49 protein-coding genes and 6 tRNA genes (2 of these 55 cut by a window edge) are annotated in these 57,671 nt (G+C 55.2%); 14 read left to right on the top strand and 41 right to left on the bottom strand.

Features of this window, described 5'->3' with window-relative positions; all coding sequences use genetic code 11:
• From dacA to leuS, 10 genes are all read right to left on the bottom strand, one after another.
• Positions 1 to 970, bottom strand: the 5' portion of a protein-coding gene (gene dacA / locus FCL49_RS08915) for a D-alanyl-D-alanine carboxypeptidase DacA (protein ID WP_174353229.1). The gene continues 242 nt to the left of window position 1, outside the view; the window shows 970 of its 1,212 coding nt (coding positions 1-970); its start codon is at positions 968 to 970; the stop codon falls past the left edge of the window.
• A gap of 178 nt (positions 971 to 1,148) precedes the next feature.
• On the bottom strand, positions 1,149 to 2,234 hold the full coding sequence (rlpA, locus tag FCL49_RS08910; protein ID WP_174353228.1) for an endolytic peptidoglycan transglycosylase RlpA: 1,086 nt from the start codon (positions 2,232 to 2,234) through the stop codon (positions 1,149 to 1,151).
• A 10-nt stretch (positions 2,235 to 2,244) separates the two neighbouring features.
• Positions 2,245 to 3,357: a peptidoglycan glycosyltransferase MrdB gene (gene mrdB / locus FCL49_RS08905; protein ID WP_153857718.1), complete on the bottom strand. Its 1,113-nt coding sequence runs from the start codon at positions 3,355 to 3,357 to the stop codon at positions 2,245 to 2,247.
• Between the two features lie 8 nt (positions 3,358 to 3,365).
• Positions 3,366 to 5,261, bottom strand: a complete 1,896-nt coding sequence (gene mrdA / locus FCL49_RS08900) for a peptidoglycan DD-transpeptidase MrdA (protein ID WP_174353227.1) — start codon at positions 5,259 to 5,261, stop codon at positions 3,366 to 3,368.
• Positions 5,262 to 5,299: 38 nt separating this feature from the next.
• On the bottom strand, positions 5,300 to 5,770 hold the full coding sequence (gene rlmH / locus FCL49_RS08895) for a 23S rRNA (pseudouridine(1915)-N(3))-methyltransferase RlmH (protein WP_004949595.1): 471 nt from the start codon (positions 5,768 to 5,770) through the stop codon (positions 5,300 to 5,302).
• 3 nt (positions 5,771 to 5,773) lie between these two features.
• On the bottom strand, positions 5,774 to 6,091 hold the full coding sequence (gene rsfS / locus FCL49_RS08890) for a ribosome silencing factor (protein WP_012005640.1): 318 nt from the start codon (positions 6,089 to 6,091) through the stop codon (positions 5,774 to 5,776).
• Positions 6,092 to 6,279: 188 nt separating this feature from the next.
• Positions 6,280 to 6,942 carry a nicotinate-nucleotide adenylyltransferase gene (gene nadD, locus FCL49_RS08885; RefSeq protein WP_174353226.1) on the bottom strand — a complete coding sequence of 221 codons (663 nt, stop codon included), beginning with the start codon at positions 6,940 to 6,942 and terminating at the stop codon, positions 6,280 to 6,282.
• The gene (gene holA / locus FCL49_RS08880) at positions 6,932 to 7,966 is read right to left on the bottom strand and encodes a DNA polymerase III subunit delta (RefSeq protein WP_153857714.1); all 1,035 of its coding nucleotides are present in this window, start codon (positions 7,964 to 7,966) and stop codon (positions 6,932 to 6,934) included. Before holA ends, nadD begins: the two co-directional genes overlap by 11 nt.
• Complete coding sequence (gene lptE, locus FCL49_RS08875) at positions 7,963 to 8,523, bottom strand: LPS assembly lipoprotein LptE (protein ID WP_174353225.1); 561 nt, start codon at positions 8,521 to 8,523, stop codon at positions 7,963 to 7,965. The genes holA and lptE overlap by 4 nt, the downstream gene beginning before the upstream one ends.
• 14 nt (positions 8,524 to 8,537) lie before the next feature.
• Positions 8,538 to 11,120: a leucine--tRNA ligase gene (leuS, locus tag FCL49_RS08870; protein WP_174353224.1), complete on the bottom strand. Its 2,583-nt coding sequence runs from the start codon at positions 11,118 to 11,120 to the stop codon at positions 8,538 to 8,540.
• Between the two features lie 266 nt (positions 11,121 to 11,386).
• Between leuS and FCL49_RS08865 the strand changes: the two genes are divergently transcribed.
• Positions 11,387 to 11,869, top strand: a complete 483-nt coding sequence (locus FCL49_RS08865) for a zinc ribbon-containing protein (RefSeq protein ID WP_085115576.1) — start codon at positions 11,387 to 11,389, stop codon at positions 11,867 to 11,869.
• A 58-nt stretch (positions 11,870 to 11,927) separates the two neighbouring features.
• Here FCL49_RS08865 and FCL49_RS08860 read toward each other — a convergent pair whose 3' ends face one another.
• The 12 genes from FCL49_RS08860 to miaB all read right to left on the bottom strand — a co-directional run bounded on the left by FCL49_RS08860 (position 11,928) and on the right by miaB (position 23,580).
• A complete protein-coding gene (locus FCL49_RS08860; RefSeq protein WP_174353223.1) occupies positions 11,928 to 12,626 on the bottom strand; it encodes an FMN-dependent NADH-azoreductase in 699 nt (232 codons plus the stop codon).
• 147 nt (positions 12,627 to 12,773) lie between these two features.
• The gene (gene rihA / locus FCL49_RS08855; protein WP_174353222.1) at positions 12,774 to 13,706 is read right to left on the bottom strand and encodes a pyrimidine-specific ribonucleoside hydrolase RihA; all 933 of its coding nucleotides are present in this window, start codon (positions 13,704 to 13,706) and stop codon (positions 12,774 to 12,776) included.
• Between the two features lie 111 nt (positions 13,707 to 13,817).
• Positions 13,818 to 14,543, bottom strand: coding sequence for an amino acid ABC transporter ATP-binding protein (locus tag FCL49_RS08850; RefSeq protein WP_012005648.1), 726 nt, complete (start codon positions 14,541 to 14,543; stop codon positions 13,818 to 13,820).
• Positions 14,543 to 15,217 (bottom strand): glutamate/aspartate ABC transporter permease GltK, encoded by a 675-nt coding sequence (gene gltK / locus FCL49_RS08845; RefSeq protein WP_174353221.1) that lies wholly within the window; start codon positions 15,215 to 15,217, stop codon positions 14,543 to 14,545. Before gltK ends, FCL49_RS08850 begins: the two co-directional genes overlap by 1 nt.
• A complete protein-coding gene (locus FCL49_RS08840) occupies positions 15,217 to 15,957 on the bottom strand; it encodes an amino acid ABC transporter permease (RefSeq protein WP_174353220.1) in 741 nt (246 codons plus the stop codon). The genes gltK and FCL49_RS08840 overlap by 1 nt, the downstream gene beginning before the upstream one ends.
• 199 nt (positions 15,958 to 16,156) lie before the next feature.
• Positions 16,157 to 17,053, bottom strand: a complete 897-nt coding sequence (locus tag FCL49_RS08835) for an amino acid ABC transporter substrate-binding protein (RefSeq protein WP_174353219.1) — start codon at positions 17,051 to 17,053, stop codon at positions 16,157 to 16,159.
• A gap of 383 nt (positions 17,054 to 17,436) precedes the next feature.
• Positions 17,437 to 18,966, bottom strand: a complete 1,530-nt coding sequence (lnt, locus tag FCL49_RS08830; protein WP_174353218.1) for an apolipoprotein N-acyltransferase — start codon at positions 18,964 to 18,966, stop codon at positions 17,437 to 17,439.
• Positions 18,967 to 18,973: 7 nt separating this feature from the next.
• Positions 18,974 to 19,852 carry a CNNM family magnesium/cobalt transport protein CorC gene (corC, locus tag FCL49_RS08825; RefSeq protein ID WP_012005653.1) on the bottom strand — a complete coding sequence of 293 codons (879 nt, stop codon included), beginning with the start codon at positions 19,850 to 19,852 and terminating at the stop codon, positions 18,974 to 18,976.
• Positions 19,853 to 19,936: 84 nt separating this feature from the next.
• A complete protein-coding gene (ybeY, locus tag FCL49_RS08820; RefSeq protein WP_174353217.1) occupies positions 19,937 to 20,410 on the bottom strand; it encodes an rRNA maturation RNase YbeY in 474 nt (157 codons plus the stop codon).
• Entirely contained in the window at positions 20,407 to 21,462 is a 1,056-nt protein-coding gene (locus FCL49_RS08815; protein WP_012005655.1) for a PhoH family protein, read from the bottom strand. Before FCL49_RS08815 ends, ybeY begins: the two co-directional genes overlap by 4 nt.
• 214 nt (positions 21,463 to 21,676) lie before the next feature.
• Positions 21,677 to 22,012 carry a zinc ribbon domain-containing protein YjdM gene (locus FCL49_RS08810; protein WP_017891920.1) on the bottom strand — a complete coding sequence of 112 codons (336 nt, stop codon included), beginning with the start codon at positions 22,010 to 22,012 and terminating at the stop codon, positions 21,677 to 21,679.
• 143 nt (positions 22,013 to 22,155) lie between these two features.
• Positions 22,156 to 23,580, bottom strand: coding sequence for a tRNA (N6-isopentenyl adenosine(37)-C2)-methylthiotransferase MiaB (miaB, locus tag FCL49_RS08805; RefSeq protein ID WP_174353216.1), 1,425 nt, complete (start codon positions 23,578 to 23,580; stop codon positions 22,156 to 22,158).
• 196 nt (positions 23,581 to 23,776) lie between these two features.
• Here miaB and ubiF point away from each other — a divergent pair, with 196 nt between their 5' ends.
• Entirely contained in the window at positions 23,777 to 24,958 is a 1,182-nt protein-coding gene (gene ubiF / locus FCL49_RS08800; protein WP_174353215.1) for a 3-demethoxyubiquinol 3-hydroxylase, read from the top strand.
• Between the two features lie 84 nt (positions 24,959 to 25,042).
• On the opposite strand, the gene FCL49_RS08795 is transcribed toward ubiF, so the two are convergent.
• The 12 genes from FCL49_RS08795 to nagB all read right to left on the bottom strand — a co-directional run bounded on the left by FCL49_RS08795 (position 25,043) and on the right by nagB (position 33,483).
• Positions 25,043 to 25,117 (bottom strand) — tRNA-Gln (locus FCL49_RS08795).
• 19 nt (positions 25,118 to 25,136) lie between these two features.
• Positions 25,137 to 25,213, bottom strand: a tRNA-Met gene (locus FCL49_RS08790).
• 37 nt (positions 25,214 to 25,250) lie between these two features.
• Positions 25,251 to 25,325 (bottom strand) — tRNA-Gln (locus FCL49_RS08785).
• Between the two features lie 47 nt (positions 25,326 to 25,372).
• Positions 25,373 to 25,447, bottom strand: a tRNA-Gln gene (locus FCL49_RS08780).
• A gap of 30 nt (positions 25,448 to 25,477) precedes the next feature.
• Positions 25,478 to 25,562: transfer RNA gene (locus tag FCL49_RS08775), tRNA-Leu, on the bottom strand.
• A 10-nt stretch (positions 25,563 to 25,572) separates the two neighbouring features.
• Positions 25,573 to 25,649, bottom strand: a tRNA-Met gene (locus FCL49_RS08770).
• Positions 25,650 to 25,869: 220 nt separating this feature from the next.
• Positions 25,870 to 27,534, bottom strand: coding sequence for an asparagine synthase B (gene asnB, locus FCL49_RS08765; protein WP_174353214.1), 1,665 nt, complete (start codon positions 27,532 to 27,534; stop codon positions 25,870 to 25,872).
• A 289-nt stretch (positions 27,535 to 27,823) separates the two neighbouring features.
• Positions 27,824 to 29,278, bottom strand: a complete 1,455-nt coding sequence (locus FCL49_RS08760; RefSeq protein ID WP_174353213.1) for a carbohydrate-binding protein — start codon at positions 29,276 to 29,278, stop codon at positions 27,824 to 27,826.
• A 178-nt stretch (positions 29,279 to 29,456) separates the two neighbouring features.
• Entirely contained in the window at positions 29,457 to 30,209 is a 753-nt protein-coding gene (locus FCL49_RS08755) for an HAD-IIA family hydrolase (protein ID WP_174353212.1), read from the bottom strand.
• Between the two features lie 67 nt (positions 30,210 to 30,276).
• A complete protein-coding gene (gene nagC / locus FCL49_RS08750) occupies positions 30,277 to 31,497 on the bottom strand; it encodes a DNA-binding transcriptional regulator NagC (RefSeq protein ID WP_174353211.1) in 1,221 nt (406 codons plus the stop codon).
• Positions 31,498 to 31,524: 27 nt separating this feature from the next.
• Positions 31,525 to 32,664, bottom strand: coding sequence for an N-acetylglucosamine-6-phosphate deacetylase (nagA, locus tag FCL49_RS08745; protein ID WP_174353210.1), 1,140 nt, complete (start codon positions 32,662 to 32,664; stop codon positions 31,525 to 31,527).
• Positions 32,665 to 32,682: 18 nt separating this feature from the next.
• On the bottom strand, positions 32,683 to 33,483 hold the full coding sequence (nagB, locus tag FCL49_RS08740; protein ID WP_012005664.1) for a glucosamine-6-phosphate deaminase: 801 nt from the start codon (positions 33,481 to 33,483) through the stop codon (positions 32,683 to 32,685).
• 334 nt (positions 33,484 to 33,817) lie between these two features.
• Between nagB and nagE the strand changes: the two genes are divergently transcribed.
• The 8 genes from nagE to FCL49_RS08700 all read left to right on the top strand — a co-directional run bounded on the left by nagE (position 33,818) and on the right by FCL49_RS08700 (position 46,974).
• Positions 33,818 to 35,764 (top strand): PTS N-acetyl glucosamine transporter subunit IIABC, encoded by a 1,947-nt coding sequence (gene nagE, locus FCL49_RS08735; RefSeq protein ID WP_174353209.1) that lies wholly within the window; start codon positions 33,818 to 33,820, stop codon positions 35,762 to 35,764.
• 241 nt (positions 35,765 to 36,005) lie between these two features.
• A complete protein-coding gene (gene glnS / locus FCL49_RS08730; protein ID WP_174353208.1) occupies positions 36,006 to 37,670 on the top strand; it encodes a glutamine--tRNA ligase in 1,665 nt (554 codons plus the stop codon).
• Between the two features lie 579 nt (positions 37,671 to 38,249).
• Complete coding sequence (gene chiP, locus FCL49_RS08725) at positions 38,250 to 39,653, top strand: chitoporin ChiP (RefSeq protein WP_174353207.1); 1,404 nt, start codon at positions 38,250 to 38,252, stop codon at positions 39,651 to 39,653.
• A 47-nt stretch (positions 39,654 to 39,700) separates the two neighbouring features.
• Positions 39,701 to 40,027 carry a ChiQ/YbfN family lipoprotein gene (gene chiQ, locus FCL49_RS08720; protein WP_153857698.1) on the top strand — a complete coding sequence of 109 codons (327 nt, stop codon included), beginning with the start codon at positions 39,701 to 39,703 and terminating at the stop codon, positions 40,025 to 40,027.
• A gap of 14 nt (positions 40,028 to 40,041) precedes the next feature.
• Entirely contained in the window at positions 40,042 to 42,699 is a 2,658-nt protein-coding gene (locus FCL49_RS08715; RefSeq protein ID WP_174353206.1) for a family 20 glycosylhydrolase, read from the top strand.
• A 76-nt stretch (positions 42,700 to 42,775) separates the two neighbouring features.
• Positions 42,776 to 43,921: an MFS transporter gene (locus tag FCL49_RS08710; RefSeq protein ID WP_174353205.1), complete on the top strand. Its 1,146-nt coding sequence runs from the start codon at positions 42,776 to 42,778 to the stop codon at positions 43,919 to 43,921.
• 49 nt (positions 43,922 to 43,970) lie between these two features.
• On the top strand, positions 43,971 to 45,023 hold the full coding sequence (galE, locus tag FCL49_RS08705) for a UDP-glucose 4-epimerase GalE (RefSeq protein WP_174353501.1): 1,053 nt from the start codon (positions 43,971 to 43,973) through the stop codon (positions 45,021 to 45,023).
• Entirely contained in the window at positions 45,013 to 46,974 is a 1,962-nt protein-coding gene (locus FCL49_RS08700) for a glycosyltransferase (protein WP_174353204.1), read from the top strand. The genes galE and FCL49_RS08700 overlap by 11 nt, the downstream gene beginning before the upstream one ends.
• 206 nt (positions 46,975 to 47,180) lie before the next feature.
• Here the strand turns inward: FCL49_RS08700 and fur are convergent, their stop codons facing one another.
• From fur to ybfF, 4 genes are all read right to left on the bottom strand, one after another.
• Positions 47,181 to 47,627: a ferric iron uptake transcriptional regulator gene (fur, locus tag FCL49_RS08695; RefSeq protein ID WP_135315525.1), complete on the bottom strand. Its 447-nt coding sequence runs from the start codon at positions 47,625 to 47,627 to the stop codon at positions 47,181 to 47,183.
• A gap of 320 nt (positions 47,628 to 47,947) precedes the next feature.
• The gene (fldA, locus tag FCL49_RS08690) at positions 47,948 to 48,487 is read right to left on the bottom strand and encodes a flavodoxin FldA (protein ID WP_012005674.1); all 540 of its coding nucleotides are present in this window, start codon (positions 48,485 to 48,487) and stop codon (positions 47,948 to 47,950) included.
• 228 nt (positions 48,488 to 48,715) lie between these two features.
• On the bottom strand, positions 48,716 to 49,003 hold the full coding sequence (gene ybfE / locus FCL49_RS08685) for a LexA regulated protein (protein ID WP_012005675.1): 288 nt from the start codon (positions 49,001 to 49,003) through the stop codon (positions 48,716 to 48,718).
• Positions 49,004 to 49,295: 292 nt separating this feature from the next.
• Complete coding sequence (gene ybfF / locus FCL49_RS08680; RefSeq protein WP_174353203.1) at positions 49,296 to 50,069, bottom strand: esterase; 774 nt, start codon at positions 50,067 to 50,069, stop codon at positions 49,296 to 49,298.
• A 300-nt stretch (positions 50,070 to 50,369) separates the two neighbouring features.
• Between ybfF and seqA the strand changes: the two genes are divergently transcribed.
• The 4 genes from seqA to FCL49_RS08660 all read left to right on the top strand — a co-directional run bounded on the left by seqA (position 50,370) and on the right by FCL49_RS08660 (position 53,774).
• Positions 50,370 to 50,909, top strand: a complete 540-nt coding sequence (seqA, locus tag FCL49_RS08675) for a replication initiation negative regulator SeqA (RefSeq protein ID WP_012005677.1) — start codon at positions 50,370 to 50,372, stop codon at positions 50,907 to 50,909.
• A gap of 77 nt (positions 50,910 to 50,986) precedes the next feature.
• Entirely contained in the window at positions 50,987 to 52,630 is a 1,644-nt protein-coding gene (gene pgm, locus FCL49_RS08670) for a phosphoglucomutase (alpha-D-glucose-1,6-bisphosphate-dependent) (RefSeq protein ID WP_174353202.1), read from the top strand.
• 185 nt (positions 52,631 to 52,815) lie between these two features.
• Complete coding sequence (locus tag FCL49_RS08665) at positions 52,816 to 53,475, top strand: PadR family transcriptional regulator (protein WP_174353201.1); 660 nt, start codon at positions 52,816 to 52,818, stop codon at positions 53,473 to 53,475.
• Positions 53,475 to 53,774 (top strand): DUF3861 domain-containing protein, encoded by a 300-nt coding sequence (locus FCL49_RS08660; RefSeq protein WP_135315530.1) that lies wholly within the window; start codon positions 53,475 to 53,477, stop codon positions 53,772 to 53,774. Before FCL49_RS08665 ends, FCL49_RS08660 begins: the two co-directional genes overlap by 1 nt.
• Positions 53,775 to 53,843: 69 nt before the next feature.
• Here the strand turns inward: FCL49_RS08660 and kdpE are convergent, their stop codons facing one another.
• The 3 genes from kdpE to kdpC form a co-directional block, all read right to left on the bottom strand.
• The gene (kdpE, locus tag FCL49_RS08655; RefSeq protein ID WP_153857690.1) at positions 53,844 to 54,533 is read right to left on the bottom strand and encodes a two-component system response regulator KdpE; all 690 of its coding nucleotides are present in this window, start codon (positions 54,531 to 54,533) and stop codon (positions 53,844 to 53,846) included.
• An 18-nt stretch (positions 54,534 to 54,551) separates the two neighbouring features.
• The gene (gene kdpD, locus FCL49_RS08650; RefSeq protein ID WP_174353200.1) at positions 54,552 to 57,245 is read right to left on the bottom strand and encodes a two-component system sensor histidine kinase KdpD; all 2,694 of its coding nucleotides are present in this window, start codon (positions 57,243 to 57,245) and stop codon (positions 54,552 to 54,554) included.
• A gap of 75 nt (positions 57,246 to 57,320) precedes the next feature.
• Positions 57,321 to 57,671, bottom strand: partial view of a potassium-transporting ATPase subunit KdpC gene (gene kdpC / locus FCL49_RS08645; RefSeq protein ID WP_174353199.1) — the 3' portion only. The gene runs 219 nt beyond the window's last position; only the last 351 of its 570 coding nucleotides appear in the window; its start codon lies off the right edge, out of view — the gene reads right to left on this strand; the stop codon is at positions 57,321 to 57,323.

The following is a 57,671-nucleotide window of genomic DNA, read 5'->3' as shown; positions in this document are numbered from 1 at the left end:
CTTTGTCTACGCCCAACTCAACGCGATCCGCATCGCCGAACCATACGGGTTCAGACGCAAACTCTTTGCCCACTTTCAGTGGTGCAACGGTTTCGAAGAAGCGGAAGCCCCAGGTCAGCAGTTTCTTGCTCTCGGTCTCACGGCCTTTATAAGTCCGACCGCCCAACACCGCAGAGATCAGACGCATCTGGCCTTCGGTTGCAGAAGCGACCAGGTTGTAACCTGCCGCATCGGTATGACCGGTTTTGATGCCGTCCACGTTCAGGCTGGTATCCCACAGCAGACCGTTACGGTTCATCTGGCGGATATTGTTGAAGGTGAACTCTTTTTCTTTGTAAATCGCGTATTCGTCCGGCACGTCGCGGATCAGCGCCTGGCCGATCAACGCCATATCGCGCGCAGAACTGTACTGACCCTGTGCATCCAGGCCGTGTACCGTCTGGAAGTGGGTGTTTTGCAGGCCCAGCTTGCTGACGTAGGTGTTCATCAGGTTAACGAACGCGTCCTGGCTGCCGGCTACGTAGTCGGCCATCGCCACGCAGGCGTCGTTACCGGACTGCAGGTTGATGCCGCGAGTCAGCTTGGAGACCGGTACGCGGTCGCCTGGTTTCAGGAACATCAGCGAAGAACCCTTGAATACCGGGTTGCCGGTAGCCCAGGCGTCTTGCCCCACGGTAACCATGTCTTCCTGGCCGATTTTACCCGCTTTCAGCGCCTGGCCGATGACGTAGCTGGTCATCATTTTGGTCAGACTGGCAGGGTCACGGCGGGCGTCGGCGTTCATTTCCGCCAAAACTTTACCGGAGTTGTAATCAATCAGGACGTAGGCTTCCGCATCGATCTGCGGTACTCCTGGGATCATGGTCTTGATATTAACGTCATCGGCATGCGCAACGAAGGTTGCACTCATCGCGATAACGGTGCCGAGCGCTATGCTCTTGATTAAGCGAAAAGAAGTTACTTGTTTCATGATCGAGACTACAACATCCATGAGGGTAAAATTAAAAACGAGCCACACTATAACAGATGAGATCCCGGCAGGCATTAGCCAATCCTCTGACTAAACGCGCTTTACAGGCTTTAGCTGAAAGAAAATGTTTCAGCTAAAGAAACGCTAATCAGTCGCGTTCGCCTGCCGGACAGTTGTTTTAAGGTGCGGCAGTGACAAAAGATTGTTGCTGCGCTTCGCTGGCCAAACGCTGCTGCAGTTCGACCGCTTGCTGACGACTGCTGAACGGGCCGAGCTGTACGCGATAGACGCTGCCGTTGGCGGCCACTTTGCCCGGAACACCAAACTTTTGGCTCAGGCTTTGTTGCCAGGTCTGCGCACGTTCAGCACTGCTCAGCGCGCCGACCTGCACCACATAGCTACCACCAGCAGAAGCATTGGCGGCAACGGCGGCGGTGGCCGCGACCGGTGCGGCAATGGCGGCGGCACTGACGGTAGGTTCAGGCTCTGAGCCTTCCAGTACGCCGGCCGGTACGGCGCTAGGCGCACCCAGGAAACCGCTGCGACTGTTGCCGGTGGTAGTTACCGGGGCGTTGTCGCCGGTGTTCAGGCTGCTGTTGTCAATCGGACGTACTGCGGCGCCGTTAGGAACCGGGACATCCTGTTGCATTGGGGTTCCCATGCCGCTGGAGCCGAGTTCCGGGCGTGCGGGCAGGGCATAGCTTTGTTTGGCAACGGTAGTACCGATGGTGCCTGGGCCGCTCAGAGTGCCGTCCGGGGCCACGTTGATGAAATCAACCTTGACCTTGGTATTGTTGGACAGGTTCAGGCGGTCGGCGACGGCTTTTGACAAATCGATAATGCGGCCCTGGGTGTAAGGCCCGCGATCGTTAACCCGCACCACCAGTTGGCGGCCATTGGCCAGGTTGGTCACGCGTACGTAGCTTGGGATCGGCAGCGTTGGGTGTGCGGCGGTTAAGCCATTAGGATCGAACTGTTCTCCCAGCGCGGTGGTATTGCCCCGGGCTTCTTCACCGTAGGAGCTGGCCAGACCGGTCTGCGAGAAGTTCTGCGGATCCTTGACGATGCGGTAAGTGTCGCCATTAACCTTATAATCCTGCATGTTATTAGGGTTATAGGGTTCATATTGAGGCTCAACGCCACCGATCTCCACCACCGGGCCGTTATACGGCTGCTGCGGTGGCGCTTGCTGTTCCGTGGTCGGGGCGGTACAGGCGGAAAGTAATACCGCGACGACGCCGACCCAAAGCCATTCCTTACGCATTACTCACCCCTTATAAACTCTTGGACATCATTTTTCGATGCGTGTGGATCGACATGATAATGCCGAACCCAGCCATAAGCACAATCAGCGCCGAACCCCCGTAACTGACCAGAGGCAAAGGTACGCCAACTACCGGCAAAATGCCACTGACCATACCAATGTTAACAAACACATAAACGAACAAAATCAGCATCAGGCCACCGACCATTACCCGGCCAAAGGTGGTTTGCGCCTTGGCGGCGATCATCAATCCACGAATGATAACCAGCAGGTACAGCGCCAGCAGCACCAGAACCCCAATCAGCCCCAGCTCTTCGGCCAGGACCGCGAAGATAAAGTCCGTATGGCGTTCCGGCAGGAATTCCAACTGTGACTGGGTGCCGTGCAGCCAGCCCTTGCCGGACAGGCCGCCTGAGCCGATGGCGATTTTCGACTGAATAATATGGTAACCGGCACCAAGTGGGTCGGTTTCCGGATCCAGCAGCATCATCACGCGGTCGCGCTGATAGCCGTGCATCAGGAAGAACCACAGCACCGGGATAAAGGCCGCCAGCAGCACGGCGGCAACGGCAATCAGCTTCCAGCTCATGCCGGACAGGAACAGCACGAACAGGCCGGAGGCGGCAATCAGTATTGAAGTCCCCAAATCGGGCTGCGCGGCGACCAGCAGGGTCGGCAGGAAAATCAGCACCAGCGCAATCGCGGTATTCTTTAGCGAAGGCGGGCAGACGTCACGGTTCATAAAGCGCGCCACCATCAGCGGCACGGCAATTTTAGCGATCTCTGACGGCTGAAAACGCACAAAGCCAAGATCCAGCCAGCGTTGCGCGCCTTTACTGATCTGACCGAAAGCGTCTACCAGTATCAGCAGGATCACGCAGAAAATATATAAATACGGCGCCCAGCTTTCATAAACCCGCGGCGGGATTTGCGCCATGACGGCCATGACTATCAGCCCCATGACAATCTGGCCGATCTTGCGCTCCATCATGCCCATATCCTGGCCGCTGGCGCTCCACATTACGAACGCGCTGTAGACCAGCAGGGCCAGAATCAATAGCAGGAATGTGGGGTCGATATGGATTTTGGTCCAGATCGAGCCCTTTTGTTGGCTTTCAGTCATGTTCTACCTTAATCACCCTCTACGCCTGGTGGCAGTGGGGCTTCAGATGGTAATTGCGTATTGTTATCGCCCAGCAAAATATGGTCGAGGATCTGACGGGTGATCGTCCCGACCGCCGGACCGGAGCCGCCGTTTTCCAGAATGATGGCCACCGATACCGTTGGATTGTTGTACGGTGCAAAGGCGGTCATCAACTTATGGTCACGCAGGTGTTCCGCCAGTTTGTGGGCGTTGTAGGTTTCGTAGCCGAATACCTGTGCGGTACCCGATTTCGCCGCGGCTTTGTAAGGTGCATCCGAGAAGTACTTACGCGCCGTCCCGTTCGGACGGTTGGCTACACCATACATGCCGTCTTTGGCAATTTCCCAGAAGCCTGAATGAATATCGCCGATCTGCTTGCTCTCTTCCTGGGTAAAGGGCACCAGCGCACCATTGATGCGGGTGCTCTGCAGCAGGTGTGGCGTTTTGACGTTGCCGTCGTTAATCAGCGTGGTCAGTGCCTTGGCCATCTGGATCGGCGTTGCCGTCCAGTAGCCCTGGCCGATGCCCACCGGAATGGTGTCGCCCTGATACCAGGGTTTTTTATAGCGCTTGAATTTCCAGTCGCGGGTCGGCATCAGGCCGGAACGTTCTTCGGACAGATCGATGCCGGTATAATCGCCGTAACCGAACTTGGTCAGCCAGGTCGACAGGCGATCGATACCCATGTCGTAGGCCACCTGATAGAAGAAGGTATCCGCTGACTCTTCCAGCGCCTTGGTGACGTTCAGGCGGCCGTGACCCCATTTTTTCCAGTCGCGGAAGCGTTTTTCCGAGCCGGGCAACTGCCACCAACCGGGATCGAACAGGCTGGTGTTTTTGGTGATCACCCCGGCACTGAGCGCCGAGACGGCAATGTACGGTTTAACCGTGGATGCCGGTGGATATAGCCCTTGCGTGGCGCGGTTAATCAACGGCCGGTTCGGATCGTTGAGCAGCCCCTGATAATCTTTGCTGGAGATGCCATCAACGAACAGGTTCGGATCATAGCTGGGGTTAGAGACCATCGCCAGAATGCCGCCGGTGCGCGGATCGCTCACTACCACGGCCGCGCGGCTGCCAACCAGCAACTGCTCGATATAGCGTTGCAGGTTGAGATCCAGCGTCAGGTAAACGTCCTGACCGGCGGAAGGGGGCTGTTCATGCAGTTGGCGGATCACCCGGCCGCGGTTGTTGACTTCAACCTCTTCGTAGCCGGTTTTGCCATGCAGCGTTTCTTCGTAATAGCGTTCGATACCCAGCTTGCCGATGTCGTGAGTGGCTGCGTAGTTGGCCAGCTTGCCGTCTTTATCCAGACGTTCAACATCGCGGTCGTTGATTTTTGATACGTAGCCAATCACATGGGTCAGAGCGGAGCCATAAGGATAGTAGCGACGCTGGTAGCCTTTGACCTCGACGCCAGGGAAGCGGAACTGGTTAACCGCAAAACGCGCCACCTGGACTTCGTTCAGGGCGGTTTTCACCGGAATGGAGACGAAACGGCGTGAGCGTTTGCGCTCTTTCTCGAAGTTGGTGATGTCGTCATCGGTCAGATCGACCACCGGACGCAGTGCCTGTAGCGTGGCCTTCAGGTCATCGACCTTTTCCGGCATCAGCTCCAGTTGATAAATGGTGCGATTGAGCGCCAGCGGGGTGCCGTTGCGATCGTAGATAATGCCGCGACTGGGCGCGATCGGCACCAGTTTGATGCGGTTTTCGTTGGAACGGGTACGGTAATCCTCAAAGCGGACGATTTGCAGGTTATACAGATTGGCGATAAGGGTGCCGGTCAGCACCAGGATGACCAGGAACGCCACCAGGGCGCGGCGTACAAACAGGGCGGATTCAGCCGTATAGTCGCGAAAAGGGTTACGTTCTATTTTCATCCCGCTGCTTTATTTCACTCTGTCACGGTTACCACCGGTTATTCCCGGTGGTAAGGATGATTTGTTGTAATACTCCAGGCGCGATAGAGGCTTTCAGCCACCAGGACGCGCACTAAAGGATGCGGCAATGTCAACGGTGAGAGCGACCAACTTTGTTCGGCTGCGGCCTTGCACGCCGGGGCCAGCCCTTCCGGGCCGCCAATCAGCAGGCTGACGTTGCGGCCATCCTGCTTCCAGCGTTCGAGCTGCTGCGCCAGCTGCGGCGTTTCCCACGGCGTACCGGGGATATCCAGCGTGACAATGCGATTGCCTTTGCCTACCGCCGCCAGCATCTGCTCGCCTTCCTTTTCCAGAATGCGTTTGATATCGGCATTCTTGCCGCGCTTGCCCGCCGGGATTTCGGTCAGCTCAAACGGCATATCTTTCGGAAAGCGGTGCAGATAATCCATAAAGCCGGTCTGCACCCAGTCTGGCATTTTAGTGCCGACAGCGACCAGTTGCAGTTTCACCGCTTAGCTCCAGAGTTTTTCCAGCTCATACAAACGACGGCTTTCTTCTTGCATCACGTGGACGATCACTTCGCCCAAATCAACCACTATCCAGTCGGAAGCTTCCTGGCCTTTCATGCCATAGAGTTCCATGCCCGCAGAACGGGATTCTTGCACCACGTGGTTGGCGATCGACATCACGTGACGGGTAGAGGTACCGGTGCAGATGATCATGCAATCGGTGATGCTGGATTTACCCTGGACATCCAGAGCGATAATGTCTTGGCCTTTCAGGTCATCAATTTTATCGATGACGAAATCTTGGAGCGCTTTACCTTGCAAAGGTTCCCCCTCGGGAGTGTTCTGTTCATTCGACTGCGGCGGGCAACTGCCCGTTTTGCGGCCTGAATCAATGATAAGTCGGCAGGATGCCGCTGAAAGCCAGCTGGTGACTGCCCGGCCAGCTAAGGTTTCCGGGGTTTTCAGCGAATACCTGAAAAATAGCGGCGCAGTATATCATGCGGCTCTCGCTAGCGATATAAACCCTGTAACTCGATATAGCGCTGTACCGAACGCGGCAACAGGTCGTCACAGTTGAGGCCCTGATGGCGACGCTGGCGGATTTCCGTCGCTGAAATTTCCAGCTGTGGCGTATCGGCCAGGTAGATATAGCCCTGTGGCTGCCGGCTGAGCAGCGCGGCATCGGTCACCTGATGCTGTTCCAGCCACTGCTGCAGTTCCGGCGTGTCCATTCGGTCATTGTAGCCCGGACGGGCCAGCACCAGCAGGTGGCAGGTATCCAGCAATGACTGCCAGCGGTGCCATTTGTGCAGCGTCAGCAGCGAGTCCTGGCCAATGATAAACGCCAGCGGTAATGCAGCGCCACGTTCTTTACGAATGGCTTCCAGCGTCTCTATGGTATAGGAGGGCGTGGTGCGGTGCAGTTCGCGATCGTCAACCGCAAACAGCGGATTACCGGCGATCGCCAATTCAACCATCTTCAGCCGTTGCTGAGCGTTAGCCTCGGGCTGAGGGCGGTGTGGCGGCACATGGTTCGGCAACAGGGTAACCCGATTCAGGCCTACCTCTGCCGCCAGTGCTTCCACCGGGCGCAGATGGCCGTAATGGATTGGGTCAAAGGTGCCGCCGAACAGGGCGTGCAGGACGGTGGTGTCTTGCGAATTAGTGGGCATCGGAAAAACTCGTGGCCAGAGGTTTGCCGCACAGCAGCATCGACAGGGTTTCCAGTTCCGACCAGACCGACTGGCCGTAATCCTGCTTGAGGGTGATTTCAATCTGCGTCAGCAGATGAACCGCTTGCCGTAGCTGGGCACCGGATAACCGCTGCAATGCCTGGGTGACCAGGTTACGGCGGTTTTGCCAGACCTTGTACTGGTCGAACAGCGTACGCAGCGGCACTGACGCCATGCGCCGTTGCAGGTTCAGCAATTGCAGCAATTCGCGCTGTAAGGTGCGCAGCAGGATCACCGGCTCGACATCTTCCTGCTGCATCTGTTGCAGGATATGCCAGGCCCGTTTGCTTTTCCCCGCCAGCAGGGCGTCCAGCCAATGGAATGGCGTGAAGTGCGCGGCGTCATTGACCGCCAGTTCAACGCGCGGCAGCGTGAGCTTGCCATCCGGATGCAGCAACGACAGTCGTTCCAGCGCCTGCGACAGCGCCAGCAGATTGCCCTCGTAGCAGTAGCACAGCAACTGATTGGCCGCGTCGTCCAGTTCCAGCTTCATGGTTTTGGCGCGCTGGGCTACCCAGCGGGGTAACTGCGCCTGTTCCGGTGTCTGGCAACTGACGTAAGCGCCGTGCGGGCTGAGCGCCTTGAACCAGGCGCTGTTTTCCTGCGCTTTGGTCAGACGTGGCCCACGCAGTATCAGCAAAATATCGTCATGCAGCAGCGCAGCCAGCTTGATCAGCTGTTCGCCTATCGGGGCGGTCGGCCCGTTTTCAGGGAAGATCAGCAACAGCGTCTGACGGCTGGCGAACAGACTCATCGCCTGACAGATGCTGAAAATGGCGTCCCAGTCGGTATGGGCATCCAGCGAGATGCTGTAGTGCTCGGTGAACTGGTGTTGCTGTGCCGTTTGGCGGATCAGATCCTGGCTTTCCTGCAACAGCAGCGGTTCATTGCCACTCAATAAATAACAAGCGCGCAGCCCCTCTCGGAGCTGCGCGGCAAGTTGTTCAGGGTAAATACGGATCATTGATCTACGCGACTGGCCGCTTTTTCACCGGCCGCAGCGGCTTTCTGCTGCGTTTCTTCTTCCGCCGCGTGCACCGTCAGCAGTTTACGCACCAGTTGCTGGGCGGCCTGCTCACGCATTTCCTGGCGAATGATTTCCTGTTCGGAATCTTTTGCCAGTGCGGTTAGCGGGTTATCGAAGAACGAACGGAATACTTTTACGTTCAGCGGATACAGATCGTGACCCGGGATCAGCACCTGTGCCTGGACCGTCAGCACCATTTGGTACTCAGCGGTTTTACCGTCCTGGAAGATAGAGGCGGTATCCTGGCTTTCAGTGGCGCCAATGATGCGCAGGGAAGGGAGATCCTTACGTTTTGCATCTTTGACAATGGTCACGTCGCTCAGACGTAATTGCTCACGCACCGAACGGGTCAGCGGACCATAAGGGTCTGAGCTGTCCAGAATCAGCGTTTTCATTTCCGGGGGTACCTGCGTGGTGCCACGCAGGTGAAAACCGCAGCCGGCGGTGACCAGCACCGCCAACCCCAGCAACAGCGTCAGAATACGTTGTCGCACAATTCCTCCTTGTGTTAACCCACAACCAGGTTAAGCAATTTGCCCGGAACATAGATCACTTTACGAACCGTAACCCCGTCCAGATATTTAGCGACCAGATGTTCCTCAGCGGCGCGCGCACGCACCTGTTCTTCGGTTGCATCAGCTGCCACAGTAATTTTAGCGCGGACCTTGCCGTTGACCTGTACGACCACCAGCTTGGAGTCTTCGACCATCGCCTGCTCGTCGGCTTGCGGCCAGGCTGCGGTGTCCACATCGCCTTCACCGCCCAACGCCTGCCACAGTGAGAAGCACACGTGCGGGGTGAATGGATACAGCATGCGGACCACAGCCAGCAGGGCTTCCTGCAGCAGAGCGCGATCCTGCTCGCTTTCCTGCGGAGCACGGGCCAGCTTGTTCATCAGCTCCATCACGGCGGCAATGGCGGTGTTGAAAGTCTGACGACGGCCGATATCATCGGTCACTTTGGCGATGGTTTTGTGCAGATCGCGACGCAGCGCTTTCTGATCTTCCGTCAGCGTTGCTACGTTCAGCGGCTGTACGGCACCCTTTTCCAGGTGTTCGTAGGCCAGTTTCCAGACGCGTTTCAGGAAGCGGTTTGCCCCTTCCACGCCGGATTCTTGCCATTCCAGCGTCATTTCTGCCGGTGAGGCGAACATCATGAACAGACGCACGGTATCCGCACCGTATTTCTCAACCATGACCTGTGGGTCGATGCCGTTGTTTTTCGACTTCGACATTTTGCTCATGCCAGCATAGACCAGTTCACGACCTTGTGGATCGGTAGCTTTAATAATGCGGCCTTTGTCATCGCGCTCAACGGTGGCATCGACCGGGGAAACCCAGACGCGTTCGCCGCTGTTGCCGCTGTAGTAGAAGGCGTCGGCCAATACCATGCCCTGACACAGCAGGCGTTTTGCCGGCTCGTCGGAATCGACCAGGCCTGCGTCACGCAGCAGCTTGTGGAAGAAACGGAAGTACATCAGGTGCATGATGGCGTGTTCGATACCACCGACATACTGATCCACCGGCAGCCAGTAGTTGGCGGCGGCCGGATCCAGCATGCCCTGGTCGTACTGCGGGCAGGTGTAGCGCGCGTAGTACCAGGAAGACTCCATAAAGGTGTCGAAGGTGTCGGTTTCACGCAGCGCCGGCTGGCCGTTAACGGTGGTTTTCGCCCACTCGGGATCGGCCTTGATCGGGCTGGTAATGCCGTCCATCACTACGTCTTCCGGCAGGATCACCGGCAGTTGGTCTTCCGGGGTCGGCATTACGGTGCCGTCTTCCAGGGTGACCATTGGGATTGGTGCGCCCCAGTAACGTTGACGGGAAACACCCCAGTCGCGCAGACGGTAGTTAACCTTGCGTTGGCCGACGCCTTCGGCGACCAGTTTGTCGGCAATGGCGTTGAAACCGTCCTGGTGATCCAGACCGTCAAACTCGCCGGAGTTGAACAGCGTGCCTTTCTCGGTCATCGCTTCTGCCTGGACATCCGGTTGGCTGCCATCGAGCGCCAGCACTACCGGTTTGATCGGCAAACCGTATTTGGTGGCAAATTCCCAGTCACGTTGGTCGTGAGCCGGAACGGCCATTACCGCGCCGGTGCCGTATTCCATCAGCACGAAGTTGGCGACCCAAACCGGCACTTGCTCGCCGGACAGCGGATGGATGGCGAACAGGCCGGTCGGCATGCCTTTCTTCTCCATCGTTGCCATTTCGGCTTCGGCCACTTTGGTGTTGCGGCATTCTTCGATAAATTCAGCCAGCGCCGGGTTGTTTACCGCGCCAAGCTGGGCCAATGGATGGCCAGCCGCAACGGCAACGTAGGTCGCACCCATAAAGGTGTCCGGACGGGTGGTGTAAACGGTCAGTTTCTCGTCGCTGCCCGCCACGTCAAAGGTGATATCCACCCCTTCAGAACGGCCAATCCAGTTACGCTGCATGGTTTTGACCTGCTCTGGCCAGCTTTCCAGCGTATCGAGATCGTTAAGCAGTTGGTCGGCGTAGTCGGTGATTTTGATAAACCACTGTGGGATCTCTTTACGCTCAACCTTGGTGTCACAGCGCCAGCAGCAGCCGTCGATAACCTGTTCGTTGGCCAGCACGGTCAGATCGTGTGGGCACCAGTTCACCGCAGAGGTCTTCTTGTAGACCAGGCCTTTTTCGTACAGCTTGGTGAAGAACCACTGTTCCCAACGGTAGTAATCCGGATCGCAGGTGGCGATCTCGCGATCCCAGTCGTAGCCGAAGCCCAGCAGTTTTAGCTGGTTCTTCATGTATTCGATGTTGTCGTAGGTCCACGGAGCCGGAGCGGTGTTGTTTTTAACCGCGGCGCCTTCCGCCGGCAGGCCGAACGCATCCCAGCCGATCGGCTGTAGTACGTTTTTACCTAGCATGCGCTGATAGCGCGAGATCACGTCGCCGATAGTGTAGTTACGAACGTGCCCCATGTGCAGACGGCCTGATGGGTATGGCAGCATGGATAGGCAGTAATACTTTTCCTTGCTCGCGTCTTCGGTAACCTTGAAAGTCTGCTTCTCTTGCCAGTGAAGCTGTACGTTCGATTCTATGTCTTCTGGACGGTATTGCTCTTGCATGGCGGCTGGTGGTCCTGTAGGTGTAAAACAGCTACATCCGTAGCATTCTGTTGAGTACTTATAGATCCGCATAGCATAGCTGATAAGACCTCTCGGCAACAACACCAAGCGCCCGACTCGGCGTATTTAAAAAATCTCCGCCATGATATGACTCACATCTTGAGGATCCCGTGCGTTGCCAAGTGACATCAGCAATTTACCGCTAAAATGATAAGAGCTACTTTGAAGAGGTAAGCCCTGTCACGTAAGTTCATCGAGGAGAGATTATGAACAAGGTTGCTCAGTACTACCGCGAATTGGTGGCATCTCTGACCGAACGCCTGAAAAATGGCGAACGTGATATTGATTCACTGGTGGCGAGCGCTGAAAAACGGCTGAACGAAGCCGGTGAGCTGACGCGCGATGAAGTGGAGCAGGTGACCCTGGCGGTACGGCGCGATCTGGAAGAGTTTGCGCGCAGTTACCAGGAAAGCCGGGAAGAATTTACCGACAGCGTTTTTATGCGGGTAATTAAAGAGAGCCTGTGGCAGGAGCTGGCGGACATTACCGACAAAACCCAATTGGAATGGCGCGAAGTTTTCAAGGATGTCAGCCACCATGGCGTTTACCACAGCGGTGAGGTGGTCGGGTTGGGGAATCTGGTGTGCGAGCAGTGCCATCATCACATGGCGTTTTACACGCCGGAAGTGTTGCCGCTATGCCCGAAATGCGGCCATGACCAGTTTCAGCGTCGGCCTTTCGAACCTTGAGTTTTCCCGCACCCTGGCCTTTTCCCGAGCGGAAAGGGCCGGGGCAGGGAGCTCGTCATTAACCGAACAGCTTTTTCATCAGGCTACTGAGGAAACCGCCGCCGGTCGGCGCTGTGGCCAGTTCAGGCTGGTTTGCGAGGGCGGTGTATACCGTCGCAGGCACTTTCTGCGCTACCGCGATGCGGCTGTCCTGCGTTGCTTTTTCTGCCGCTTCCGGCCCATAAGCGAAACCTTCCGCTAATACGAACTCCACATCAGTAATACCAATGAACCCCAGGAACAGCTTCAGGTAAGGCGTGATCAGGTCGGTAGGTGTCTCGGCATGGATACCGCCGCGGCTGGAGATCACAATTGCTTTTTTACCGGTGACCAGGCCTTCGGAACCCTCGGAGGTGTAACGGAAGGTTTGGCCGGCACGCGCGACCAGGTCGAAATAGATTTTCAACTGGGTCGGGATATTGAAGTTGTACATCGGGGCGCTGATGATAATGGTGTCGTGCGATTTCAGCTCGGCAATCAGCTCATCGGACAGCGCCAGCGTCTTTTGCTGATGTGGCGTTAAGGGCTTATCGCCGGCGCTAAAGCCGCCAATCACTTCACCATCGAGCTCCGGCAGGGTTGGGTTGGCCAGGTCGCGGAAGGTAAAGCTGTCGCTTGGGTGTGCTTCTTGCCACTGTTGAACAAAAAAATCGACTAATTTTCCAGACTGGGAGTAATCGCCCAGGATACTTGATTTCAGGACCAGTATACGACTCATGCAGATATCTCCAGGCTTGCTCTAAGGTTGTCAGCGTTTGCTGTGCGTTTAAAGCATCTTAGAGGTAAGCCTGGGCCAGTGATAGCGTAAAAATTCGCTGAGTTAAATCAAAAAAACTGAATATTGGCTGTGTCCGAGTCTCGGCTGCTAATAACGCGCGATGCGTTCGGCCAGCAGATTGATAAACCCTTCACGATCGATATCGGTCAGCACTTCCACGTTAGGCGCTTTGCCGTTTTGCCCGAAGATATCCACCACCGTCATCCCCTGGGTGTACTCCCCTTTGGTTTCTACACCGACCCAGCGTTCGATACTGCCAAACAGCTGTGGCGCCAGCAGCCAGGCGATGGTGCAGGGATCGTGCATCGCGGCACCGGGCAACCCGCGCGGGTGGCTGAGATACAGCGGCAGGTAGAAGTCGAGCATTTCGGCCACCGCCTGCGCCACCGGGTTATCGATCTGACGGATCCGTTCGATATCCTGCGGCAGCACCAGCGCCTGATGGGTGACGTTCAGACCCGCCATGGTCAGTGGCACGCCGGATTTGAGCACCATCTCGGCGGCTTCCGGGTCGACGAAAATATTAAATTCCGCCACCGGGGTGGTGTTGCCGGCGTTCATGCCGCCGCCCATAAAGACGATACGCTCGATGTTGCCTTTCAGCTCCGGGTGTTGAGCCAGCAGCAGGGCGATATTGGTCATCGGGCCGGTCACCACCAGAGTGATGGGTTCCGGGCTGCTGCGCAGCAGGCTGGCGATCAGTTCGACGGCGCTTTGTTTGACCGGCTTGAGGGTGGGCGTTGGCAGATGGGTATTGCCCATGCCGGTTTTGCCATGCACATAGTCGGCAATCACCAGCTCACGCATTAGCGGGCCCGCAGCACCGGCGGCAACCGGAATGTCTTCGCGTTTCATCAGCGTCAGCAGTCCGAGCGCATTATGCAGGGTTTTCTCCGGCGTCTGGTTACCGGCAGAAGTCGTAATGGCTTTCACTTCAAGTTCCGGTGAACTCAGTGCCATGGCAAGGGCAATGGCGTCGTCGAGGCCGGGATCGCAATCGATAATGATAGGGCGAGGCATATTTATCTCCTTGTAGTTATGCTCCGAGCATCGGATCAAAACCAGGGAGAAACAAGCGCTTTTAGTGCCGGGAGGGGAGAGATGCGCCCCGAATGGAGCGCATCAGTTAAATCAGTGCAGGATTTTTGCCAGGAAGTCTTTGGCACGTTCCGATTCTGGGTTGTTGAAGAAGTCGTCTTTATTGCGGTCTTCGACAATTTTGCCTTCGTCCATAAAGATCACCCGGTTGGCCACTTTGCGGGCAAAGCCCATTTCGTGGGTTACCACCATCATGGTCATGCCTTCATTCGCCAGTTCGACCATCACGTCGAGCACTTCGTTGATCATTTCCGGATCGAGCGCCGAGGTAGGCTCATCGAACAGCATGGCGATAGGATCCATGCACAGCGCACGGGCGATAGCCACACGCTGCTGCTGGCCACCGGAAAGCTGTCCGGGGAATTTGTTGGCGTGGGCGGTCAGGCCGACGCGCTCCAGCAACTTCAGGCCTTTCTCGCGGGAGGCGGCTTTATCGCGCTTGAGCACTTTTACCTGTGCCAGCGTCAGGTTGTCGATGATCGACAGGTGCGGGAACAGCTCAAAGTGCTGGAACACCATGCCGACCTTGGAACGCAGCTGCGCCAGATTGGTTTTCTTGTTGTTGACCGGGGTACCGTTCACCAGGATATCGCCCTGCTGGATCGGCTCCAGGCCGTTGACGGTTTTGATCAGGGTAGATTTGCCCGAGCCTGAAGGACCGCAGACTACCACCACCTCACCTTTTTTGACTTCGGTGGTGCAATCGGTCAGAACCTGAAAGTGACCGTACCACTTAGAAACATTTTTCAGGGATATCATCAAACAGTCCTTTTCTTCAAATAGCTTACCAGCGCCGAGGCGGCGAGACTGATAACAAAGTAGACAAAGCCGGCGAACAGGATCATTTCAACCTGGGTGCCGTCGCGCTCGCCGATGGTTGAGGCGGTACGGAAGAAGTCAGCCAGGCTCAGTACGTAGACCAGAGAAGTATCCTGGAACAGTACGATGCCCTGAGTCAGCAGCAGTGGCACCATGGCGCGGAACGCCTGCGGCAAAATAACCAGTTTCATTGACTGCCAGTGGCTCATGCCCAGCGCCAGCGCGGCGGAAGACTGGCCGCGTGAGATGCTGATAATACCGGCACGGATGATTTCCGAGTAATAGGCCGCTTCAAACAGGGAAAAGGCTACCATAGCCGAGATCAGGCGAATATCGGTTTTCGGCGACAGTCCCAGAACCTTTTGCAATAAGCTTGGAACCACCAGGTAGAACCACAGCAGTACCATGACCAGCGGCACCGAGCGGAACAGGTTGACGTACAGCGCGGCAAACCAGCTGATGGGCTTGAATGGCGACAGGCGCATAACGGCCAGAATGGTGCCCCAGAGGATACCGAAGACGATGGCAGTCACGGTGATCTTCAGCGTGATCAACAGACCTTGCAGCAGGTAAGGGAAGCTTGGGACAATCGATGCCCAGTCAAATTCGTACATTATTTACTCCCCAGATTGCCGGGCAACTGCACTTTTCGCTCTACCAGTCGCATAAACAGCATGATCACGGCGTTGATGGCGATGTAGGCCAGCGTAATCGCGGTAAAGGATTCATAGGCGTGCGCCGAGTAATCCAGCAGTTTGCCGGCCTGCGCAGCCATGTCGACCAGCCCGATGGTGGAAGCGATGGCGGAGTTTTTAACCAGGTTAAGCATTTCCGAGGTCATCGGCGGCACAATCACCCGATAGGCGTTCGGCAACAGCACGTAGCGATAGGTTTGCGGCAGCGTCAGGCCCATCGCCAGCCCGGCGGCTCTTTGACCGCGTGGCAGTGACTGAATGGCAGCGCGTACCTGTTCGCATACTCGGGCAGCAGTAAACAGCCCGAGGCACAGCATGGAGGAAACGAAGAACTGCACGTTAGGATCGAGTTCGGTTTTGAACCACATGCCGATATTGGCCGGCAGCAGTTCCGGGATCACCAGATACCAGGTAAAGAATTGTACGATCAGCGGCACGTTACGGAACAGTTCGACGTAACAGGTACCGAGGGTGGAAAGAACGCGGTTGGGTACGGTACGCAAAATACCGAATAGCGAACCGACAAAGAAAGCGATAATCCATGCACAGACGGAGAGGGCTACCGTGACCTGAAAGCCGGACCAAATCCAGCCGAGGTAAGTGGTATTCCCAAACGGGGCCTGCTGCAGGAAGATACCCCAGTTCCAATCTATTGACATAACAAACTCCGTTAAGCGGGCGCAGAGCGCCTAAAGATTGATGACTTTTCCGCGTCGATAGCACCGCGGCCAGTCGGGCTGACTTATCTGTGCGGGCATCGGTGGTGCGTTAAGGGGAAAATGCGGGAGGGGAACGGCCCCCCGCATTCCTGTCTGTCCCAGCCATCAACAAGACCAGGTTGGCCTGGCCTTTGTTTTATTAGTTCAGTGCTTTGTCGTTAGGCTCTTTGAACAGTTGCTTCATGTCGTCTGACAGTTCGAAGTTCATGTTGAGGTTCTTCGGTGGGATGGGCTGTTTGAACCACTTATCAAACCATTTTGCCGCTTCACCTGAAGTCTGGGCCTGAGCGATGGTGTCATCGACCAGTTTTTTGAACTCAGGATCGTCTTTACGCAGCATACAACCGTAGGCTTCTTTCGACTGCGGCGTACCGAGGATTTCCCATTGGTCCGGCTTCTTGGCTTTCGCACGTTCACCGGCCAGCAGGGCGTCATCCATCATAAAGGCGACTGCGCGGCCGCTTTCCAGGGTGCGGAATGAATCACCGTGGTCTTTGGCGCTGATGATGCGCATGTTCATTTTGCCGCTGTCATTGAGTTTATTGAGCAGCACTTCCGAAGTGGTGCCGGAGGTGACTACCACCGGTTTACCGGCCAGATCTTTGAAATCTTTAACGTCAGAGCCTTTCTTCACCAGCAGGCGGGTGCCGACCACGAAGATGGTGTCGGAGAAGGCGGCCTGTTTCTGGCGCTCAAGGTTGTTGGTGGTTGAGCCGCACTCGAAGTCAAAGGTGCCGTTTTGCAGCAGTGGAATACGGTTCTGCGAGGTGATCGGCAGCATTTTGACCTGCAGATCCGGGGCATTCAGTTTTTTCTTAACCGCGTCAACGATTTGGTTGGAGTAGTCCTGGGAGTAACCCACAACTTTCTGCTGATTGTCGTAGTAGGAGAACGGCACTGACGATTCGCGGTGGCCGACAACGATCACGCCGTTGTCTTTGATTTTCTTCAGCGTACCGGTCAGTTCTTCCGCATGGGCTACGTTAGCCGCCGTCCCGATCAGCAGTAACGATAACGCCAATTTACGCATTTGCATGGTCCAACTCCTTTGCTGTTGTGGTGGCTCAAATACAAAGAGCATCAGATTCTAAATGGAGATTTATTGCTCAAGTATAAAGATAGTCTTAGAACGGATAACCGTTAGAAAATAGCCGATTGTGAACAGATTGAAACTAAAATGTTTCTTTTTTTGAGACGCCACGCGCACCAAATTAATGCAACAAAACCCCAATGCACCCTTATGGTGCCAGTGATGCTCTCGGGTTGTGCACAGATACGACGAAACGTCAGCAAAAGTAAATCGGTTCTAAATCACGGAGTAACTAAAGCAAGGAGTGTGCCAGAAACATTGATTTTCTAACGATTTATGGCAGGAGGGGAATAATGCGGGGCGCGCCGCGATGGCAGCGCCCCGGGGGATTATTTGCGACGCAGGCCGAGGACCAACGCCAGACCGCCGAGCAGTAAGGTGATTATCCACAATGGCGTGGCGCCAAAGCGGGCATAAGGCGTAATGCCGGTAGTGGGGGTCATTTTCACCTCCAGCACCTTGCGAGTGAACTGCGGGATCTCTGCAATCACTTCGCCGTTGGCGTCCACGGCGGCCGTCACGCCGTTGTTGGTGCTGCGCAACAGAGGTCTGCCCAACTCCAGTGCACGCATGCGCGCCATCTGGAAGTGCTGCCACGGGCCGATGGAATGACCGAACCAGGCATCGTTGGAGATGGTCAGCAGGAAGTTGGTGTCCGGGCGGAAGTTATCGCGTACCTGCTGGCCGAGGACAATCTCATAACAAATCGCCGCCGTCAGGTTATAGCCCTTCACGCTGAGCTGTGGCTGGACGTAATCGCCGCGGCTGAATGAGGACATCGGCAGGTCGAAGAAGGGTGCCAGTGGTCGCAGCAGGGTTTCCAGCGGCACAAACTCGCCGAACGGCACCAGATGGTGCTTGTTGTAGCGGTCTTTGGCCGGATAAACGTATGGCGTCTCTTCACCCAGCACGATGGCGCTGTTGTAGATTTGCTGGCCCTGCGGGGTGGCACGAACGTCAACAATGCCGGTGATCAGGCTGCTGTTTTTGGCGCGCATCAGGTCGTCCATCATGGTCAGGAAACCGTTCTGGCTGGCTTCATAATCCGGGATGGCAGACTCCGGCCAAATGATGATCGGCGCTTTGCCCATATAAGGACGGGTTTCATCCAGATAGGTTTGCAGCGTACTGACCAGCGCTTTCGGATCCCACTTCATCGACTGAGCGATATTGCCCTGCACCATAGCGACGTTGACCGCCTTGTCCGGCTGCGGGGTATACCAGTGCAACTGGCGCAGCGGCCACGGCAACAGCAGCAGCGCAATCGCCACCACCGCCGGCGTGATGCGGCGTTGATTGACGGCGTACACCAGCAACCCGGCAATTGCCATCAGCATAAAGGTGATGGTATCCACCCCCAGCAGCGGCGCCACGCCTTTCAGCGGGCCGTTGATTTGGCTGTAGCCAAACTGCAGCCAGGGGAAACCGGTCAGTACCCAGCCGCGTAAAAACTCGGTGACCTGCCACAGTACCGGCGCGGCAATGGCCAGGCGATACCAGCGGGTGGTTGGCCAAAGGCGTGCCAGCAAGCCGGCGAACAGCCCGGTATACAGCGACAGATAGGCGGCGAGCAGTGCCACCAGGAAGATATTGACGGAGAACGGCATGCCACCGAAGTCGGCGATACTGACGTAAACCCAGTTGATGCCGGTACCAAACAGGCCAAAGCCCCAGCAGAAGCCGAGCAGGGCAGATTGTTTGGTGGTGCGGTTCAGGGTAACGGCCAGCAGGCCAAACAGGGAGACAATGGCCGCCGGCCAGATGTCGTAAGGGGAAAATGCCAGCGTGCCACTGGCACCCGTCAACAGCGCCAGCAGGGCGCGAACCCACTGGCGATCAAGGTAAAAGGCTTTAGCCATGTTCGATTTATTCTTCCAGTTTCGGTTGCGGAGAATCGTCCGGAATTTTTACATGAACCTGGATGATACGTCGACTGTCGGCCATCGCAACTTTAAATAGGTAACCTTCGATTTCAATGGTTTCCCCACGTGCAGGCAGGTGGCCGAAGGCTTGCATCACCAGGCCACCGATGGTGTCGACCTCGTCGTCGCTGAAGTGGGTGCCGAAGGCTTCGTTGAAGTCTTCAATCGGCGCCAGTGCGCGCACGGTATACATATGACGGCTGAGCTGGCGGATGTCCAGGTCGTCCTCGTCGTCATACTCATCTTCAATTTCGCCGACAATCAGTTCCAGAATGTCTTCGATAGTCACCAGGCCGGACACGCCGCCGAATTCGTCAATGACAATTGCCATGTGATAACGCTGGGAGCGGAACTCCTTCAGCATCCGGTCGACCCGCTTGCTTTCCGGCACCACCACCGCGGTGCGCAGCACCTTGTCGATGCTGAATTCCTCGGACTCTGCGCGCATAAACGGCAGCAGATCCTTGGCCATCAGAATGCCTTCGATGTGATCTTTATCTTCGCTGATCACCGGGAAGCGCGAGTGGGCGGATTCGATAATCACGTCCAGGCACTCTTCCAGCGTTTGGTTACGCTTGAGCGTTACCATCTGGGAGCGCGGGATCATGATGTCGCGCACGCGCTGCTCGGCGATATCCATCACGCCTTCCAGCATGTCTCGGGTATCGGGATCGATCAGGTCGTTTTGCTCGGAATCACGGATCAGCTCTACCAGATCGCCACGGTTTTTAGGTTCGCCGTGGAACAGCTGGTTAAGGATAAGAGTAAAGAACCCCTTCTTGGGACTGGGGCTGTCATTGCTTTGTGAATGGTCGTCGCTCATGGCGTTTTAGTTAATATCACTCATGTCAGAGTTAGGGGAGTCAGCGACAGCCCCATACAGGGGCTGTGGGGAAATCAGCTGACGTCAGAGGGGGTCTTTTTCCGCCAGGTACGGGTCCGGGTAACCCAGTCCGTGCATGATTTCGGTTTCCAAAGACTCCATTTCTTCGGCTTCATCGTCTTCGATGTGGTCATACCCTAGCAGATGAAGGCTGCCATGGACAACCATATGCGCCCAGTGGGCCTCCAGCGCCTTGTCTTGCTCAACCGCTTCCCGTTCAACCACCTGACGGCAGATGATCAGATCGCCCAGCAATGGCAGCTCGATACCCGGGGGAGCTTCAAACGGGAATGACAACACGTTGGTCGGTTTGTCCATGCCACGATAGGTCAGGTTCAGTTCATTGCTTTCGGCTTCATCCACCAGGCGAATGGTGACCTCCGCTTCTTCCTGAAACTGCGGCAGCACGCCTTCCAGCCAGCGCTGGAAGGTGGCTTCGTCCGGCAGGCCACTGTTGTCTGCACAGGCCAGCTGCAGATCCAAAATCACCTGACTCATGGTGTCTCCTGCTCGGAGGCGAGGGTCGCCTCGCGTTTACGTTGTTCGGCAATGGCGTCTTTGCGCTTTTGTTCGGCGGCTTCCCAGGCTTCATAGGCGATGACCACGCGGGCTACCACCGGATGGCGTACCACGTCTTCGCTATGGAAGAAGTTGAAGCTCAGTTCTTCGACATCCGACAGCACTTCCACGGCATGGCGCAGGCCGGATTTTTGGTTGCGCGGCAGGTCTATCTGCGTCACGTCACCGGTAATCACTGCCTTTGAATTGAAGCCGATGCGCGTCAGGAACATCTTCATCTGTTCGATGGTGGTGTTCTGGCTCTCATCAAGAATGATAAACGCATCGTTCAGGGTACGACCGCGCATATAGGCCAGGGGTGCCACTTCTATCACGTTACGCTCAATCAGTTTCTCCACGCGCTCAAAGCCCAGCATTTCGAACAGGGCGTCGTACAGCGGGCGCAGGTAAGGATCGACCTTTTGGCTCAGATCCCCCGGCAGGAAGCCCAGTTTCTCACCGGCCTCGACCGCAGGGCGGGTCAGCATAATGCGACGAATTTCCTGGCGCTCCAGCGCGTCTACCGCAGCGGCAACCGCCAGATAGGTTTTACCGGTACCGGCCGGGCCAATACCGAAGGTAATGTCATGGTCGAGAATATTGGCGATGTACTGCGCCTGGTTCGGCGTGCGGGGTTTCACCATGCCGCGTTTGGTTTTGATGGTGACCGCTTTGCCGTAATCCGGCACGCTGTCGGCAACCTGTTCCAACACCCGACTTTCTTTGATCGCCAGATGGATCTGTTCCGGATCGATATCCGGGATCACGCCGCGGATCGGCGAGGTGTCCACATACAGGTGGCGCAGGATATCGGCGGCGGCAACCACGCACAGGTTTTTGCCAACCAGCTTGAAACGGTTGTCACGGCGGTTGATTTCAATGCCCAACCGGCGTTCGAGTTGTTTGATATTGTCATCAAACGGGCCGCACAGGCTGAGCAATCGCTGATTGTCTGCCGGCTCTAACAAAATTTCTTGTGTTGCGACGTTCAAACTATTCCTCAAGGCTCATATCGGGCCTGGTTGATTTTCGGTACGCGCATTCAGGGCAAACCCTGAGGTTCTCTACCCTGAATTATTCATGGTGCGGCGCATGGGCGCAAGTTTACCCATGATCTATCTGTGCGTCGGCGGTGAATTTCAAGGGCAGGCGGAGGAAAAACGCGGCCAAAACAGCCGCGTAATGACTTGAGAAGAGAAGCTGAGATCAGTTCTTTTTCACGAACTCGGACTTCAGTTTCATTTGGCCAAAGCCATCAATTTTGCAGTCGATGTTGTGATCGCCTTCCACCAGGCGAATGTTCTTCACCTTGGTGCCAATTTTCAGCATCGAAGAGCTGCCTTTGACCTTCAAATCTTTCACCACGGTCACGGCGTCGCCGTCGGCCAGCAGGTTGCCGTTGGCATCTTTGACAATCAGCGCATCGCTGTCTTCCGCCGGGGCACTGTCGCTCCACTCATGGGCGCACTCAGGGCAGATAAACAGGTTGTTGTCCTGATAAGTGTATTCGGAATTGCACTTCGGGCAGTGTGGGAGTTGCATGCTATGTCGCCTCTTTAAACAATCAAAAAAATAAAAAAAAGAAAATTGCCGGGCGCATGGCCCGACAGAGAAATAATAAGGATCATCGTTATCGTGGCGGCGGGAAGCGCGGCCGCCACGTTTAGCGTCAAACTAAAACAGCATCAGGGCTGGTAAAGGCCGACACCCAGCGCATTTTCTTTGCGGGTACGGGCGATCACCGACTGCGGGGATTCATGTACGCGCAGATCCATCTGCTGTTCGGTACGCACCACTGCACCACGCAGTGAGTTGGTCAGGACTTCGGTGATTTCCACATCCACGAACTGGCCAATCATATCCGGCGTGCCTTCAAAGTTTACCATGCGGTTGCAGGCGGTACGGCCCGCCAGCTCCATCACGCTTTTACGTGAGGTGCCTTCCACCAGAATGCGCTGTACGGTGCCGAGCATCCGGCGGCTGAACTGCAGCACCTGCTGGTTGATACGATCCTGCAGGATATACAGGCGCTGTTTCTTTTCGTCTTCGCTGACGTCGTCCACCATATCGGCCGCCGGGGTACCTGGGCGTGACGAGTAGATAAAGCTGAAGCTGGTGTCGAAGTTAATCTCGGCAATCAGGTTCATGGTCTGTTCGAAGTCGGCCTGGGTTTCCCCCGGGAAGCCGATAATAAAATCGGAGCTGAGCTGGATGTCCGGCCGCGCCTTGCGCAGTTTGCGAATGATCGCTTTGTATTCCAGTGCGGTGTGCGCGCGCTTCATCATGGTCAGTATGCGGTCTGATCCGCTCTGTACCGGCAGATGCAGGAAGCTGACCAGCTCCGGCGTGTCTTCGTATACCGCAATAATATCGTCGGTGAATTCAATCGGATGGCTGGTGGTGTAACGGATGCGGTCGATGCCGTCGATGGCCGCCACCAGGCGCAGCAGTTCGGCAAAGGAGCAGATGCTGCCGTCGTAGGTTGCCCCGCGATAGGCATTGACGTTCTGGCCAAGCAGGTTGACTTCACGCACGCCTTGCGCCGCCAGTTGGGCGACTTCAAACAGCACGTCGTCGCTTGGGCGGCTGACTTCTTCTCCGCGGGTATAAGGCACCACGCAGAAGGTACAGTATTTGTTGCAGCCTTCCATGATGGAGACAAAGGCGGTTGGGCCTTCGGCACGGGGCTCCGGCAGGCGGTCGAACTTTTCGATCTCCGGGAAGCTGATGTCGACGATTGGGCTGCGGGTCCCCTGCACGTGATTGAGCATTTCCGGCAGGCGGTGCAGGGTTTGCGGCCCAAATACCACGTCGACGCAGGGCGCACGGCTGCGGATGTGTTCACCTTCCTGTGAGGCCACGCAACCCCCCACGCCGATGATCAGCTCTGGGTTCTTTTCTTTCAGCAGCTTCCAGCGGCCCAACATGGCGAAGACTTTTTCCTGCGCTTTCTCGCGGATCGAGCAGGTATTGAGCAGCAGCACGTCCGCTTCTTCAGCGTTGTCGGTCCATTGATAACCGTGCGTGCTTCCCAGTAAGTCCGCCATTTTTGATGAATCATATTCATTCATCTGGCAGCCCCAGGTTTTGATATGTAGTTTTTTGGTCATTGACTTGCCATTACTCAGTGCGGAGCGAAAGTTGCGATACGCGACATGCAGGGCGCTATTGTAAACATTTGACGCCGTTGTGACCAGCGCGGGGAAAACGGCATGCGACCTGAAGCCAAATTAAAAATCCGTTACACTGATGCCAAACGCCATGCCGGTGGGGATGGCGATAATTAACCAAGAAAATTTAGCCAATATGAACACTTCTCAAAAACGGTATGACGCGGTGGTGGTAGGCGGTGGCATGGTTGGCGCGGCCGCCGCGCTGGGGCTGGCGCAGGCCGGTTGGTCGGTGGCATTGCTGGAACATCAGGCGCCGCAAGCGTTCGATGTGCAAAGCCCGCCGGACTTGCGTATTTCCGCGATTGGCTGCACCTCGGTAGGGTTGCTCAAACAGCTCGGCGCCTGGCCGGCGGTGCAAGCGATGCGCACCGCGCCGTACCGCCGGTTGGAAACCTGGGAGTGGGCGTCGGCGCGGGTGGCGTTTGACGCCGCTTCACTGGGCCTGCCGGAACTGGGCTTTATGGTGGAAAACCGCATTTTGCAACTGGCGCTGTGGCAGCAACTCGAGCAGTGCGACAATCTGACGCTCTGTTGCCCCGCCAGGCTGCGTTCGCTGCAACGGGGCGATGACCATTGGCAATTGACACTGGACTCTTCTGAGACGCTACAGGCGCGTTTGGTGGTCGGGGCTGACGGTGCCAACTCGCAGGTGCGTAATCTGGCGGCCATCGGTACCAGCGGCTGGCAGTACCGTCAGTCCTGCATGCTGATCACCGTTGAGACCGGTGCGCCGCAGCAGGATGTAACCTGGCAGCAGTTTTTCCCTTCCGGCCCACGCGCGTTTCTGCCGCTGTATGATCAGTGGGCTTCACTGGTGTGGTACGACAGTCCGCAGCGTATCCGTCAGTTGCAGGTGATGCCGCCAGCACTGCTTGAGCGCGAAATCGCAGAGGCGTTTCCCGCACGTTTGGGGACGGTGAAAGTGCATGCCGCCGGATCTTTCCCGCTGGCGCGCCGCCATGCACAGCGCTATGTGTTACCGGGGCTGGCATTGCTCGGCGACGCGGCGCACACCATTAATCCGTTAGCCGGGCAGGGCGTGAACCTGGGGTATCGCGATGTGGACGCCTTGCTGGCGGTATTGAGTGAGGCGCGGGAACAGGGTGAGGACTGGAGCAGTGAAGCGGTGCTGATGCGTTATCAGCGTCGTCGCCGTACCGATAATTTGCTGATGCAAAGCGGCATGGATCTGTTTTACACCGCCTTTAGCAATAATTTGGCACCCTTAAGCGTGGCACGCAATCTTGCGTTGATGGCGGCCCAGCGGGCGGGGAAGCTAAAGGAAAATGCGTTGAAGTACGCGCTGGGTTTATAACTTAAATGGGTTCAGCTTGCTGGGCCCGGTTATTGACCAAATGCAAAATAGCAAAAAGCCCGCCGAAGCGGGCTTTTCTAAATGTGGCTGGGGTGCCAGGATTCGAACCTGGGTATGCTGGTATCAGAAACCAGAGCCTTACCGCTTGGCGACACCCCAATGGTATAACAGTAAAATATGGTGGCTACGACGGGATTTGAACCTGTGACCCCATCATTATGAGTGATGTGCTCTAACCAGCTGAGCTACGTAGCCATTTTTGATATTTTACTTTAAAAGTCAACGATGTTGATGGCTGGGGTACCTGGATTCGAACCAGGGAATGCTGGTATCAAAAACCAGTGCCTTACCGCTTGGCGATACCCCATCAACAAATTTTCAACTTCTTCTTACTGCATCAAACCATTTAAAAAATGGCTGGGGTACCTGGATTCGAACCAGGGAATGCTGGTATCAAAAACCAGTGCCTTACCGCTTGGCGATACCCCATCTGATGCCTTACAACCCGATGATAAGAAATGGTGCGGGAGGCGAGACTTGAACTCGCACACCTTGCGGCGCTAGAACCTAAATCTAGTGCGTCTACCAATTTCGCCACTCCCGCAAAAAAAAGATGGTGGCTACGACGGGATTTGAACCTGTGACCCCATCATTATGAGTGATGTGCTCTAACCAGCTGAGCTACGTAGCCATCTTTTTTCGCGCAACCTTCATCGGCGTTGCGGGGCGCATTATGCGTATATGGCCGTTTTGCGTCAACAAGTTTTTTCCCGAAAAAGCGACCGGATGTGTTGTTTGTCTGGGTTGTGAACAGTATGGCGATAAAATCACCAATTCCGACAATTAATGGTTGAAAACATCAACAAAAAGGCGGACCCGAAGGTCCGCCCAGGGAAGAAAACGCCCGGCGATTATTTGTAGGCGGACTGGTGAACGCCGACTGCACGACCAGAAGGATCGTCCATCTTTTTGAACGACTCATCCCATTCGATGGCTTTCGCTGAAGAGCAGGCCACTGACGGGCCGCCAGGCACGCATTCGGCCGCGCTTGGCAATGGGAACAACTCTTCGAAAATTTCGCGATACAGGTAGCCTTCCTTGGAGCTCGGCGTGTTGTATGGGAAGCGGAAACGTGCGGTTTCGAGCTGTTGATCGCTGATCTGCTTGGCAGCGACTTCTTTCAAGGTGTCGATCCAGCTGTAGCCAACGCCGTCGGAGAACTGCTCTTTCTGGCGCCAGGCCACGCTGGCCGGCAGATAGGACTCAAAACATTCACGCAGGATATGTTTTTCCATTTTGCCATTGCCGCACATTTTGTCTTTCGGGTTGATGCGCATCGCCACGTCGAGGAATTTTTTATCCAGGAACGGCACGCGAGCTTCCACACCCCAGGCGGACATCGCCTTGTTGGCGCGCGCGCAGTCAAACATATGCAGGGCCAGCAGTTTGCGCACGGTTTCGTCGTGGAACTCACGAGCATCCGGTGCCTTATGGAAGTACAGGTAACCGCCGAACACTTCGTCCGCCCCTTCCCCAGACAGCACCATCTTGATACCCATCGCCTTGATCTTGCGTGACATCAGGTACATCGGGGTGGAGGCGCGAATGGTGGTGACGTCATAGGTTTCGATGTGATAAATCACGTCGCGAATGGCGTCCAGGCCTTCCTGCACGGTGAAATGAATTTCATGGTGTACGGTGCCCAGGTGGTTGGCCACTTCCTGCGCAGCGCGCAGATCCGGTGAACCTTCCAGGCCGACGGCGAAGGAGTGCAGTTGCGGCCACCAGGCTTCGCTGCGCTCTTGATCTTCCACGCGGCGTGCGGCGTACTTTTTGGTAATGGCGGAGATCACCGAAGAGTCCAGGCCGCCAGACAGCAGCACGCCGTAAGGAACGTCGGACATCAGGTGGCTTTTCACCGAGTCTTCCAGTGCGTTGCGCAGGGCGTTGGCGTCGGTGACGTTGTCTTTAACCGCATCGTAATCGAACCAGTCACGCTGGTAGTATTCGCGAATTTCACCGTCCTGGCTCCACAGGTAGCTGCCCGCCGGGAATTCTTTGATGGTGCGACAAACCGGCACCAGCGCTTTCATTTCAGAGGCCACATACAGGTTGCCGAATTCATCATGGCCCATGTACAGCGGGATAATGCCCAAATGGTCGCGGCCAATCAGGTAGGCGTCTTTCTCGGCGTCGTACAGGGCAAAGGCGAACATCCCCTGCAGATCGTCGAGGAAGTCAGTGCCTTTTTCCTGATACAGCGCCAGGATCACCTCACAGTCGGAACCGGTCTGGAACTCATAGCGATCGCTAAGTTGCTGGCGCAGCGCCTGGTGGTTGTAAATTTCACCGTTAACCGCCAGAACGTGGGTGTGCGCAGCGTTGTACAGCGGTTGGGCGCCATTGTTGACGTCGACAATCGACAGGCGCTCATGCACCAGAATGGCTTTATCGCTGGCGTAAACGCCGGACCAGTCCGGGCCGCGATGGCGCATCAGACGGGACAGCTCCAGCGCTTTCTTACGCAGTTCAACGGGATCGGACTTTAGATCGAGCACACCGAAAATAGAACACATATACCGACTCTCCTAACGACTTTTTTAGACTGTGATGTTGTTTTGGTTGTTATAGGCAGCGTGGTCGGCTCATCAGTGATGGCGCGGTTTTGCTGCGTTGTGTTTATGAAAATGCGTCAAAAGCGGCAGGGGATGCAAGCGTTTTAGCGCTACGCCGAAAAATAGTTGTTTGGGGTAGGTCGAATATTAGTGGATGTTCAGTTAATGACGCCTAAAATTAACGAATGTGCAATTTTTTACTAAATAGATGAGTTGCCGGATAGTTTTTCCGGCAACTCATTGCCGCTTATCAGGCGGTCAACTGCCACAGGGTGAAGGCCGCATCCGGCGTCCAGCCTGCGTTAGAGGTGTGTGCCTGAAGACAGGTGTATTTCTTGCCTTTATAGGTCACCACATCGCCGACCTTATAGCTGTGGTTGTTCTGCCACTCGCCAGTGCCCGGATCCGGAGGTGTGCCGCCGTCTGCGGTTTTCACCGCCAGCGCGCTGCTCGGCAGTGAGGTACTGCCCTGGTTATCGGTGGCGGTAACGAAGTAGCTGTATTGCGTTGCCGGAGTCAGGCCACTGTCTTGCAGCGACAGGCCGCCGGTCTGGCCGATAGCGCTACCGTTACGGTAAACCGTATATTGGCTCACCGGATTGACGCTGCTGGCAGCCGCCCATTTCAACGTCAACGACGTTGCGGCGATCGCGGTGGCATTCAGCGCGGTTGGCGCATCAGGCTTTCCCGGTGGTGGCGTGATCCCCCCCTGGATCAGCGCGGCATAACGAGTTTTGAATTCCCAGTTATAAGCCACGCCGGCCTTGCTCCGGCCGTTGTCCCAGTTTACCGACCAGGTCATCAGGCCCTTGATCGACAAACCTTTGGCATCAAGACGTGCGAAGGCGTTATAAACCGCCATTTTGTCGACCACATAGCCGGTGGCGGCAGCGTCATTGTTGGTTGGCAGACCGATAACGAATTTGGCTGCCGGGATTTTGGCATAGCCACGGGTGCCGGTAACCAGACTTTCGGTCAGGTAATACAGGAAGTCTTCTTTCATGGCGTCGTTATTCTGGGTGATCCAGGCGCCTTTACCGCCGTTGGCTTCATCAACCCAGATACCATCACCGCCCTGATTATAATATTGTGGCGCGATAAAATCGTAATAGCCTTCGAGCGCGGTAATATAATCCAGGTAAGTCCCGTTGGTGCGTAAATAAGGGAATTCTGGCGCCATGCTGACAATAAAGTTTTTACCTTCGGCGGCATAGTGCGATTTTACTTTTTTCAGTGCGACCGGCAGAACGGTTTTATTATTGGCTGCGCCAATGGCGGCTTGTTCCAGATCGATATCCAACCCATCGAAGCCGTAAGTTTCCACCAGACGGATAATCTCATTGGCCAGCTTGTCTTCGTCGCCGGTTTTCAATTCGATATGCGCGTCTGCGCCACCCAGGGAAATCAGCACTGCGCGGCCCTGGCTATTGAGCACGCCAACCTGACGGCGGAACTCGGCATCAGACAGGTTGTAAGGCTTGAAGGTGGGGATGCCTTCGCCTTTCATAAAGGCCACGGCGACCACGTTATATTCGGCCGGAATGTCGGTCAGATTCATATTGGCGAATTGGCCTTGCTGATAACCGTCACTGGCACCGGCGGCCCAGTTGTGCCAAAAACCCATCATGATTTTTTTATTGGCCATATCCGGCATGATAGCGGCGTCATCTGCCAGTGGTGCATTGATAATATTATTGGTGCTCATGGTAACCTCGTTATTTTAAGTAAGATTATTTCCGCACGACGTCAATATCAGTGATTGGCGGGGCGTAAATATAGAGTGCGCTTTTTTAACGAGGCTGGAGTGAAACCTTTGTTGGGCAATAATAAATTTAATTCAAGCTGGTTAAATTAAAGGGTGGCCGCAATGGCCACCGCAGTGATTAAAAAATATTGATATCGGCGACGGACGGGAAGATATAGCTCGGGCGGAACGGCATGGTTTCGACATCGTTCAGCGTAGAGATGCCGGACAGCACCAAGACGGTTTCCAGACCGGCCTGGAAGCCCGCCAGGATATCGGTGCGCAGGTTGTCACCGACGATCACCGTTTCTTCCGAATGCCCCTGCATCTTGTTCAGTGCGGCACGGATGATCCACGGGCTTGGCTTGCCAACGTAAAACGGTTTGCGGCCGGTGATTTTCTCGATGGGGGCGCACAGCGCACCGCAGGCCGGCACAAAACCATGGCCGTGGGTATCCGGGTTGGTGGCAATAAAGCGCGCGCCGTTATTCACGAAGTAGGCGGCCTTGTGCATCATGTCCCAGTTGTAGGAGCGGGTTTCGCCGACGATCACGAAGTCAGGATTGATGTCGGTAATGGTGAAACCGGCTTTATACAGTTCATGAATTAGCGCGCCTTCACCGACCACATAGGCTTTTTTGCCTTCCTGACGGCGCAGGAAATCGGCGGTGGCCATGGCTGAGGTATAAAACGCGCTTTCCGGCACTTCCAGCCCGGCGGCGGCGAAGCGGTTCGCCAGATCCTGCGCGGTCTGCGACGGATAGTTGGTCAGCACGACCAGCGGCATGCCCTGTTCCTGAATGCGTGCCAGGAAAAGGTCGGCACCGGGAACTGGCGTGTTGTCATGCAGCAGCACGCCGTCGATATCACATATAACGTTCTTGATTGTCATTGTTGCTGTTTCTCATGATTGGCGGCAGGCAAAACGCGAAGATAGCACACCTGCCTGAAGCGACGGATCAGCTTTCCAGCAATCGCTGCAATAGCACGCCGTTGAGCATCGCCCGCTTGGCCAGGGCAAATGCGCCGATCGCCGAGCGATGATTGAGTTCGGAGGTGACCACCGGCAGATTTTTGCGGAAGTCTTTCAGCACCTGAGTATTGATGCAGCTTTGGATCGCCGGCAGCAGCACTTTTTCCGCCTCGGTAATTTCACCGGCGATCACCACTTTCTGCGGATTAAACAGGTTGATGGCGATAGCCACGGCTTTGCCGAGGTAGCGACCGACGTGTTCGATCACTTCGCTGGCCAGCAGGTCACCGCGGTTGGCGGCCTTGCAGATGGCAGCGATGTTGCAATCGTCGAGAGTCAGTTTGCTGGGGTAACCCTGGGTCAGTAAGTGGCGTACACGATGTTCAATCGCGGCGTTGGCGGCGACGGTTTCCAGACAGCCGAAGTTGCCGCAGTGGCAGCGTTCGCCCAATGGATCAATTTGAATATGGCCAATCTCACCGACGTTGCCGTTGTTGCCCAGGAATATCTGGCCGTTGACGATAATGCCAGCGCCGGTGCCACGGTGCAGGCGCACCAGAATAGAGTCTTCGCAGTCGCGCGTGGCGCCAAAGTAATGCTCTGCCAATGCCAGGCTGCGGATGTCGTGGCCAACAAAGCTGGTGACGTTAAAACGTTGCTGCAGGTTATCGACCAGCGCCCAGTTGTTGACGCTGATGTGCGGCATGTAACGCACCACGCCCAGCGCTGGGTCAACCAGGCCAGGCAGGATCACCGCGATGGCGATCAGCTCACGCAGCTTGCGCTGGTAGTTTTCGATAAACTGGGCAATGGCGATAAACAGCGCATTTTCCAGTGTCTCCTGGGTGCGTTCCGGCAGCGGGTAGTGTTCTTCACCGAGCGATTTTCCGCTCATGTCGTACAGGGTGATGGTAGCGTCGTGACGACCGAGGCGCACGGCCACGGTGTGGAAATGCCGGGTTTCGGAGACAATGGAAATGGCGCGGCGGCCGCCGGTGGAGGCTTGCTGATCGACTTCTTTGATCAGCCCGCGCTCCAACAGCTGGCGAGTAATTTTAGTGACGCTGGCGGGCGCTAGCTGGCTCAGTTCGGCTATTTGAATGCGCGAAATCGGACCTTGCTGGTCGATCAGGCGGTAAACCGCTGCGCCGTTGAGTTGCTTGACTAAGTCAACGTTCCCTATCTGTGCCTGTCCGCCAGTACTCATCAATAATTTTACTCGCTGTTCATTAAATTAAACCTCGTTACCGTTAACGAGCGTTTTGGTGACTTTAAAATCACGGGTAAAGGCCGTCAGGTTCGCCACTTTACCCGGCTCGATAGTGCCTAAACGGTGGTCCACGCCGATAGCGCGCGCCGGATACAGCGTCGCCATGCGCAGGGCTTCGTCCAATGCAATACCGACGTGCTCAACGCTATTTTTTAACGCGTCAATCATGGTCAGCGCTGAGCCGCTCAGGGTGCCGTTTTCGTCCACGCACAGCCCATCACGATAGTATATTGTTTTACCGGCAAAAATAAATTGGTCGATATCGGCACCTGCCGGCGCGGTGGCGTCGGTGACCAGCACCAATTTATCACCTTTCATGCGCTTGGCGTTACGGATACTCGCCCAGGCCACGTGATGGCCGTCGGCGATAATGCCGGTGTAGACCTCAGGCGTGTCGAAAATCGCCCCCATCAGGCCTGGTTCACGCCCGGTGATATACGGCATGGCGTTATACAGGTGAGTGGCGAAGGTGATACCGGCGGCAAAACCGATACGGGCCTGATCGTAGGTGGCATTCGAGTGACCGGCGGACACCACAATGCCGGCTTCCGTCAATTGCTTGATAAAGTGCGGCTCCACCATTTCCGGCGCCAGCGTGACTTTGGTGATCACATCGGCATTGGCGCACAGATAGTCGATCATCTCGCTGGTTGGTTTGCGGATAAACGCCGGGTTATGAGTGCCTTTTTTGAGCGGGCTAAGGTACGGCCCTTCCAGATGCAGGCCAAGCGCCTGATTGGGGTGCTTTTTCAGATAAGCGCGCATCACTTCGATGCTGTGCTTCATAAATTCGTCGCTGCTGGTGATCAGCGTTGGCAGATAGCTGGTACAGCCGGATTTTTCGTTGGCACGCTGCATAATTTCCAGCGTCTGTTCCGAAATGGCCTCCAGCGAGTCATTAAATTGCACGCCGCCACAGCCGTTAAGCTGCACGTCGATCAAACCGGGGGCCAGGATAGCGCCACCCAGATCGCGCGTTTCAATGCCGGCCGGCAGTTCAGCCAGCGGGCAGACTCGTTCAATCAGCCCATCAGCGATAATAACTGCGTGGTCGTCAAGTACGTCGTGGCCGGTATAAATACGGCCGTGGGTTAAAGCGAACATCGTAGCCCCCTGCAAGAATTAAAGACTCTTAACGCTTTCCGCTTCTAACTCGCGGAAATATTTAACGGTTTTGACTTTCAGTTCCATGGTGGATGGCTCATCGCACACCACAACGGCCTTGGCATGCAACTGCAGGCAACTGATGGTCCACATGTGGTTGATATTGCCTTCCACTGCGGCTTCCAGCGCCTGTGCCTTGGCATGGCCGGTCACCAGAATCATCACTTCTTCTGCATCAAGCAGCGTGCCCACGCCCACGGTCAGGGCAAATTTAGGCACCAGGCTGACATCACCGCCGAAGAAGCGGGAGTTGGCGATGCGGGTATCTTCGGTCAGGGTTTTGATGCGAGTACGGGATGCCAGCGATGAAGCCGGTTCGTTAAACGCGATATGACCGTCGATGCCAACGCCACCCATGAACAGGTTGATCTTGCCGTAAGATTTGATTTTCGCTTCGTACTGGCGGCACTCGGCGTCAACGTCCGGCGCATTACCATTCAGCAGGTTGATATTTTCACTTGGGATATCAACGTGATCAAAGAAATTACGGTACATGAAGGTATGATAGCTTTCCGGGTGTTCCTGCGGCAGGCCAACGTATTCGTCCATGTTGAAAGTCACCACATGCTTAAAGCTTACTTCACCTGCTTTGTGCATCGCAATCAGATGTTTGTAGGCTTCCAGTGGGGTTCCGCCGGTAGGCAGGCCGAGCACAAACGGACGCTCCGCAGTAGGCTTGAATGCGTTGATGCGCTGGACGATATGGCGAGCGGCCCATTTGCCGACTTGTGCAGTATCTTTCAGTGGGATAAGTCTCATCTAACACCTCTTGGGGTAAGTAAACTAAAGCTATACTGGTTCGAGCCTGAACGAGAGTCTTAAGCCTAACTCAGCTTTATGATTCTCACGTGATGTCTCAGGTTCAATGATTTTTTTAATGATAAAATAAGTTTTGTGTGATGGCTAGCAATGTGGCAGCTTAAGACTGCTTTTTGGTGATGTAAATCACAAAAAAGGAGGTTTTAATTTGCGATACGAAATAATTTTTTTACACTCCACGTGTTGTCGTTCGTCCAGAGTTAATCGCAGTGTGTGATGGCGCTTGCGTAAAATATGATAAAGCTCATAAAAGGGCATTAGGGGGAATATTAAGGTGAACATACTCGGCTTTTTCCAAAGATTGGGCAGGTCGTTGCAACTGCCAATCGCAGTACTGCCCGTGGCGGCGCTTTTGCTACGCTTCGGCCAGCCTGACTTACTGAATATTTCATTCATCGCACAGGCCGGTGGATCAATCTTCGATAACCTGGCGTTAATCTTTGCTATCGGTGTGGCGGCAACCTGGTCGAAAGACAATGCCGGTTCAGCCGCATTGGCGGGCGCGGTGGGTTACTTCATTCTGACCAAGGCGATGGTCACCATTAACCCGGCGATCAATATGGGTGTGCTGGCGGGTATCATTACCGGCCTGGTGGGCGGTGCGGTCTATAACCGCTGGTCCGGCATCAAGCTGCCCGAGTTCCTCTCCTTCTTCGGCGGTAAGCGTTTCGTTCCAATCGCTACCGGCTTTTTCTGTTTAATCCTTGCTGCCATCTTTGGTTATATCTGGCCACCGGTACAAAATGCGATCCACGCAGGCGGTGAATGGATTGTTTCGATGGGCGCTATCGGTTCCGGCATTTTCGGCTTCGTTAACCGTCTGCTGATCCCAACCGGCCTGCATCAGGTTCTGAACACCATTGCCTGGTTCCAGATTGGTGAGTTTACCAACGCTGCCGGTACCATCTTCCACGGCGACATCAACCGCTTCTATGCGGGTGACGGCACTGCCGGGATGTTCATGTCCGGTTTCTTCCCGATCATGATGTTCGGTTTGCCGGGTGCGGCACTGGCGATGTATTTCGCTGCGCCGAAAGAACGTCGCCCAATGGTTGGCGGTATGCTGCTGTCCGTTGCACTGACCGCATTCCTGACCGGTGTGACCGAGCCGCTTGAATTCCTGTTCATGTTCCTGGCTCCGCTGCTGTATCTGGTCCATGCCATTTTGACCGGTATCAGCCTGTTTGTAGCCACCTTGCTGGGCATTCACGCCGGGTTCTCCTTCTCTGCAGGTGCCATCGACTATGTGTTGATGTACAACTTGCCAGCTGCCAGCAAGAACGTCTGGATGCTTGTTCTGATGGGCCTGGTTGCCTTCGCGGTGTACTTCGTCCTGTTCTCTATCATTATCCGTGCGTTCAACCTGAAAACTCCGGGTCGTGAAGATGCGTCTGACGATGTCGTCGCACCGGAAGCCAACAGCAATACCGATGAAGGCCTGCGTGCACTGTCTCGCAGCTATATTGGTGCCATCGGCGGTTCTGACAACCTGACCGGCATTGATGCCTGTATCACCCGTTTGCGTCTGACCGTTAAAGATTCTTCCAAAGTGCTGGATGCCAGCTGTAAGCGCCTGGGTGCTTCCGGCGTAGTGAAACTGAACAAACAAACCGTTCAGGTTATCGTGGGTTCCAAAGCCGAAGCCATTGCTGACGGCATGCGTGCGGTGATTGCTACCGGCCCAGTGCCTGCGGCAGAAGTGGCGCCGGCTCCTGGCGTGAATACCGTTAAATCGCAGGCCGTGCCTAATGCGCCGAAGGTGGCCTTCGAGTCGCTGGTGGCTCCGGTGACCGGTGAAGTCGTGGCCCTGGATCAGGTTCCTGACGAAGCCTTTGCCAGCAAAGCGGTAGGCGACGGCCTGGCGATTCGCCCGACCGACAAAATCGTAGTTGCTCCGGCAGATGGCACCATCGTGAAAATCTTCAACACCAACCACGCTTTCTGTCTGGAAACCGACAAGGGTGCGGAGATTGTGGTGCACATGGGGATCGACACCGTGGCATTGAACGGTCAGGGCTTCAAACGTCTGGTTGAAGAGGGTGCTGAGGTGAAAGCCGGCCAGCCAATCCTTGAATTGGATCTGGAGTTCCTGAACGCCAATGCCCGCTCGATGATCAGCCCGGTAGTGGTCAGCAACTCTGACGATTACGCCGGCCTGACGGCGCTGGCGACCGGTTCTGTGGTAGCCGGCCAGACCAAACTGTTCGAGATCCAGAAATAAACCGTTTTACCTGAGTAGTACCCAGGGTGTTTAACGAGTCATGACGGAACGCACCCTACCTTTGGCGGGAAGAGAGCAATCTCTTCCCGCTTTTTTATGGGCAGCGGTTGTCCCGTAATAGCGCCTTGACCTGTTGTGGTGCAATGCTCCGCATTTTTCGTGAAACAAACGGTTGTTTCCGGACGTGGCTTGTTGGAACATAGGCGGTTATGAGTAGCGCTTTGCATTGAGGAATAGTGAAATGAGTGAGGCTGAAGCCCGCCCAACCAATTTTATCCGTCAGATCGTTGATGAAGATCTGGCGTCCGGGAAACACACGTCAGTCCATACCCGTTTCCCGCCGGAGCCAAATGGCTATCTGCATATCGGCCATGCGAAATCCATCTGCCTGAATTTCGGCATCGCTCGCGATTATCAGGGCCAATGCAACCTGCGTTTTGATGACACCAACCCGGTGAAAGAAGACATCGAGTTTGTTGAGTCAATCAAACATGACGTCGAGTGGCTGGGCTTTGAGTGGAGCGGCAACGTTCGTTACTCCTCGGATTACTTCGATCAACTGCACAACTATGCGGTGGAGCTGATCAGCAAGGGCCTGGCTTACGTCGACGAACTGTCGCCTGAGCAAATCCGTGAATATCGCGGCAGCCTGACTGCGCCGGGTAAAGACAGCCCGTACCGTGGCCGCAGTGTGGAAGAGAACCTGGCGCTGTTTGAAAAAATGCGTAACGGTGAATTCGCCGAAGGTACCGCTTGTCTGCGTGCCAAGATTGACATGGCTTCGTCGTTTATCGTGATGCGCGATCCGGTGCTGTACCGTATCAAATTTGCTGAACACCACCAGACCGGCAACAAATGGTGCATCTATCCGATGTACGATTTCACCCACTGCATTTCCGATGCGCTGGAAGGGATCACCCATTCGCTGTGTACGCTGGAGTTCCAGGACAACCGTCGTCTGTATGACTGGGTGCTGGATAACATCACCATCCCTTGTCATCCGCGTCAGTACGAGTTCTCGCGCCTGAATCTTGAATACGCCATCATGTCGAAGCGCAAGCTGAACCTGTTGGTGACCGAGAAAATCGTTGAAGGCTGGGATGACCCACGTATGCCGACCGTTTCCGGCCTGCGTCGCCGTGGTTATACCGCTGCGTCAATCCGCGAATTCTGCCAGCGTATCGGCGTGACCAAGCAGGATAATAACGTCGAAATGATGGCGCTTGAGGCCTGTATTCGTGAAGAGCTGAACGAAAACGCACCGCGTGCGATGGCTGTGCTGGATCCGGTGAAGGTAGTCATTGAAAACCTGACCAGCGGTGTGGAAATGGTGACTATGCCTAACCACCCGAGCAAGCCGGAAATGGGCAGCCGTGAAGTGCCGTTCAGCCGTGAGATTTATATCGATCGCGCCGACTTCCGTGAAGAAGCCAACAAGCAGTACAAGCGCCTGGTGCTGGGTAAAGAAGTTCGCCTGCGCAATGCGTATGTGATCAAGGCGGAACGCATTGAGAAAGACGCTGAAGGCGAAATCACCACTATTTTCTGCAGCTACGATCCAGAGACGTTGAGCAAGGATCCTGCCGATGGCCGCAAGGTGAAAGGCGTGATCCACTGGGTGTCTGCCGAGCATGCTTTGCCGGCGGAAATTCGCGTGTATGACCGTCTGTTCAGCGTGCCTAACCCAGCGGCGGCAGAGGACTTCCTCACCACCATTAACCCTGAGTCACTGGTTATCAAGCACGGCTTTGTTGAGCCAAGCCTGGCGGCCGCACAGCCGGAAAAAGCCTACCAGTTCGAACGTGAAGGTTATTTCTGTGCTGACAGCCGTCACTCTTCGGCCGAGCACCTGGTGTTTAACCGCACTGTGGGCCTGCGTGATACCTGGGCTAAAATTGGCGCCTGAGTGCTGATCAAAAGCTAATGCGATAAAGCGCAACTTCGGTTGCGCTTTTTTTATGCCTGTCAGCCTCGTTCTCTCCCCGCAAATGCTTTTAAATCCCCAATCTATTTTTTAAATTTTAATCCGGTAGTTGTACCAGCAATTTCTTGATAAAAATCAGTAGTCATATAACATCATCTTATATATTCGTGATACGAATTAATGTCATTTAGAGAGCGCTCTCATGTTTTTTCTTTTGGCTGACTTTTTTGCTTAGGCTGAAACCATTAATCGTCTCTGATTGACCTGATATTAAAATTTATTCTGATTTTATTGAATTTTTTATTCGACAGCCTCTTTGCATAGCCACGTAACATAATCTCATCGATATGTGCTCTTTGTCATACTTTGACAAATCTCTCTCATAATTCATTTGATAATTCGCGTCGCGAAAAATAGTCTGTCTGTAGCAATAAGTGCTGTGGGATTTTAACCCGTCAGCAATATTTTTTACCCGATTGGGTTTTTATTAGCGGTCGTGCAGGGCAGTGGTGAACACGGGCGACTGCAACTTTTAAAGTTAAGTCAAAGAGGAATTTCATTATGGGTACGCACGGTGCTCAGCGTAAAACGCTGGCGCTCGCAGTCGCGGGTGCGCTGTTGGGAACAGGGTTTGCCATGGCCCCTGAGGCGAAAGCCGCAGGATTTATCGATGATTCCACGATGACCGGCGGCGTGTATTACTGGCAGCGTGAACGTGACCGTAAAGATCTCAATCCGACCAGTGACGATTACAATAAATACACCACCAACCTGTCACACTCGACCGCCAACCTGAGCCTGGATTTCGCCTCGGGCTATGCCTGGGACATGTTTGGTTTGGACGTGGGGGCCTTTACCGCCATTGAGCTGGCAGAATCCAGCGCCAGCGGCCATCCGAACGAAATCGCGTTCTCCTCCAAAAACCGTACCTATGATGAAGACTATTCCGGCGATAAAGGCGGCATCAGCCTGTACAAAGCCGCCGGTAAATTCAAGTATGGCCCTGTCTGGGCACGCGCCGGTTATATCCAGCCAAGCGGGCAAACGCTGCTGGCACCACACTGGAGCTTTATGCCCGGCACCTATCAGGGGGCGGAGGCCGGTGCCAAGTTTGACTACGGTGATGCCGGTGCATTGAGCTTCTCCTACATGTGGACCAATAAGTACAAGGCTCCATGGCATATCGAGATGGATGACTTCCGCCAGAACGACAAAAAAACCGGCGTCTCCTATCTGCACTCTCTGGGTGCCAAGTATGATTTCAAAAATGATTTGGTGCTGGAAGCGGCCTTTGGTCAGGCCCAGGGCTATGTGAATCAGTACTTCACCAAGGCGTCTTACAAATTTGATCTGGTGGGTAATCCATTGACCACCAGCTATCAATTCTACGGTACCGAAGACCGTATCAGCGACAAGAACGACCCTAACAGCATTTACGACGGCCTGGCCTGGCTGCAGGCGTTAACCTTTGGTTATACCACCGGTCAGTTCAACTGGCGCCTGGAAGGGACCATGGTCAAAGCCGAAGGTAATCAGGGTTACTTCCTGCAACGCATGACCCCAACCTACGCCTCCTCTAACGGTCGTCTCGACGTCTGGTGGGATAACCGTTCCGACTTCAACGCCAACGGCGAAAAAGCGGTTTACGCCGGGGTGATGTATGACCTGAGCAACTGGAACCTGCCGGGCATGGCGGTGGGCGGTTCTTATGTTTATGCCTGGGACGCCAAGCCAAGCACCAACCCGATATATGACCAGAGCCAGCGCCTGAAAGAGAGCGCCTGGAGCCTGGACGCGCTGTACACCATTCAGGAAGGTCGCGCCAAAGGCACCTTGCTGAAACTGCACTACACCCAGTATGACAACCACACCAACATCCCAAGCTGGGGTGGCGGTTACGGCAACATCTTCCAGGATGAGAAAGACGTCAAATTCATGGTTATCGCGCCATTCACCATCTTCTGATGCGTTCCCCGGCGGCAACGCCGGGGACACTTAACGGGAATATTTTGATGAAAAAAATCATGCTGATGTTAGCCGCGGTGGTCACGCTGAGTGCCTGTGTGCAGCCGGCCGCACCGCCGGAAGACGCCAAACTGAAACAGGCCTACAGCGCCTGCATTAATACCGCTGAAGGCTCACCGGAAAAACTGCAGTCGTGCCAGGCGGTCTTGAACGTGCTGAAACAAGAGAAGCAGCACCAGCAGTTTGCCGAAAAAGAAACGGTGCGGGTGATGGATTATCAGAACTGCATTCAGGCGGTTCACAGTGGTAACGGCCAGGCTTATGACGCCAAGTGCGGCAAAATTTGGCAAGAGATCCGCGATAACAATAATTAAGGATGATGTTAAAAATGAACAAATTCAAATTGAGTACGCTTGCCGCATTAACGGCAACCGTTGGATTATTTGGCTGCGTGGGGAATGCGCTGGCCAATCAGCCGCTGGTGGATCAACTTAGCCAGTTAAAATTGAATTTGAAAATGGTCGATAACCGGGCTGCCGACAGCGGCCTGGATTGCGGTAAATTGGGTGCCGACTGGGCGGCCTGCAACAAGGTATTGATCAGCCTGACCAACGATCATCAGGAGATCAAAGGTCACGACTGGGCGATTTACTTCCATAGCGCCCGTCAAACCATGCGGGTGGACAACGATCAATTTAAAATAACCCACCTGACCGGTGACCTGTATAAGCTGGAGCCTACCGATAAATTTACCGGTTTCCCGGCGGGTAAAACGGTTGAGATCCCGATTATTGCCGAATATTGGCAACTGTTTAAAACCGACTTCGTACCACGTTGGTACGCCACCTCGGGCGATGCCAAGCCAAAAATTCTGGTTAATACCGATAACGAAGATCTCAGCCAGTTTGTGACCCCCTTTAGTGGCGACCAATGGAAGCGTATCAAGGATGACAACAATATCCTGATGACTCCGGCCTCCCGCTTTACCAAAAACGCCGAGTTGAAAACCTTGCCTGCCGCCTCTTTGCGCGGGCAGATCGTGCCGACGCCGTTACAAGTGAAAGTGCATCCACAAGATGTGAGCCTGAGCAAAGGCGTGGCGCTGGAGTTGAGTGCGCTGACCAAACCGGCCGCGGACGCAGCCACCCAACGTTTTGCACTGTTGGGCTTAACCGATAACGCGGCGGGCTACCCGATAAAAACCGATATTCAGCCGGGTAAATTTAAAGGTGAACTGGCAGTGCCGGGAGCCTATGAGCTGAAAATTGGCAATAAGGAAGCGCGGGTGATTGGCTTCGATCAGGCCGGGGTGTTCTATGGCCTGCAGTCTATTCTGTCGCTGGTACCTACCGACGGCAGCGCTAAAATCGCCACTCTGGAGGCCAAAGATGCACCACGCTTCCAGTATCGCGGCATCTTCCTCGACGTAGCGCGCAACTTCCATCAGAAAGATGCGGTACTGCGCCTGCTCGATCAGATGGCGGCTTATAAGCTCAATAAATTCCACTTCCATCTGAGCGATGACGAAGGCTGGCGCATTGCCATCCCAGGCCTGCCGGAACTGACTGAAGTCGGGGGCCGGCGTTGTCATGACCTGAGCGAAACTACCTGCCTGTTGCCACAGTACGGACAGGGGCCAGAGGTATATGGCGGCTTCTTCTCGCGCCAGGATTACATCGAGATCATTAAATACGCCCAGGCGCGTCAGATTGAAGTGATCCCGGAAATCGATATGCCGGCACATGCCCGTGCTGCTGTGGTGTCGATGGAGGCGCGCTATAAAAAGCTGCATGCCGCCGGTAAAGAGCAGCAGGCCAATGAGTTCCGCCTGGTGGATCCGACCGATACCTCCAATACCACCTCGGTGCAGTACTTCAATCGTCAAAGTTACCTTAACCCCTGTCTGGATTCGTCCAGGCGCTTTGTTGACAAGGTGATGGGTGAGATTGCCCAGATGCACAAAGAGGCCGGGCAGCCGCTGCGCACCTGGCACTTTGGCGGCGACGAAGCGAAAAACATTCGCCTGGGGGCAGGCTATACCGATCTGACCAAGCCGGAAGCAGGCAAAGGCATCATCGATCAGAGCAAAGAAGACAAGCCATGGGCGAAATCCCAGGTGTGCCAAAAGATGATAAAAGACGGCAAAGTCGCCGATATGGAACATTTGCCAAGTTACTTTGGCGTAGAAGTCAGTCAACTGGTGAAAGCGCAGGGCATCGACAGGATGCAGGCCTGGCAGGACGGCCTGAAAGATGCGAAAAATGCCAAGGCCTTCGCCACTCCACGGGTTGGGGTCAACTTCTGGGATACGCTGTATTGGGGCGGTTTTGATAGCGCCAACGACTGGGCCAATAAAGGCTACGAAGTGATCCTTTCCAACCCGGATTACCTCTACATGGACTTCCCGTATGAGGTGAACCCGGACGAGCGCGGTTATTACTGGGGCACCCGTTTCAGTGACGAACAGAAAATGTTCAGCTTTGCCCCGAACAACCTGCCGCAGAACGCCGAAACCTCGGTGGATCGCGATGGCAATCACTTTACCGCCAAGAGCGACAAGCCGTGGCCGGGCGCTTACGGTATTTCTGCCCAGATGTGGAGCGAAACTCAGCGCACTGACGATCAAATGGAATACATGATCTTCCCGCGTTCACTGTCGGTGGCCGAGCGCGCATGGCACCGGGCGGGTTGGGAGCAGGATTATCAAGCGGGGCGTGAATATAAAGGCGGCGAAACCCACTTTATCGACAGCAAAAAACTGGACCGCGACTGGCTGCGCTTTGCCAATATTCTTGGCCAGCGTGAATTGGCGAAGCTGGACAAGGGCGGCGTGAGTTATCGGTTGCCGGTGCCGGGTGCCCGCGTAGCCGCTGGCAAGCTGGAGGCCAATATCTCGTTGCCGGGTCTGGGCATTGAATATTCCACCGACGGCGGCAAGCAGTGGCAGCGTTACGATGCCAGGGACAAGCCAAGTGTTAGCGGTGAGGTACTGATCCGTGCGGTCAGCCCGGACGGCAAGCGTTATAGCCGCGCCGAGAAAGTGTAACTCCTGAACCACGGCCCGTCTGTTCACAGGCGGGCCGTTATTGATGGTTAACAGCAGCGACCGGCGGTAATCAGCGATGAATTCGATACGGCTGACCTTTATGGTCGTTGCTTTTTTTTCCGGCATCGCCGGGGCACTGCAAATACCGACCCTGAGCCTGTTCCTCACCACCGAGGTTCGGGTGACTTCATTATGGGTCGGTTTTTTTTATGCGGTTAATGCCGGGGTCGGCATTATTGTCAGTTTTTTGCTGGCGAAAAAATCAGATCGCCAGCGTGACCGGCGCCATTTGATTTTAATCTGTTATTTATTGGCGGCGGGAAACTGTCTGTTATTTGCTTTTAATCGCAATTACCTGACGTTAATTACCGCAGGCGTGCTGTTAACCGCCATCGCCAATACGGCAATACCCCAATTATTCGCTCTGGCGCGTGAATACGGAGAGCGGTCATCGCAAAACGTGGCGATGTTTAGCGCCATTATGCGCGCCCAACTCTCTCTGGCCTGGGTTTTTGGCCCGCCATTGGCTTTTATGCTGGTGGTGAATTATGGCTTCACGGCGATGTTTATGTTTGCTGCCGGCATCTTCCTGCTGGTTACGCTGCTGGCCTGGTGGATATTACCCGAGGTGGCTCGCCCCCCTGTGGGTAATGAAATCGCCGTACCGCAAAAAGCGGTCTTCGATAAAGACATTAGCCGGTTGTTTTTCGCCTCGGTATTGATGTGGACCTGCAGCGCCATGTATCTGATTGATGTGCCGCTATATATCACGGCCGAGCTGGGTTTACCGCAAAGTCTGACCGGCTGGATGATGGGCATCGCTGCCGCAATCGAAATCCCCATCATGATCCTGGTGGGGCGTTATGTGAACCGGGTGGGCAAGCGCCTGATGATGGCGGGGGCCATGGTGGCCGGCATACTGTTTTATACCGGGATGCTGTGGTTTACCTCGGCCGCCGGGTTGCTGGTCTGGCAGCTGTTTAACGCGATATTTATCGGCATTATCGCCACCGTCGGCATGCTGTATTTCCAGGATTTGATGCCGGAACGGGCGGGCATGGCCACCACGTTGTTCACCAACAGCATTTCCACCGGCGTGATCCTGGCCGGAATATTACAAGGGATCCTGACTGAGTACGGGACGCATTCCTCCGTTTATCTGTTAGCCATATTACTGCTTTGTATTGCTTTACCTGTCGGTTTTAAAACCCGGGAAGTTTAGGTGGTTTCTGAGTGAATCGTTTATTTTTAAGCATAAACAAGGAAATATGATGGCTATATTGGTGACGGGCGGCGCCGGTTATATCGGCTCGCATACGGTATTGGCACTGTTGGAAAGGGGGGAGGAAGTTGTCGTACTGGACAACCTGTCCAACAGTTCGCCAGAGTCTTTGTTTCGGGTGGAGCGATTAACCGGTAAAAAAGTGATTTTTTATCAGGGAGATATCCAGCAACATCATTTGCTGGATCATATCTTCCGCCAGCATGATGTTCATGCGGTTATTCATCTTGCGGGGTTGAAATCGGTCAGGGAATCTACCGAAGAACCGCTGAAGTATTATCAAAATAATATTTCCGGCTCATTGATCGTACTGGACAGAATGCGCCATGCCGGCGTTAATCAATTTATTTTCAGCTCTTCAGCCACCGTCTACGGGCTGGCAGAATATACTCCACTGACGGAAAACTGCCGTGTTGGGCAGACCACCAATCCTTACGGAACCTCAAAGCTGATTGTCGAGCAGATCCTGGCGGAGTTCGCTTCAACGGCACCGCAGATGGCAATCACCGCGCTGCGTTACTTTAATCCGGCCGGGGCGCATGAGTCCGGCTTGATCGGTGAGGATCCCGCCGGCATTCCCAATAATCTTCTGGCTTATCTGGCGCAGGTGGCTATTGGCAAACTCGCGGTGTTGCCGGTATATGGCAACGACTACCCTACCAGCGATGGTACTGGGGTACGTGATTACATTCACGTGATGGATTTGGCTGAAGGGCATTTGAAAGCGCTGGATAACCTGCAGCCCGGTTTTAACGTCTATAACCTGGGCACCGGCAAAGGCTACTCGGTGCTGGAGATTATTCGGGCCTTTGAACGTGCCTGCGGGTTCAAAATCGCCTATCAATTTAATCCCCGGCGTGCGGGAGATATCGCCGAGTGTTGGTCCGATCCTTCGCTGGCGGCAGAAAAGCTGGGCTGGCAAGCCAAACGCAGTCTGGAAAAAATGGTGTGTGATGCCTGGTCTTGGCAGAGCAAAAATCCGCAGGGTTACGGCTCTTCGGTGCCGCTGTCATCGATAAGGATGGCCACCGATGAAGCTTAACGACGGGCATTTGGGGGTTATGCAGGATGATCTGTTCCGGGCAGAATACGAAGCGCGGATCGGCGACCTGAAGTTTGAGTTCGTTAAATATCAGCGCCAGACTTCGCCGGCACGGCTGGAAAGCTATCGGCGCGGGGTCGCTCAACTGCGTGAGTGGCGGGCAGCGCATGGGAATTTATTCGATGCCGCCCGCTGTTCCTCATTATTTTGCGTGCCCACTCGCCCGCTGGCTGCGAGTGAAAAACGGCTGCACCGAATCTGGTTGGGGGGCGCCATACCTGACGATGCCAGAGAGGTTCTCTCCCAGTGGGGCGATGCGCAGCAGGCGGTGAATAGCGCCGAAGGGAATGAGTGGGTCGGCATGTTATGGGTTTGGGACGCGAAGCAACTGGCAAGGGATGCGTATTTCATCCCCGTACCGGTGATAAAAGGCGGCTATTTGGGGGAGTATGACGCCGGTAATCATCGCCTGCAGGTGCATTCGCTGAGCGAACTGGCGCAAAAAAGGGTCGGCGACAACCTGGGCTTTATCCATCAACTGCACGACAAGCGCTATTACGCCACGCTTTCTGATTACTTCCGCTTTCTGATTTTGATCGAGCTGGGGGGGCTGTACATGGATATCGATACCATACCCCACCGGTCGGCGACGCTGTTTTTGATCAAACCAGAGGTGCCTGATTATCTTCAGTTCCTGGCTGAGGGCGAGGTCAGCCACGTCAGCTGGTTGAATCTGTTTCTCGATGAGACCGGCATGATAGTCAGCCGCAAGGGCGATATCTCACTGTGCCGGATGCTGGCGGGGTTGGATCAGATCTATGCGGCGGAAAGCGGAGAAGTGCCGGACAAGAATTCGGATTATGAACGCAAACTGTTTGATCCCTTTTATCAGCTGTGGAGTCGCCACATAGGCCGCTCTTTCCTCAGTCACGATCGCTTCTGCCAGGATTATGGCGTCCATTATGATGCGCACCCACAGGCCGTCACCTGTGGTATTCGCGGAATGCGTCTGCTGGAGGATGTGATCACCAATGAACGACTACCGCTGTCGCAGGAAGAGCAGCACAGCTACCGGCAATGCGTCAGCCGCTTAGAGCAGGTGGACTGGCAGCTTGAACAGCCGCTGGATCTGGCACGTTATGCGGAGATATTCACCGTTGATGAAGTACCGCGCATGGCCTATCCGGCGCAGATCCGTTCCGATATTGACCATTACCACTATTATTCGGTGCTTTCCCATGACCGCACGCTTGATCGGGTAAACCAGCTATTTGGCGAGTACCTGATCGCCGATAACCGGCGGCAGATTACGGCGGGTAATTACTGGTGCCCGACCGCTGGAGTCGGGGATGCGGTGTTACCGGAGCAGGGCGGGGCATTGCATTTTCTACCGGCGCGGCAGGCAAGTGAAGTCGATAAGACTCGCATGGCGAAGCTGATTTTCACCACCAGTTACCTGGAGTACTGTTCTGTTGGCAATCGAGCCGGGTTGGATTTGGTGTCATTGCAGCAGGCGCAAAATATCGAGCCCTATCTGGACCTGATCACGGTGGCTTACGATCGGCGTGGAACGTTTGTCGGCTTTTTCAATGCGGCCACCATCAGTGAGCTGTATGGCGTAAAAGCAGATTACCACTACCGCGATGAAATAAAGCCGCTTGATGAGGCTTATGACAGCTTTGTCCAAAGTCTTTGCACTGAAGATGATTATTTTATCTGCAGTCTGGCGGTTGAGAGCCAATTCCGCGGGCAAGGGCATTTTAACCAGATGTTTGCGCTGATAAAGCAGCGAGCTCAACAACACCAGGCGAAAAATATCGTGCTGTGCGTATGGCAACGCAGTGATGCCAGCCAAATTTATCTGAGCAAGGGGTTCCGTGTTCGAGGTGTATTCGATCAGGCCTGGTCGTTGTTCTTTGATCGGCTGCTGTTTCTAGAGTATGAGCTGTGAAGAGTTTGCCCACCCGCGTGTCGGCGGGTGAGCTGACGGTGAAGTAAGTGTAAGTGGGAAGTAAGAGAGAACTGTCGCTGCAATTGTTGTATTTCAAGCTGTGAACTTTCCCCGGGCCTGTCCGGGGATTTTTTTATCTGTTCATCGCCGGGCTACGGGCATAAAAAAACCGCCGTTAAGGCGGTTCTTAATGCTGGTTGAGGGCATTATTTTTTATCGTGCAGAGTTTCGTCTTCGCGGCAGTCACCAATTGCACAGTGGCCGTACAGGTACAGGCTGTGGTTGCTGAGCTTGATGCCGTGTTGCTTGGCGATATCACGCTGACGAACTTCGATGGATTCATCGCTGAATTCGATCACTTTGCCGCAGTCCAGGCAAATCAGGTGATCGTGGTGATGCTGCTGGGTCAGTTCGAACACGGACTTGCCGCCTTCGAAATTGTGGCGGGTCACAATGCCGGCATCATCAAATTGGTTCAGTACGCGGTAAACCGTAGCCAGGCCAATTTCTTCGCCCATATCTATCAGTTTTTTGTACAGATCTTCCGCACTGACGTGATGGCATTCCGGATTTTGCAGTACTTCCAGGATTTTGAGTCGCGGAAGCGTGACTTTTAAGCCGGCCTTCTTCAATGCGGTGTTGTTGTCAGTCATGCGGATTCAGTCCTGTTACTATGCTAATCAAGTTGAGGCGTTCTCGCCTGTGGCATCGGTCGGCACAAAGAGTTAATTGCGTCTCATTATAGAACCGGTTGACCTAAATAGAAACCGCCGGTTGTTAACAAAGATATAATTGCACTATTGCATGTTGCACACGCAACGTCTTGATGGGCGGGATAAACCGATAACTCAGTCTACCTTGACGATGTGGGAAGTTACAAATATGTATCTTCGATTGCAGTAATCAGTACTGCCAATGATGGCCCTGCCAGCAACACTATGCACTTAGCAGGGCTTTTGTTCAACCTTTGGCGTTAGCCGACTATCTCGGCCAGGCTCAGCTCTTCGACGATTTGTTTTACCCAGCCTTCAACACGCTCATTGGTCAGTTCAGGTTGACGGTCTTCGTCAATTGCCAGGCCAATGAAGTGGCTGTCGCTTGCCAAACCTTTCGAGGCTTCGAAATGATAGCCTTTGGTTGGCCAGTGGCCAACGATGGCAGCGCCACGCGGTTCAATGATGTCGCGGATGGTGCCCATCGCATCACAGAAATATTCTGCGTAGTCTTCCTGATCGCCACAGCCAAACAGGGCTACCAGCTTGCCGTTGAAGTCGATGTCTTCCAGCGTTGGGAAGAAGTCATCCCAGTCGCACTGGGCTTCACCGTAGTACCAGGTTGGGATACCGAGCAACAGAATATCGAAGCCTTCCAGGTCTTCTTTGCTGCTTTTGGCGATGTCGTGAATTTCGCACACATCGTCACCAAACTGTTGCTTAAGAATTTTCTGGATCATCTTGGCAATGTTTTCGGTATTGCCAGTGTCGCTGCCAAAGAAAATGCCTACATTAGCCATATCGCGTATAACCTTTAAATTCAATAAATTGCATTACACGATGTTAGCGCTGACCACGATAACACCGATTAAAATGATGCCATGGCAAGGGGTGCCCTCACCGGTAATTGCGTATCATGCCAGAAATTTACCCCGGGGTTTTATCACGTTTATGCGATACCGGGTGGGATAAAACGGTGTTGATCGGGCGTCATCCTTAACGCCGCGCCGCATGTGCGGCTGCAATGATCAATGTTCTGGCTGGTCGTCCGCCAGTTGTGCCAACAGCATTTGCTCAATAAGCTCGCTGCGGCTGATATTCCGCTGTTCCGCCAGTTTGTTCAGGGCGTCCACCGCATCCGCGTTGATCTTCAGTTCCACACGCCGTAAGCCACGGACTTTATCGCGTCGAAGCTGATTACGCTTATTGATTCTAAGCTGTTCATCTCGGGATAGCGGGTTGGTTTTCGGGCGCCCCGGACGGCGTTCATCTGCGAACAGATCCAGCGTCGTGCGATCCGTTTGTTCTTTTGCCATAGGTAGCGGTACTGCAAGGGAGTTTGCATCTAAAAGCGCGTAGACGCTTCTGGATGGTTCGGTTAACACACTTCGGGCCAATAAACCCTAACCCAAATTCACCCCCAGTCAGGCGTTAATCAACACGCCGGGCACGGTGGCAAAATTATAGCGCGCCATATTACCCCAGCAGGTGGAGCAACGACAATGCTTAACTGAGCCGAAAACGCGCTAAGCCGTTATCTTTAGCGCATTTTTTCACCAGATGGCCGTTTTGGGTGGTTGTCCGTACCAGGGGAAAGCGCCGGTCGGCTCAGGCTTCGCCGAGAAAACGGTGAATGGCACGCAGCACCGCCTCTGGTTTTTCCGCATGAACCCAGTGCCCGGTACCGGCGACCACATGTGCGCGAGCCTGCGGGAACTGGCGGGCAATATCTGCGCGGTAGCTGTCCTGTACGTAGGGCGACAAACCACCACGAATAAATAATGTGGGATGTGGCCAGGCGGGAACTTCCTGCCAGCCGGTGATGTTTTCGTATTGATCGATCAGCACCGGCAGGTTAAAGCGCCATTCGCCCTGGTGGAAGGATTTCAACAGAAACTGGATCACTCCTTCTTCCTTCAGGTAGTCGCGCATCAATTCCGCCGCCTGCTGGCGTTGAGTGATACCGGCCGCACTTACGGCCTGTAAGGCGACAAAAATCTCGTCGTGGCGACGGGTTTGATAATCCACCGGTGCCACGTCAATAACGATCAGTTTCTCCACTCGCTCAGGTGCGATTGCCGTCAGAGCCATCGCCGCTTTGCCGCCCATCGAGTGGCCGATCACTATCACCTTGTCCAACTGCAAATCATCCAGCAGCGCCAGCAGATCCTTTGCCATCTCCGGGTAGGTCATCACCGCTGAACGAGGCGACAGGCCGTGGTTACGCAGATCGACTTTAATCACGCTGTGTTGTTGGTTGAGATCGCGCGCCAGCACGCCGAGATTGTCCAGATTGCCGAACAGCCCGTGGATCAGGACAACCGGCAGAGCATCGGACTCGCAGGCCAGCAGTTGATAATGTAATTTCATGGCAAAGTTCATACTGAGTGAGATTCAGATTAGGGTATCATGATTAAAACACACGATGAAAATCCCCGTCGCCTTTCAAGCCACAGGTAACAACGCTGCGGCTTGAAATCTATAGGGTATAACGCGGATTTTTCATGGTAAGGTGCGGGTTTGGCAGAGCCAATGCCGGGCAGGCTTTAGGTAATAGTCTGCTTTTGCCGTGTTGAGGCACATTGTGATGTTCGCATCTGCGCTTTTAACCTTATAATCCCATGGCTTGAATGCAGGATCTGGCTTCAGGTTCTAAGTAGAAAAAAACAGTACTGGATAAAGATGAAAACTATTGAAGTCGACGAAGAGCTCTACCGTTATATTGCCAGCCACACGCAACATATTGGTGAGAGCGCGTCCGATATTTTGCGCCGCATGTTGAAGTTTACCGCAGGTCAGCCATTACGTGCGGTGCCGGCCGCCAGTGCCCAGAGCGCTGAGCAGGATAAAATTGTTGCCGCCTCGCGTCCGCGCGATCGCGTACGTGCCGTGCGTGAGCTGCTGTTGTCGGATGAGTATGCCGAGCAGAACAAAGCGGTGAACCGTTTTATGCTGGTACTTTCTACCCTGTATACCCTCGACGCGGCCGGTTTTGCCACGGCGACCGAGGCGTTGCATGGCCGTACCCGCACCTATTTTGCCGGCGATCAGCAAACCCTGCTGGCAAACGGAACGCACACCAAACCCAAGCACGTTCCGGGCACCCCTTACTGGGTGATCACCAATACCAATACCGGTCGTAAACGCAGCATGGTGGAACACATCATGCAGGCTATGCAGTTCCCAGCGGAACTGACTGAAAAAGTTTGCGGCACTATCTAATTTAGCGAACAGCCCGTCATGGTGGCCGTGAGCGACATATTGCCAGGCCGCAGGACAGGGATTAGGGAGATATGTCGATGGCGAATAACCCACGTGCCGGGCAGCCGGCTCAGCAAAGCGATTTGATCAACGTAGCCCAGCTGACGTCGCAGTACTATGTACTGCAACCTGAAGCCGGCAATGCAGCACACGCGGTGAAGTTCGGCACTTCGGGCCATCGCGGCAGCGCCCTGCGTCATAGCTTTAATGAAAATCATATTCTCGCCATTGCGCAGGCGATTGCGGAAGTCCGCCATCAGCAAGGGGTGACCGGCCCATGCTACGTGGGTAAAGATACCCATGCGCTGTCCGAGCCGGCCTTTATTTCTGTGCTGGAAGTGTTGACCGCCAATGGCGTCGATGTTGTCGTGCAGGAAAATAACGGCTTCACGCCAACCCCAGCGATATCCCACGCCATTTTGTGCCATAACCGCAACGGTGGGGCACTGGCCGACGGTATCGTTATTACCCCGTCTCACAATCCCCCGGAAGACGGCGGCATCAAATATAACCCGACCAACGGTGGCCCGGCCGACACCAATCTGACCTCCGTGATTGAAAAGCGCGCCAATGAACTGCTGTCATTGCAGTTGCAAGGCGTTCAGCGTCAGTCATTGGACAAGGCCTGGAACAGCGGCCGCGTGCACGCACAAGATCTGGTGCAGCCGTATGTCGAAGGGTTGGTGGATATCGTCGATATGCCTGCTATCCAGCGTGCCGGCCTGAAGCTGGGCGTTGATCCGCTTGGCGGCTCCGGCATTGCCTACTGGCAGCGTATTGCCGAGTATTACAAGCTGGATCTGACGCTGGTGAACGACTCTATCGATCAGACCTTCCGCTTTATGCACCTGGACCACGACGGCGTGATCCGCATGGACTGCTCGTCAGTTCCGGCGATGGGCGGTTTGCTGGCGCTGCGTGACAAGTTCGATCTGGCGTTCGCCAATGACCCGGATTACGACCGTCACGGCATTGTTACGCCGAAGGGGCTGATGAACCCGAACCATTATCTGGCAGTGTCCATCAACTACCTGTTCCAGCATCGTCCACAGTGGGGCGCCGATGTGGCGGTGGGCAAAACGCTGGTTTCCAGTGCAATGATTGACCGCGTGGTTGCCTCCCTGGGCCGGAAACTGGTGGAAGTGCCGGTGGGCTTCAAATGGTTTGTCGATGGCTTGTACGATGGCAGCCTGGGCTTTGGTGGCGAAGAGAGCGCCGGGGCATCCTTCCTGCGTTTTAACGGCACACCTTGGTCTACCGATAAAGACGGCATGATCATGTGCCTGCTGGCGGCGGAAATCACCGCAGTTACCGGTGAAAACCCACAAAATCACTACGAAGATCTGGCCAAACGCTTTGGCGCGCCGAGCTATAACCGTATTCAGGCACCGGCAACCTCAGCGCAGAAAGCCGCGTTGTCCAAGCTGTCGCCGGAAATGGTCAAGGCCGATACTCTGGCGGGCGATCCGATCACCGCCCGTCTGACCGCAGCACCGGGCAACGGCGCACCGATTGGTGGCCTGAAAGTGATGACTGACAATGGCTGGTTCGCAGCGCGTCCTTCCGGTACCGAAGAGGCTTACAAGATTTATTGTGAGAGCTTCCTGGGGGCTGAGCATCGCGAAAAGATCGAGCACGAAGCGGTCGAAATCGTCAGCGCAGTACTGGCTTCCGCCAAGTAAGTTTTCCCCACCTCCGATGAAAGCGCTGTTTTTACAGCGCTTTTTTTATGCCTGTAATTTAGATATATCTATTTTACAAACAGCCCTTGCGCATTTAGATATATCGATCTAGATTAGCGTTATCGAAGTTGTTTAGATATATCTAAATGGCTTCGTCAACTCACTGTCTATTGAGAGGTATCACTATGTTTCATCGTTTAGATTCACACCGCCGTCACCATTGTCATCCTGATCACGAAGAACGTTGCGACCATCATCATCGCCATCGTGGCGGGCGTCATCACTTTGGCGGCGACCACGGCGAAGAGCATGGCCGGGGCGGGCGAGGGGGCCGTGGTGGGCGTCAGCGCATGTTTGAACATGGCGACCTGCGGTTGGTGCTGCTGGCGCTGGTGGCACGCAAACCGAGCCACGGCTATGAACTGATTAAGGCCATTGATGAGGCTTCTTCCGGCCTGTACGTACCCAGCCCGGGCGTGATTTACCCGACCCTGACGCTATTGGAAGAGCAGGATTTCCTTGAGCCTGTCACCAGCAGCAATGGCCGCAAAAGTTATCAGATCACCGAACTGGGCCAGGGGGAACTGCAAAAACACCAGGCCGTTGTCGACGTGATCCTGGCCCGTTTGGCCGGTGCCGGTCGCGGTCATCATCATCATCACGGCAATCTGGCGGAAGGTATCTCTGAAGCCATGAACCGCCTGCGCAGTTTGCTACGCGGCAACGTGATGCGTGCCGATCTTTCACCACAGCAGGTGGAACGCATCAATGCGGCATTGCTGACCGCCGTGGCGGCGATTGAAAGTGAAATGAACATTGCCCCGACAGCACAGGAGAATGACTGATGCCCGGCCACCGTTTCCGTATTACCGTTGAAGCCCTGAGCGATCGCAAAGGCGAACCCGTAGAGAAAGCGCCACTGAGTTTTGAAGTAGAAAACCACGACGATATTCTCGGTATTGTTGAGCGCATCAAAGCGCGTGAAGACCTGAACTTTGGCGAGAACAACAGTGCGGCCTTTGCCGTTGGCCTGAAACTGTTTTCCGAAGTGATGATCGAAAACCGCAAGCATCCGGTATTTGCACCGCTGCGCGAAGCGTTCAAGGAATTTATGATGGGATTAAAGAAAGGTCCTAACGCGTAGGGGCGCCGCATGCTGCGCCCGTTTAATCGAACACCGCGTCAGGTTAACCGCATGCTGCGCCCATTAACTTCAAGGCATAAAGCGGTAACCGACGCCGGTTTCGGTCAGCAAGTGTTTTGGCCGGGCCGGGTCGGCCTCCAGTTTCTGCCGCAGATGACCCATATAAATTCGCAGGTAATGGCTGTGTTCGACGTAGTTCGGCCCCCATACGTGGCTCAGAAGCTGGCGCTGGGTCAGCACCTTGCCGGAGTTGGCCAGCAGCTCGGCCAGCAGTCGAAACTCAATTGGCGTCAGATGCAAATCTTCACCCTGGCGCAGCACTCGACGATTAATCAGATCTACGGTGATTTCTGAGAAGCTGACCAACGGGCTTTCCTGCAGGCTGCCGGAATGACGTCGCAAGGCGACCCGCACGCGCGCCAGCAATTCACCAATGCCAAAGGGCTTGCTGAGATAGTCATCCGCCCCGGCGTCCAGCGCGGCGATTTTGTCTTCTTCAGCGTTGCGTGCCGACAACACTATGACCGGAATCGCGCTCCATTGGCGTAAATCACGGATATAGTTAAGTCCGTCGCCGTCCGGCAACCCCAAATCGAGAATAATCAGATCCGGTTTACGCGTACCGGCTTCAATCAGCCCGCGTTGCAGCGTTTCGCTTTCAAACACCCGCAGGCCTTCACTTTCCAGGGCGGTACGGACGAAACGCCGGATCTCTTTCTCATCTTCAACAATCAGAATATTGGTTGGCGTGCTGCTCACAAGACTCCCGGAACTTGATTAAAGATCAAAGGCTTCGCTGTCTATTTCTGGCGGTTTCTCCAGCGGTAGTACAAAGCGGAAACGGGCGCCGCCGTTGGCACCGTTTTCGGCCCAGATGCGGCCGCCGTGTACTTCAATAATGGCACGGCAAATCGCTAACCCCAAACCTACGCCGGGGATCGCCGACTCTTTATTGCCGCGGGAAAACTTATCGAAAATAAGCTGCAATTTCCCTTCGGGAATGCCCGGCCCATCGTCCCAGACTTCGACTTCCAGCCACTCTGGCAGAGTATGGGCACGAATACCGATAGTAGCATCGTAGCCGGCATATTTATTGGCATTTTCCAACAGGTTAGTGAACACGCGCTCCAGCAGGCTGCCGTCGCAATTCACCAATACCAGCTCCGCCGGTAGCTCAACCTTGATTTGATGTTGAGTCATCAGCGGCTCCAGCATGTGCAGCGATGCACCGACGATCTCTTCCAGCGATTGCCACTCTTTACGCAGATTAAAACCACCGGATTGAATGCGTGCCATATCCAGCAGGTTGTTCACCAGCCGGGTGGTGCTCAGTACCTGCTGGCGGATCTGACTGGCCTGGGTCGCATGGTTGGAGCCTTCCGCCGCCAGATCGAGCGTCAGAATTTCCGCTTGACCGAACAGCACCGTCAGCGGAGTACGCAAGTCGTGGGACAGCGCCGCCAGCAGCGAGTTGCGCAGTTGTTCGCGTTCGGCGTCCAGCTTGGCTTCCTCGGCGCTGCGCGCCAAATGCAAGCGTTCCAGCGCGCTGGCAATCAACACCGCAAAGGTCTGTAGCAGCCGCTGTTGCTCCGGCACCATCAGCTGGCGCAGGTTACTGGGTTCGATGGCCAACAGGCCAAAGGTTTGTTTCGACGTGGTTAACGGCAACAGTTGATAGGGAACGCCGGGCAGGGTATCGGTCCCGGCTCCGGCCGGCATGCCCTTGTCGAAACTCCAGCGCGCAATAGCCTCATCTACCGACAGCAGCCCACCGGTTTCCCCGACCATTTGTTGCAGTTTGCCGTCTTCCTGTGGCAGCAGCAGCACGGTTTTGGCCTGGAAACTGCTGGAGAGGAAGTGGCGACTGGTTTTGGCGATGTCTTCGGTGGTCAGCGCCTGGCTCAGCCCACGGGAGATTTCATACAGATGACGGGCCCGCTGCTCGCGGTAGCGGGCCACTCGTGCCTGATAACGCACACCGGCGGTCAGGTTACCGATGGTGATACCGACAATCAGCATCACGGCAAAGGTCAGTAGATACTGCATATCACTGACGGCAAACGACCATTGAGGCTGGACGAAAAACAGGTCAAAGCTGGCGACGTTGATCACCGCAGCCAGCACCGACGGCCAACGACCAAAAAACAACGCGACAATGGCAACGCCAAGCAGGTAGACCATTACCAGGTTGGCCTGATCGAAGCCCGGCAGCAGCCACTGGGACAGCAGGGTGATCAGGGCGCAGAGTGCGACGGCGACGGCGCAGCCACGCAGTTGCATACGCCATTTCTCGCCAAAGTTGCGGCTGTCGTGTTCTTTGCCTGGCTGCGGGAGGCTGTCGTTTTCCAGGGCGACAATCACCAGATCGAGATCCGGCCCCAATTTGCCAAGGCGATCGGCAAAGCTGCCGCGCAGTTTCCAGCGTTGTTCACTGCGGCGGCCAATGATGATTTTGCCCAGGTTGTGCTCACGGGCGTAGCGTAATATCGCCCGTTCTTCATCAGGTTCGGACAGGGTGGCGGTTTCGGCCCCCAATTCCTGTGCCAGCCGCAGCGCTCGCAAAATTGCCCGGCGTTGATTCTCCGGCAGGCGATGCAGCTTGGGCGTTTCCACATAGACTGCGTGCCAGTGGCAACCCAGTCTGGCGGCCAGCCGGGCGGCGATGCGCACCAGCTTTTCGTTGCCGCTGTTATGGCCGACGCACAGCAGGATACTGTCGCGGGTGTGCCACACGCGTTCACGGCCCTGGGTATCCCGGAAGGCACGCATCTGGTCATCGACCCGGTCTGCGGTGCGACGCAGTGCCAGTTCACGCAGGGCGATCAGATTGCCCTTACGGAAAAAGTGCTCAATGGCGCGTTCGGCCTGACCGGGGATATACACCTTGCCTTCATTGAGTCGCTGGCGCAGATCGTCCGGCGGCAGGTCAACCAGCACTACCTCGGTGGCTTCGTCGAACACATGATCGGGCACCGTTTCACGTACCCGTACCCCGGTCACACCGCCGACCACGTCGTTCAGGCTTTCCAGGTGCTGCACGTTGACGGTGGTCAGCACGTCGATACCGGCGTCCAGCAACTCTTCCACATCCTGCCAGCGCTTCGGGTGGCGCGAGCCGTGGGCGTTACTGTGCGCCAGTTCATCCATCAGGATCAGTGCCGGGCGACGTGCCAATGCGGCGTCGAGATCAAACTCCTGTATCTGTCGGCCGCGATACTGAATGCGCTTTTGCGCCAGCAAATCCAGCCCGCCCAGCAGCGCGGCGGTTTCGCTGCGGCCATGGGTTTCCACCACGCCGACCAGCACGTTCAGTCCCTGGGCACGCAGCCGCTGGGCTTCCTGCAGCATGGCGTAGGTTTTGCCCACTCCGGCACAGGCGCCGAAGAACACCTTCAGGCGGCCACGGGGCTTTTCATTGGCCAGCGCCAGCAGGCTGTCAGGGTCGGGGCGCTGTTGTTCCTCATCCACCATCGGAGTTCCTTTTGCAGCAATGTAAAGCGGGTCCGGCACGCCGAACCCGTTACTTATCCTTTAACACTCGGGGCATTATTTCAATGCGTCGAGTGCCAGATTCAATTTCAGCACGTTCACCACCGACTCACCCATAAAGTTGGGAGTGGCCTGATCGGTGCTTTCATCAATCAGTTTGGCGATTTTTTCCGGTGCCAGTTGGCGCGCCGCAGCAACCCGGGCCAGTTGATACTGTGCCGCTGCGGGAGAAATCTGTGGATCCAGACCGCTACCGGACGCGGTCAGCAGATCGACCGGGATCGGGCCTTTCATCGCCGGATTAGCCTGGCGCAGTTGTGCCGCACGCTCGGCAATGGCTTTATCCAGCGCCGGGTTGGTGGCGGCCAGATTGCTGCCGGCAGACGCCATGGCATTATAGGCCGAATC

This window comes from Serratia proteamaculans, from assembly GCF_013337185.1.
In the GTDB taxonomy this organism is placed as follows: domain Bacteria; phylum Pseudomonadota; class Gammaproteobacteria; order Enterobacterales; family Enterobacteriaceae; genus Serratia; species Serratia proteamaculans_D.
The sequence above is the reverse complement of the archived record's forward strand: the minus strand, read 5'-3'. Positions and strand labels throughout refer to the sequence as shown.

Bases quoted from the DNA above. Each gene is read 5' to 3' on its own strand.
- gltK (WP_174353221.1), bottom strand. From the start codon at position 15,217: ATGTACGAATTTGACTGGGCATCGATTGTCCCAAGCTTCCCTTACCTG.
- FCL49_RS08850 (WP_012005648.1), bottom strand. From the start codon at position 14,543: ATGATATCCCTGAAAAATGTTTCTAAGTGGTACGGTCACTTTCAGGTT.
- FCL49_RS08810 (WP_017891920.1), bottom strand. From the start codon at position 22,012: ATGCAACTCCCACACTGCCCGAAGTGCAATTCCGAATACACTTATCAG.
- nagB (WP_012005664.1), bottom strand. From the start codon at position 33,483: ATGAGACTTATCCCACTGAAAGATACTGCACAAGTCGGCAAATGGGCC.
- kdpD (WP_174353200.1), bottom strand. From the start codon at position 57,245: ATGGTGGATGAGGAACAACAGCGCCCCGACCCTGACAGCCTGCTGGCG.
- FCL49_RS08715 (WP_174353206.1), top strand. From the start codon at position 40,042: ATGAACAAATTCAAATTGAGTACGCTTGCCGCATTAACGGCAACCGTT.
- FCL49_RS08710 (WP_174353205.1), top strand. From the start codon at position 42,776: ATGAATTCGATACGGCTGACCTTTATGGTCGTTGCTTTTTTTTCCGGC.
- asnB (WP_174353214.1), bottom strand. From the start codon at position 27,534: ATGTGTTCTATTTTCGGTGTGCTCGATCTAAAGTCCGATCCCGTTGAA.
- fldA (WP_012005674.1), bottom strand. From the start codon at position 48,487: ATGGCTAATGTAGGCATTTTCTTTGGCAGCGACACTGGCAATACCGAA.
- leuS (WP_174353224.1), bottom strand. From the start codon at position 11,120: ATGCAAGAGCAATACCGTCCAGAAGACATAGAATCGAACGTACAGCTT.
- FCL49_RS08700 (WP_174353204.1), top strand. From the start codon at position 45,013: ATGAAGCTTAACGACGGGCATTTGGGGGTTATGCAGGATGATCTGTTC.
- seqA (WP_012005677.1), top strand. From the start codon at position 50,370: ATGAAAACTATTGAAGTCGACGAAGAGCTCTACCGTTATATTGCCAGC.
- FCL49_RS08755 (WP_174353212.1), bottom strand. From the start codon at position 30,209: ATGACAATCAAGAACGTTATATGTGATATCGACGGCGTGCTGCTGCAT.
- corC (WP_012005653.1), bottom strand. From the start codon at position 19,852: ATGAGCGACGACCATTCACAAAGCAATGACAGCCCCAGTCCCAAGAAG.
- FCL49_RS08660 (WP_135315530.1), top strand. From the start codon at position 53,475: ATGCCCGGCCACCGTTTCCGTATTACCGTTGAAGCCCTGAGCGATCGC.
- ubiF (WP_174353215.1), top strand. From the start codon at position 23,777: ATGAACACTTCTCAAAAACGGTATGACGCGGTGGTGGTAGGCGGTGGC.
- galE (WP_174353501.1), top strand. From the start codon at position 43,971: ATGGCTATATTGGTGACGGGCGGCGCCGGTTATATCGGCTCGCATACG.
- lnt (WP_174353218.1), bottom strand. From the start codon at position 18,966: ATGGCTAAAGCCTTTTACCTTGATCGCCAGTGGGTTCGCGCCCTGCTG.
- miaB (WP_174353216.1), bottom strand. From the start codon at position 23,580: ATGACCAAAAAACTACATATCAAAACCTGGGGCTGCCAGATGAATGAA.
- nadD (WP_174353226.1), bottom strand. From the start codon at position 6,942: ATGCCCACTAATTCGCAAGACACCACCGTCCTGCACGCCCTGTTCGGC.
- ybfF (WP_174353203.1), bottom strand. From the start codon at position 50,069: ATGAACTTTGCCATGAAATTACATTATCAACTGCTGGCCTGCGAGTCC.
- fur (WP_135315525.1), bottom strand. From the start codon at position 47,627: ATGACTGACAACAACACCGCATTGAAGAAGGCCGGCTTAAAAGTCACG.
- FCL49_RS08865 (WP_085115576.1), top strand. From the start codon at position 11,387: ATGAACAAGGTTGCTCAGTACTACCGCGAATTGGTGGCATCTCTGACC.
- holA (WP_153857714.1), bottom strand. From the start codon at position 7,966: ATGATCCGTATTTACCCTGAACAACTTGCCGCGCAGCTCCGAGAGGGG.
- ybeY (WP_174353217.1), bottom strand. From the start codon at position 20,410: ATGAGTCAGGTGATTTTGGATCTGCAGCTGGCCTGTGCAGACAACAGT.
- ybfE (WP_012005675.1), bottom strand. From the start codon at position 49,003: ATGGCAAAAGAACAAACGGATCGCACGACGCTGGATCTGTTCGCAGAT.
- FCL49_RS08665 (WP_174353201.1), top strand. From the start codon at position 52,816: ATGTTTCATCGTTTAGATTCACACCGCCGTCACCATTGTCATCCTGAT.
- mrdB (WP_153857718.1), bottom strand. From the start codon at position 3,357: ATGACTGAAAGCCAACAAAAGGGCTCGATCTGGACCAAAATCCATATC.
- pgm (WP_174353202.1), top strand. From the start codon at position 50,987: ATGGCGAATAACCCACGTGCCGGGCAGCCGGCTCAGCAAAGCGATTTG.
- FCL49_RS08840 (WP_174353220.1), bottom strand. From the start codon at position 15,957: ATGTCAATAGATTGGAACTGGGGTATCTTCCTGCAGCAGGCCCCGTTT.
- rihA (WP_174353222.1), bottom strand. From the start codon at position 13,706: ATGCCTCGCCCTATCATTATCGATTGCGATCCCGGCCTCGACGACGCC.
- nagA (WP_174353210.1), bottom strand. From the start codon at position 32,664: ATGTTCGCTTTAACCCACGGCCGTATTTATACCGGCCACGACGTACTT.
- rlpA (WP_174353228.1), bottom strand. From the start codon at position 2,234: ATGCGTAAGGAATGGCTTTGGGTCGGCGTCGTCGCGGTATTACTTTCC.
- FCL49_RS08760 (WP_174353213.1), bottom strand. From the start codon at position 29,278: ATGAGCACCAATAATATTATCAATGCACCACTGGCAGATGACGCCGCT.
- mrdA (WP_174353227.1), bottom strand. From the start codon at position 5,261: ATGAAAATAGAACGTAACCCTTTTCGCGACTATACGGCTGAATCCGCC.
- chiQ (WP_153857698.1), top strand. From the start codon at position 39,701: ATGAAAAAAATCATGCTGATGTTAGCCGCGGTGGTCACGCTGAGTGCC.
- FCL49_RS08835 (WP_174353219.1), bottom strand. From the start codon at position 17,053: ATGCAAATGCGTAAATTGGCGTTATCGTTACTGCTGATCGGGACGGCG.
- chiP (WP_174353207.1), top strand. From the start codon at position 38,250: ATGGGTACGCACGGTGCTCAGCGTAAAACGCTGGCGCTCGCAGTCGCG.
- nagC (WP_174353211.1), bottom strand. From the start codon at position 31,497: ATGAGTACTGGCGGACAGGCACAGATAGGGAACGTTGACTTAGTCAAG.
- FCL49_RS08860 (WP_174353223.1), bottom strand. From the start codon at position 12,626: ATGAGTCGTATACTGGTCCTGAAATCAAGTATCCTGGGCGATTACTCC.
- glnS (WP_174353208.1), top strand. From the start codon at position 36,006: ATGAGTGAGGCTGAAGCCCGCCCAACCAATTTTATCCGTCAGATCGTT.